Genomic DNA, 56,996 nt, shown 5'->3' on the forward strand with positions numbered 1-56,996 from the left:
GGGGTAGTTGCCAGTCGAGTCCTTGACCTTAACCAGTTGCGCGAGGGTGGCAGACGACAGCAGCCAACTACCGTTCTGGGCATACTCACCTTTCACACCGTAGCGCAGATCAATGAGAGCATCATAAGGATTGGTGCCGAGGGTTGCAGCAGCACCAGTTTTGACGGTCGAAATGACCGAACCATTCAGAAGGCCAGTCGGTTTGTCAGTTCCGTTGCCGTTGACAAAAGCAGCGCCTTCCATAGCGGCAAATTTGCGGCCCAGAGCATCGACCAAGAAAGCTTGAACGTCAAAATGCATGTCGTTCAGAGCATGGTTGCTGATTTCAGCGGTTGCATAAACTTCGCCAAAAGTCGGAGCAATGGCAGCAAAAGTGCCAGCGGCAGTCACCGAACGAGTTCCGGTTTCGTTTGCCCAACCCGCGCCTTGGTCAGAATTTGACAACACTTCGCGGTAATCCGAGGTGGAGACAGTCACGACGCGGGCAAGCTGGCGGAGCGGCGACAGATCGAAAGCGACCGAGGCGACTTCATCCGCAATCACGCGAGGAACAGCCACACCACCATTTGACGGGGTAGTGATGTTGATGGATTTTGCCTGCATTTCCAGAGTTTGGGCAGCAGACAGATCACCCGGCTTACGGACATGCGCAAGGAACGCAGCCTTATATTCATCGACAGCTTCTGCACCTTTACCGGCCAGTGCAGGACGGGCAGCAGCGGTTTGCAGATCGGCAACCGATTTCAGCGCAATCGCAAGATCGGCCTCCATCTTGGCCATTTTGGTTTCGGTCAGAACGTCAGCAGCTTTCACGCCATCGACTTCCGCACGGATAGCAGCGATCAGCGTATTGCCTTTTTCGATTTCATTTTTCAGTTCAAGAGTCATTTTATAAATCCTCAATTTGCAAATTAGGAAAGAATGTTCATACGGATATTTAGGAGCCGCAGAATTTCTGAATTCAGTTTTTCATCATCAATGGATTTCGAGTCGGTAATCTTTGAATCTGGATTAGCCGGGAAAGTGACCGCAGAGACTTCCCAAAGATCAACCGCCTTCAAAAGGCGATTGCCTTCGTTGTCATAGGCGTAATCAAGAGTCCGATAGCCGATTGAGAATTCCTCAATGGCCTTCATCTTAACCAATTCACGAATTTCGGTAGCGCGATCAGTATCTGCCCATCTGCCTTTGATGAACAATCCGGTTTCGTCTTCCTTCAATTCATCAATCACGCCCAGAATTTGATTAGCATCATGCTGAAAGAGAAATTTGACTTTACGCGAAGTGGCGAGAGTGGCAGTAAAAGCACCTGGCATGACGATATCGCCAACCCGATCAACAACGCCGAAGACATTAGCATAGCCTTCAAACGTGCCTGCTTCCGTGTCTTCGGCTTTAATTTCGATGTTGAAATTCTTATGTTCCATCACGCCAAACCCCTCAATTTAATTAACTGAGGATATTTAGGCGTATGAAAATTTAGGCTTTACCCAAGAGTTGAACGTGAGGGGCATCGATAAAACTTTTCCAATCCCCACCCCATTCGATCATCAATCCCAATTCTTTTGCAGCCTTCTTAAATGCATTGGCCACTTCTGCGAATTTGCTGATCGGAGCGTTTACCTGAACCTTGCCGTCATAATAACAGTAAAAATCAAGTGCCATGCCCTTCCCGTCAATAACGCCATCCTTTGAATCCAAATGGTAAGAATTCATTGTTTTGCTTGCGCCAATCCGGACCATCTCCTTTTGGCGCTCAACCGCCCGGACACCTTCCGTAATCGTAAAATCAGTTGAAGAATATTTTAGCGCCAAATGCGCGACCCGTTGCAGATCATCATGACATGTCGCTAGATTATCCAATGAACGTTTTGAGAATTTAAAATTACTCATTTATTTTAACCCTTATCCTTTGCAGCAGCACTCAGTTCATAACCACCCTTGGAAACACCAATTGCCCATTCCTCATTGATAGGGTTAAGCCCCATTTCAGCGCGGCACTCATTGACCGACATCCATGCTTGTGAACCACCAGCGCCAAGAGCATCTTTGAAGAATGTTCCCATTGCCTGATGATTGCCGCGCAACAAATCGAGTTCATCAAAATCAGCGAAGTATTTCGGATCGTTGTTCAAAATTTGCTTGTTCAAGGCTTGCTCAATCCGCACATACCATGGCCTCAAACTGTTGGTGATATGCCAGCGCATCAATTCGGCAGTGATCGGAGCATCACCCATAAATGCAATATTGATTTTGAAAATTCGTGCAATCTCTGCCACCTGAAACTTTCTGTTCTCAATAAATTGGCTATCAACTGCATTCTGTTGCATTTGGCTGAATGTCGTCTTACCATCCAATACAGCGATGCCGCCCTGCCCGTTTGGACCGAATTTAGAGTTCCATGCCTCTTGGATACCCTTGGCCTGATCGGGAGTGAGCGGATTTTCAAAGGTCAAGCAACCTGATGGACGGCCACCCATCGCGGATGTTTGGAGTTGTTGACCTTCCAAAGCGGAAGCAATACCGACAGCTTTGCGGGCTTTCTCAATTGAGGAAATCCCCGAGTATCCGTCCAGGCTTAGACCCTTGAAATAGAATACTGCATTCTGCCCATAAATTACTTGCCTTCCATCAGCCTGAGTGACACGGAATTGGTAAGTAAAATCGTTCAATATTTCCATCACCCATGATCCAGACGGAACCGGGATCAATTCACGAATTTCATCTTTGACCTGAACCTTGATAGCCATAAAGCCCTTTCCGAGAGTTGCCGCCGCCGCCGCCATTTCCCAGAAATCCGAAGCCGTCATAAACCCGTTTGGGTTATTGACCAACCTATTTGCCCAATGATTTCTCGCCACCCGCACTTTATCAAGGCCGGAATCGGTGTAGTTCTCCATCACCCGAAGCGGCGTTGAGGCAATGCCTTCACTGATCGTCTTTACTGCACAAAGAACCGCACTGGTTTCCAGCGCCGTTTGATTGTCCAGAGCCGGAGCCGTTGCAGATGTTCCGCCAAACGACCAGCCAAACGATTCACTGACCCTATGGACAATTGATTTTTTAGGCTCAGTTGATTTCTTTTCGAAAATGCCAAACATGGGAAACCTCAAATGAATATATTCGAGGTATTTAGTTAATCCGATTAATTCAGGATCAGGAGCGGGGAATGTGACAAGTATGATTGGGTTTTTGGTTTCTCACCCCCAATCTTTTGAATAAGGCCGGAAGCCATTGCCAGACAAACAGCCCCGTCAATCTTTTTTGATCCAGTATGTTTAACAAACTTACGGTTTCCAGCCGGATCAGAAATCACCTTGATATTATTCATGTTCATGGTCAGGATAGGGTTTCCGCCATGTGCAATTTCTGTTTTCAAAATCATTTCTTCAAGTTGACGAATAGCAGGCGACATCGAGACGAACCCTTGGCCAAATGGTTCAAAGGTTTCTTCAATCCACTCTTCGGTAAATCCTGCACGAATAAGGGCTGGCTTGAAATGGTTGAAGCCATATCGGTCAAACGCAATCTTGACGATCTTCGCCTTATTACTCAATTCCATCAACTGAGCCGCAACCCAATCGTAACTGATCACCCTACCCGGAGTGGTTGTCAGGTATCCTGTCTTCTTCCATACATTCCAGGGGATACGATCATCCCGCGATTTATCTTCAATTCCATCATCAGGCAGATAGAAGAATGGTTTAACTGACCATGGCTTAGTGTCTTCTGATCGATAAAGCGCCAGACATGCAGTCAAGTCAGCAGTAACAGACAGGTCAAGAGCCAGATACAAATCCTGACCTTCATAATCTTCGGGCGAACCTTTGCATTCATCCCAGATCGTTCGGTTGATGAAAGGGGCAGTTGCTTCAATTCGCTGATTGAGTTGGTAGTTTCGGAAGGCAGGTTCAAGCGATGGAAGCCGTTTAGCCGCCGCTTGCTGGCCTTTCAGTTCCTTCTTATTCACGAAGCTATCCCAAGCAGGATGATAGGTCAGGGCTTCGGGCGAGAATGGGTCAACGTCTTCCGGGCAGGCATACAGCTTCACTACGGTTGTGGGATCAGCGCCTGTAAGAGCGTCATCAATCAGCATAGACAGCAGATCATCCGGCGAAGGTGCCTGTGTGCTTAGGCAGATGCTCAAGGGGGCTTCCTGCGCAGCCATGGCAGACTCCAGCGCGTCATAGAGTTCATCCTGTGGCCCCCTAACCGCTCCAATTTCATCGAAGGCTACCCAGACCGGCGACAGGCCAAGCTGGCTCTTCGCGTCCGATGAAAGTGCCTGGAATGTGGTGCCAAGATCAGGGCAAGTGATCATCTTTTTTGTTTCGTTGATACGCAAGAAAGGCATCAATGAGGGGCTTTGAAGGATCATCTTGCAGGCCAGCTTGTAAAGGATGCCTGCCTGATCCCGAGTCCGTGCGGCACAATACAAGCTGGAATTCCGCTTCGCCAAAGGGCCGACCAAATGAACAATTGCAAGGGCAGCAGTCAGAGTACTTTTCGCTGATTTTCTGGCCATGGAAATGATGGCGCGGCGGGTTCCATGCGGGTTGTCATAGATGGTTTCAATGATTTCTTTCTGAAACTTAACTAGCTTGAAGGGCTTCCCAACCCCCGCCCCTTCCGGAATGAATAGATGCTTCTCTATCCAATCTATAACGATTTTGGATTGTTTCTTCGCCATCACGCAGCCTCACGCGAGACTGACAGAGAGTATTCACCGAACAATTTCTTTTCGGCTTCGGCTCTGGCATTTGCAGCTTGCTCAAGGCTTGCATGACTCCCCAAATAGTGGTGAACACCATTGATTTCAATTTGAGCAATCCAAAACTTTTTATTGCGAGGCTTATAAACACCCCGAACCCCGGAGCCGTTTGAACGTTCCTTCTGGTTCATTGAATTCTGAGAGCGTGTCGCGATCCTAATATTATCGATTTTGTTGTTTGAAGGATCACCATCCTTATGATCACAACAATAGCCGTCAGGAATCTCCCCATTGTGATATACGTAAATCAATCGATGCAGGAGATATTCCGGGTTCCCAATTTTTACACGCCGATACCCATCAGGGCGAGATGATCCAGCAACCTTACCGGCGAACTGAGCATTGAAGATTCTACATCCTTGTTCGGTAGGGAAATCAGCCAGCGGTCTTACTTTCCAAATCAGCAAACCGCGATCCGGATCATATTCAAATCGGTCTTTCAGCCATTGCTGTTCGGGTAGGACAAGTGGCTTCTTTGGATTAGTCATTTTCAAATTCCTCTTGTAATGATGACAGAGGCAATGACTGCATAAAAAAGGGGAGCGCCTGCCGACGACTCCCCGCGTGTCATCACCACGCTATTACTTAGAGGAATGTAATTCTCAGGTTTCCCATGGGCGTTTGGCGGGGTTAGCAGATCGATCCTTGTTCTGATCAGCCGTTCTGAGAGATTGAGATGTAAGTCTCAGGCTTCTTGCACATGCCAGAGCCGCCCTACCCTCACGCTCAACCAATCCTGACAGTCTATCGATCATCTTCAAGTTTTCTGGATTTGCGAAATCAAGTCTCTCTTCCAGTTCCGCCAACTTCTTTGCGTAAAGCTTCTCTTTCGCCAAATGTCTCGAATACAGTATCAGAATTGGATATCCCTCTGCCGGGATGAAATCTGATCGGACACACAGAAAAACTGAATCCCAGACCATAGCCTCTTCGGAGGTCAAAGTATTCGGGGCCGCTGGCTTTTCCCCTGCGTTGAATGAAACTGTAGTAATCTGCTTTTCAAGCTGCGATTTTCTTGCCATGGCTTTTCACCCTTCTTATTGGTTTTAGAAAAATTCTGGGGTTTTAAATTTCTCTCTGATCTCACATCGGTGCCTGTAAAAATGCCGAATCGGAAAGGGTATACCCCCGGTCAATTTCAAATGCACAATTGTCAAACAGAATCGAATACCTTTAGAATTATTTAGACAAACCCATTGTTAGGCCGCTCTAGTCAAGCAAGGCGCAAAAGCACCAAAGATCATTATTTCCACTTCAATCCGCCTATCAACTGCATCTTGAAATGATTTGAAGTTCACCAGAAGTTTATGCTTGCCGTGAATTTTAATCCTTGAAACCCACCGAGAGTCCTTTTCAGCATACGACACTCCAGCAAAGCCTGATGTATTGTTAACCTGCCGTGCTGCATTCCTTGAGTTCTCTAGCGCCGTTGCTAACCTCAGATTCTCAAGCCTATTGTCATCACCATCACCATTGCGATGGTCAATAAGATAACCATCAGGGATGTCTCCGTTATTCAATATCCAAACCAATCTATGCGCGAGATAAACATCAGACCCGATGTAGATTGAACGATAACCTTTAACTGACTTGCTTCCTGCTATCTTTCCCGGCCATCTTTCATTCCATCTCTCAAACTTAGTATATGACGGAAAATCTTCCCTTGGACGTGGCAACCATTCCAGAAACCCGGTAGTGCAATCATAGAAGAATAGTTCCCTGAGCCTTTCTTGACTTGGGTATTTCTTTACTGCTTTCATTTGAAACCCTCTCATGTGTCTACATCCATATGAATGGTTTTGAAAATGGGGGTTGCGATCCCCCAAATTCGACACATGGATATTATAGATAGGGTTTCAGATCAGAATGCCTTTCCATTCAGATTGGCAACATGCCTTGAATGAATGCGGCATCCGATGAAATCATTGAAATACATTTGATCAATGAGAACATTTCTTTTTATTTGCTCAAACACTTCAAGGTATGATGCTTCCCCTTTCGACTTAACCAGATGCAGGATTGTTCGCTTGAAATGTTCAGGACCACGATCAGCTACCAATGCTTTTAATTTTTCTGACGATGAGAAATATTCGATCCATCCACTTTCTGATTTGACTTTCCTCTTTCGCTTCTGCCCTTTCAATGGCGGTAATGTTCTGATTGAAAAGAAAGATTTCTTCCCGATATACTTTCTTCCCGTTTCAACTTCCTCAATCAAATAGACGAATGCCACGTTGTCTTTAATATCATCCGATCTGAATTGCTTGCCCTTATACACCCACATTATTTGATTCCTTAAATCGATTGATCAAGTCATGCCTGCGAATGATGGACGACGAAACACCGACATATCACCATGCCTTGCAATACTGGCGTTCTTATAAGCAAGGGCTGCATCTTCGGCGGTATCGAATGTTCCAAGATTGCTGTATCTTCCGCCTGTCTTGATCATTGATGAGTATCTATTCTTGTTTCTTGTGACACCCATTCCGTATGCACTCACATGTTCTTTAAATCTATTTATCGAATTATCAGCAGGCGTCACCGCTCTTAGATTAGCAATGCGATAGTCTGATGGATCACCATTGATGTGATCGACATAATATCCATCTGGAATAGAACCATGATGATAAATGTAAGCAACCCGATGCATGAACAAGGATTGGTAGTTGTATCCCATTCTGTAATATCCGGTCGTCTTATCAATACTACCGATTGGTGCATTGATCTTTCTCCCGCGCCTGGCATTGATCCAGTAATATTTTTCGGTCACTTCATCATATCTGATTTCTTGTTTCAGTTCGGCTTGGGTAGGATATACGGGCATATCAAATTCGCTTTCATAAAAAAAGAGCCAGCCCGAAGACTGACCCTTATAAAGTTTGAGACATCGTGGTGAGCATCATCTTTGCTCACTGATATTTAGTTCAACAAATCATCGTTCTTTCAGCCCAATAGGCTTTGGTTCTATCCTCTATGATCTTCTTCCAGTCTGGTTCATCAATCGCCCAACCTGACGAATAGTCGATGCGAGACCTAAACCCTGATCTTCCAGCAGCTTCTTGTGCTGTCTTATCGTCGTGGCAAGCACCACAGAGCATCCAAAGATTATCCAAATTATCTGAGCCGCCTTGGGCTTGACTAATCCAGTGGTCGCAATCACGCGCGGGAACAATCAATCCATCAATGATCAGACACCTTACGCAACAGCCCTGATCCCTGTTCCGAGCATGATCCCTGTTCCGCTTATACTCTGCTGATGAAATGCGATTTGAGGATGCCCACGCCATTACTTCCGTTCCATATCAATGGACCATCTTTCAATCGCCCGGCTTGTAATCTGCCTGCACTCCTTCTGCATCAGGTATTCCAAGTCGTCAGCAACCTTGCATAGTCGATCATAAATGCGGGATTGATTTTCCAAAAGTAATTCAAAATCAATTCTATCTTCTTCGGCCACCAGCTTTCCCCCTTCTCAATGAATTAATAAAAACAACATCACCATAATTAGTAAGATCAAATAATTGGAATAGGCACCGCTTTAATCCTCAACACTTTCTTCCAGTGGGCGAAGGCCCATTTCAGACAATGCAGAAAATGGATCATCGCCAATAATAGCCGTTATTTTAGAAGTTTCAGCCTTGCCTCCCCATCTAAAAGCATCTTGGGCAACTGCTACCGCTGCCATGTCGATGTCAGGATAGATCTGCATCAATTCATATATCACTTCTGAAAAAATGGTAGGATCAGTTACGCCTTCAATTTGCAAATCCGACCATAGACCAGATGAAACACAATACAAATTACCATCTGAATCCTGCCAACCGGGATCATAGTAAGTATCAAAATTTTCTGCTTTGCTCAGAAGAACATGCACATGATTTGCGCCCTTCATCAAATTTGGTTCAGCCGAAACGGCTACGGTTACTCTCTGCATCAGTATGCTCCGATAGTAAGCATCCGGCGTAGGCCGCAGTTATGTTCTTCGCTGTGGCGAAGGTTTTCCGGCTCATCATTTTTTTGGTCAGCCATGATGCGTTCGATAACTGCCGGATCACACTGCTCATATCGGAGGAACTCGAGGATGCCGCCATCCCATGTTCGAATGTCTGCAAGGAGCTCCTGCAGGCATTCGATGCCGCGGTCCGTGAAGGTTTTGATCCCTTCCTCGGTGCCGTTGTCGACCCAGATCATCTCGCCGTAATCGATGTTGTCGGAATTGGCGCTGGTGATCTCGATGAGCTCGGGGCTTTCGCCGATCATTTTGGCGACCTCGTCGATCGTGTAGGTGTGTGTGACGCGGGCCATCAGGCGGCCACCTTCCGATCAGTTTGGCGCCAGTTCCAAGGGAGCAGTTCCGGCAGACGAGAGAGGGATATTTCTGGCGTCCGCGCGAGGACGTCAGCCAGCCAAGCCTGCGGGTCGATGTCGTTCATCCGGGCTGTGACGATCAGGGAATACATGAAGGCAGCGCGGTCGCCGCCGCGCGGTGATCCGGCGAAGAGCCAGGCTTTCCGGCCGAGGGCGACGCCGCGGAGGGCTCGTTCGGCCGCATTATTGGTGAGGCAAATCCGGCCATCATCGAGGAACCGGGTGAAAGCTTCCCAGCGGCCGTCTTCCTCGAACATGTAGTTGATGGCCTTGGCGACAGGGTTGTGCTTCGACATCCGGGCGCGTTCGGATCGCAGCCAGTCATGTAGATCCTGGACCATCGGACGCACCAGCCGCTGACGGGCGTCATGACGGGCCTCGGCGGTCAGGCCGTTGATCTCGCGCTCGATATCGAAGATGGCGTCAAAGCGTTGAACGGCTTCCAGCGCCACAGGCGAGATCTCCTCGGCCACCTTCTTGCCCTTGCGGGCCGTGGCTTTGATATCCGCCAGTTCGAAGAACTTGCGCCGGGCATGCGCCCAGCACAGCGCGCTGCGCACCGGCGCGGGCTTGTGATCATGGCGATAGAGATCGTTGTAGCCGCCATAGGCGTCAGCTTGCAGGATGCCAGTCCAGCCCGTCAGATGCCGGGTCGGGTGTTCTTTCCTGCGGTCGGTGGAGAAGTAGTAGAGCGCAGCCGGAGGCGCCCCACCCCCGAAGGGCCGGTCATCGCGCAGATAGGTCCAGAGGCGGGCGGTCCTGGTGCCTCCCTTGGCCAGAAGCGGCACGGTGGTGTCGTCCGCATGCAATCGTTCAGTGCCGAGGACATGAGCACGGATCAGATCGTGGATCGGCTGCAGCGCCACGGCACAGGCGCCGACCTGGTCGGCGAGGGTGGAAAGGCTGATCTCAACCCCTTCCTTCGCGTAGCGCTCGGCCTGCCGGTTCAGGGGCTGATGCTGGCCGAACTTCTCGAACAGGATCATGGCCAGCAGATTGGGCCCCGCCCAGCCCCGAGGCGTCGGATGAAACGGCGCGGGCGGCTGGCTGATCCGCTCGCAGTCGCGGCAGGTGAACTTCTCACGGACGGTCTGGATGACCTTCCACTGCCGGGGGATCACCTCCAGCGTCTCGGTGATGTCCTCGCCCATCTTCACGATGCGCGCGGAACCACAGCAGGTGCAGGACGTCGGCGCCTCAACCACCACGCGCTCGCGGGGCAGATGCTCGGGGAACGGCTTGCGGGCGGGGCGGCGGCGCTCGAAGGCCGCGACCATCGCCCCCGGGCCCGTTGCCCGGTTTTGGCCCGGTCATCGGCAATGTCGGTCTCGATGTCCTCGAGCTGCATCTCCAGTTGTTCGATCAGCCGGGCATGGCGTTCGGCGCTATGGCCATATTGCTCGCGGCGGAGTTTGGCGATCTGCAGTCGAAGGTGCCGGATCATGTCTTCGGAGGCCGAGACGATCGCCTGAACCTGGGTCAACTCCCCTTGGCGGCGACCAATGCGCCTTCTGCGGCAGACGCGCGGGCCTCTGCCGCGGCGAGTGCGGCGCGCAGAACAGCGATCTCAGATGCGGTCTCCGACATGCCGAAGACCTACCACGGAACCCAAGAATAGTCCAATAAAACAAGGGAATTTTGCCCATTAACCCGCTGATGCTGGCCGCTGTGTCCAGCGCGGATTGCGCCAATCAATTCCTTCCAGAAGATAGCCGAGCTGCGCTGCCGAAACCGGAACGGCTGAGCCATTCTGGCTCACCGGCCAGATGAACTTTCCGGCCTCCAGCCGCTTCAGATACAGCGACATGCCGACCCCGTCGTGCCACAGCACCTTGATCAGGTCACCCTTGCGCCCCCGGAAGCAGAAGATCTCGCCACCATGCGGGTCGCGCCCCAGCCCCTGCTGGACCTTCAGCGCCAGACTGTTCATTCCGCACCGCATGTCCGTTACCCCGCCTGCAATCCACACGCGGGCCCCCGCCGGAAAGGCAATCATCGCGGGTCCAGCACGGCCAGCAACGCCGCAAGATGCGAAGGGGCCAGCGACACAGAGATCGTCATGCGACGCCCGTTCGTCAACGTGATGTCGATCCGGGCATCGTCGGCTTCCCGCGATGGCTGCTCCGCTGGCGTAGGCGGGGCGCCCGCAATCACCAATGGCACGAAGCCCCCACCAGCCCCCGACGCGCCAAGTGTCCCGCTGCGATACTCGCGCCGCCAGATCGAAAGAAGCGACCGGGAAATCCCATACCGGCGCGCCGTCGCCGAACCCTGCCGGAAACCGCGCAGGCTCTCTTCGACGATCCGGATCTTGTCCTCGTCAGACCAGTGCCGACGACGGCCACCCTCATCGGCGGCGAAGATCTCGATTGGTGAAACAGTTGAAGCGCATGCCATAAGGCAATGCCTTACGACCATTTGCTCAATCAGAGCAGACGGCCTTCACCGCAGGCTTACTCCGATATAGTCATTGATAATTGATTCAGCGGCGGCAAGGGCAAGGGCGGATGGTAATAGACCTTCGCGCAAAACAAGAGGTCCAACAATCATGGGCATACCTGATGCTTGTGAACCTATCGCATAAGGAAAAGAACCAGACGCTGAAAGAGTGCCAGTTGCAGGAGTGTTAGCAGTAATGGCAACAGAGTCCTTGTAAAGAAAATCCAAGCGAGTGCTTGTCAGCGATTGTTGGAAAATAAATGGCAGACCTCTTCGACTAATATCATTCGGTAACGATGACAGCAAATTCGTGCCAGTTACTCTACCAACAGCCTGAACCCCATACAAAGTTGCAGTGCTTCGGGCAGTCAGGTCCAGCCTTCGCGAAATGTCCTGGTAGATACCTGCCACATGTGAGTAGCTGGTGCTGATATTTACACCCGATATGACCATACCTCCCATGTGTAAATATTCAGAGGTTGGGCCAAGCGGATATATAATGTCACTGGTCAATGTATCATCCACACCATCAAAAGACAGGGCGACATTACCATTGGCAAACGCAGTAGCGGACGGCGCAAAATCTGAATTTGTCGGTTGGTTAAACAGCGTTCCCGCCGTGCTGCGCCAACCGCGCACTGGTCCAGATACCCAAGGCACCATACCAGCAGAATCTGAAAACCAGAAATGCGGGTCTGGCCAAAGAATTTCCAACCTTGTCGAATTAGGGGAAAGCGTATTAAATAGAACCTCCCATGGCTCTACTTTAACTTCACTATCGACAATTGTATTTGCGGAAATAGAAAGAGAAATGCCAATCCCGATCATGGCTCAGATCCAACCAGTGATGCCGGTAGCAGTTGTTCCAGTTGCACGAATCCTCTTCGCAATAATAGGGTATGTTCCGACCGGCAAAGATGCGGTGGTATGAACGTTACCTTCGCGATCCAGCCATGAAATTGTTCCAGCGCCCGAAATTGTAATTTGCCTTACAACTTCGGTAAGATCGACTGTATCAGACGGAGTAACCGGAAAAGAACCGATGGCACCAGCCAATACGTTTTTTGAGAAATCTTTGAATTGGTCAGCCATCGCGCTTACTCCGATAATATGTTTCGAAGATATTTAGGGAATTGATAATTCAAAACAACAGAGGAAGGGCATGAGCGATCTTATAGCTGAATAACAGGAGCCATGACCCCATAATGAAGGCCCAATATGTGTTACGCTTGATCCAGCTTCTCGCCCGCTCTGCCATTTTGTTGCCCTTCTTGTTCAAATCATGAATGTATTTATGGGATTTGAATTTTCGCTGCTTCATGCTATTTGACAGATAACAGTGGAGAGCATTTATGATGCTGAGACCATTATCAGCCCTGACCGCCACATTCCTGATGGCTACAGGAGCAAATGCAGATGTCGGACTTACATGCATAGCATCTCTTGAGAACGGCAAGGCAGTTGCCATTCAAATATCAGGGGACACTGGAACGATTAGCGGAGAGGATATATCAAAGTATGAGTTGTATTGCGCACCGATAGACGCAGGTTATCTTTGCTCATCAACCAAGATAGACGGCAATGTTTCGCATACGATTAGATTGGTGAATAGAGGGAGTGATGGTTGGCTCCTGCAATTTTCCTTGTTCATCCCAAATTCACCTAAAGCAATCCCTCCAAATAAACACCAAGCAACCTATTCTGAAATGATCGTTGCTTGTGTGAATCTCTGATATCTTCGGCCAGGTGAACAGCTTGCCTGGCGCCCTGCCCTTTAATCCTTCCGCGTCAAGGGCAACGGCAGGGCTTCGACTCCGATTGATGGTCAGATGGTGCTTGCTCATCCTGACCCCCGACAAGCTGGCGTATGTCCTCCCAGGCAACCGGATCAGCTTGTCGGGCAGGCAGAGTGACCGTCAACGGTAAAACCTTGCCCCAGACACCTCGAACCATGCTAACCGATTGGGAAACATCAATTAACGGAACTAGATACTCAATTTCACTCAACCCTAACGAGTGCATGGCGATTTCTTCTTGATGGAAGACAACCGACCAGACAGTATGGATTCTAGGAGATATGGGTCTACAGTTCAACAGCGCCGGAACGTAGGGAACATTAACCTGCACTTCTATAAATGAGGACCCAACGCCATGAATAGATCGTCATTATGCGCCGTCATCACTGGCACTATGATCATCCTTAGCCCAAGCATTTTGCTTGCGGAGTGCAGATACATGGCTCTCACTGGAGAAATTGAATTCATTGACGAACAAGGCGTCATAAGACTTCACAATGAACGGTGTCCCGAATACAATGGAAATTATATCTTATCAGGAATTAAATCCGTCAACAATACGCAAGCAAATATTTTTTTAAAAGACATGCCGGTTTCGTGCGGCTACGTCTACGCCACCGATTATGATAAAGAGCGAAAAATATATCACGATGAGAATCTCCGGTTTGTAACTTGCAACTTGCAAGAAGACAGGCTCAGCTATTTCCTTATCTCAAACAAAATAGCAACACAATAGCGAACCCTACGAACGACGCAAACAGTTCAACGAATTCACCCCCCCTCAATCACTCGACATAAGGGAAATTGCAGCATGTCCGCACAAGATTTTCTCGACGCAATTGAAATTAATGGGGGCGCCGAATATAATTCAGCCATCACGGCGCCGAGCCATGGGCAACACGCCTGAACTTGCCGACAAGCTGGCCGTCGCGGTGAACCGTCCAGCGATCCTGTTCCATGACGCCTGTAAAGGGGCATCTGGCGCGTCTGTAGCCCCATCTGTGAGTCGACTGATCATCCTGCATGACGAGAGAGCATACAGAGAACACCCTGAACGATCAGGCATCCTGCTTCGGATGGAAGACACTTCACCACTTCTGATTTAAAAAAGTTTTGGGCCGATTGAAAATTCAATTGGGTTATTGGACTAATGCAAATCAACGACTTACAGCAATAGTGAAACCATTTCCAATTACTCAATTAATACAATTGGCATTGATGATCACTCAGGGATATTGACAGTTAGATTTGGTTCGGAGAAGTTCAGCTTCTTCGCAGTAATCATTGCGTTGAAACCAAATTTTGATCAGCCATAGGATTATGATCATGGAACAGACGACCGAGCACAGCATGAATTACATTCAATCATTTGTAATTGATAGAGCGCAGGGTTTTGATAACTTCTTCAATCGCGGATTTCGCAAGCTTTCCGATTCAGGGATTTATGACTACAGCATTAATGGCTTTTCGCCCGCAGCATTTATGGCAGTGATTGCCGCTGCATCTTTGAAATGGGTTAACATTGGTGACATGGTTTGTGAAATCATACTGTCGTCTGCCGATGAAAATCAGATTATTCAGGAATGCGCTGTTCTGTTGTCAGCGGATGAGCAAGGCGTAAGATCAATCGGAAAGCATGGCACTGTTTTAAACCATCCTAGCGGAAAATTTCCTCTTCACCATTGCGGAAAAGACGCCATGCCAGACTGGTTGAAACAGTATCTGAATGATGGACATGACCCCGATGAACTGAAAGTTCGGGTGCAGCAGAAGCCTGCTAAGCAGAAGTTTGCACAACCGAATGATGCAAGTATCACTTGGTCAGGAAGAGGCACAAAGCCTGCTTGGATGAATGACTGGATTGATGCCGGTAATGATATGGATGATCTTCGGATCAGAGACAAGCAAGCATCATAAAGACTGCACGATGAGGGGATGCCTGGGGATTGGTCATAAAGGCTGATCCCCTTTCCATAACTCACCCATAACTCACCCATAACTCGGCCATAACTCACCCATAACTCGGCCATAACTCACCCATAACTCGGCCAGAAACCCCCATAACTGGTATCTTATAAAAGAAACAGAAATATAAGAGAATCAGAATCATAAGGGTCAGTCAGATACGAAGTGGTATTTTTGATCTTTGGGTTAGATTGATGTGATCAATAAATCAATTCGTAAAGATCAGAAAGCATTGAGCAATACTCCGAAATCGACACAGAGCAAGATACACAAAACCGAAAGAATTCATTGATACCACAATCCTTACTGGAACCAAAGACTTTATTGAAACCAAAATCCTATTGGAACCATAAACTTTATTGGAACCGCCTATACTCTGCGGCGTTGACGCCTCTTTCGCTCAGATATTAGCACCCTAAATTTCCTTCATTTCATTTGATTTTAGTCTGATTTTATCCCGATATATCAATGACTTAATAATGTAATTTTTACAGATACAGATAACTCATCCTCAAAAGGAAGTTATAATTCGGTCCATTTCATTTAAATTTATTTCCATGAAATTTCAACAGCTTACAAACCATACTTTGATGATCCGAAATCATTCACTCTGCTTCCGAAACGAATTCCGAACCGATCTGAAATCCTCATCATCTATTCCGATTTTGTTCCGCTTTCTGTTTTAAATCAGTTTCGCAGATCATGCCAATACTTCCGGAACGTTATTCCGATTAAGGTTAATTATAAGGATGTTATTCTGTCATTTTGGGCCGGGTTTTGGACTCTTGTCACCTATATACTTCTGTCCTTTCGGATGTTTGTTGTATTGGTGATGGGTAATGGAGTAGCTACCATTCCCCTGACCCTCCCAAAAACACAACAACAGAAAGCGAGGAACCAACAAACCTAAAAACGAAAGTGATTTAAAAATGCGTGATACGCCCGACTCTGAATTTTCATGGAATGATTTTGTTGACAGCTTCAATAGCGAGTCCGAAGTCACTCCTTCTCCCAACCATACCCCAAAGCCGATTATGAACCATAACTTTGCGCGGCTGGCAGCACTATCCGCTGTCAAGTCCTGCGCCTTTTGTGGTTGCCCAATGCCGCCTGAGCGAGTTAAAGCCAATGCGTTTGGCAAGGGACAGCCCCACAAGTATTGTTCCGATCATTGTCGCAATGATTATAATGCTGCCATCCGCCAGGACAAAATCAGAGCGAAGAATAAAGACCTGACCAGAACCCTTGCAAGTGTCAAAGGGTCAACCCGCGATAAGTTCTTGTTCGGACTTCTAACTGACCACATCCGTTTCAGGATTGGCGCGATTGAGGATCGAACAGAACGCAATCTTCTGCGTAGGCAGTCGGAAGCTATTTCGAATTCATTCTTGTTTGGTAAAAGTAATTCATCGAATGTCTACAATACGTTCATCGCGTGGTCGCGCGCCACTTTCCCTGAGATTGCGAACGCAATCTATGACACGCCTTCCCTTCTCACCTTCGCACGTGAGAATGGTATAGTCCCGGATGACTTCAAGTCAGTTGCACCCGTCATGGTCAGCTTTACCCCCGAGCCGATCACGGTATCCCTGCCAGTGAAGCCCTCTGAGAGCCGCCAGACGCCCGAGTCCGTGGCGGATGACCCGATCTTGCCAGAACCCTCTTGTGAGCCTGTGAAGCCCGTAGATGAGCAAACCGCGTTCAGCGCGGTAATCGCCTGGGCGCGGGATAAGAAGAAGGAAGGCCCATGGATTGAATGGGTGTTTGCTCAGATGTTCGGACACTCGCCCGAGGGATTGAACCCGGTAGCAGGCCTGATCACACCAGAAGCAAGGACAGCTATCTTAAAGATTCTTAAGTCCTATTCAGCGACGGCGACAAAGCCTGTTGAAGCGGGTGCTAACATCAAGGGTGATAACGAAAAAGAGAAATCGATCATCAAAACGATTACCTCCCTTGGATCAAACGCATTCGCAATTACGATAAAATCACTTGTTGAGAAAGACTTCGCGGATTTGTTTGATAGCATTGCCGATTATCAAAAGACAATCCGCGATCTTTTCCAAAAGGGATATATCACCAGCACTGGCGCTGAGTTTGGTCCAGCCGTTGAAATTTACAGCGTTGCAGCATGACTACTCTGCCCCGCAATCCTTCCGCGTCTCTGCCAGCAGCATGGCTCAGACTCTGAGAGACGGTTTGCTTGCGCTTACGCTTGCTCATCCTCACCCGTCAAACTGGCGTATGATCCGCACAGGCCACCGGATCAGCATCCGGGCAGGCAGAGCGACCGTCAACTGCCATACAACTCCCCAGACCGCCCGAACACTCGTAACTTATTGAAGTATTAATACAATCTGGTTTCGGCACATAGCCGAATTCAACCTTAGCGAGTGCTTGGCCGAAATATTAATAAGCAGCGGTGAATTCTCCTTGATCGGTGACAACCAGCCCGCCAGTATGGATTCTAGGCTGTATAGCTGTATGAGGCAGCTTCATAATGACCAAGTCGTAAAATATCAAAAAGAGCGAGCGTTGATCTTGAAAAGAAAAATAGTTACTGTAGCAGGAACTTTAATCATAGCGGCGATAGTCAATTTTTCGACCAATGAAGTAAAAGCCAGTAGCGACTGCGCGTTCTTAGGAGAGTTTGGGGAGATAATCTTTACCGATTCTACTGGCGGAATCAAGATTATTAACGAAATTTGCCCCCCGGAAAACAATCGTCTCCGCCTATGGGGCATAGAAAATGTAGATCCCAAAAGAGCCAATACAATGTTTAACGGCAGCACCGTCATCTGTGGTTATTTATTCGATTGGAAAATTCGACCAAAAGAAATTGAAACAGATTCAAACACTCGAGTGGTAACATGCAGTTTAGAAAACATCGATCTGACTGGCGCACTCGTCGGAAGCAACGTTGCGACTGAGTATTGCGCCGAAACAGCCCTTTCCAAGAGAAAGCCATGGAGCACATGTTAGGGAAACCTGAGAGTTCATCGACACGCTAAACACACCCAACAGGATAAGTATCGAAAATGTCAGCAGACGATTTTCTTAATTTTGTAAAAATCTACAACAATGGCAATTCTTCATTCACGGCGGCGGTCGAATCCGCAATACGATTCTTCTACACAAGCCCGACTATGGCTGAAAAACTGGATGCCAGAATACTACTCGGTCACGATCTTAACATTGTCTATACTTACAATACAGCGGGTGTGTCCGAAGATCAAATATCAATAGCAATAGATCACGAAGATGACACCCCAGGCATATTTATCAACCAAAATGGGCAACTGCGATTTGGAAATTTTACCCAGAGCCTACTCCATGAACTAATACACACATTAACGTTCCCCAACACACTAGATCCACCCAGCGATGCTGTGGAATATTCTGATCTGCGCGGACCAGTTGTGGACCTTGAAAACAGTGTTTGGCTTCAATTATCAGGAATTGACATACGAACGGGTTACTATGGAGCTTCTGCACCTCACCTTGAAGGATATGAAGACCTAATAAATGCGACCTTCAGCAACCTAGGTCACAAGATTGACGGATCAGTATTTTTACCTTCAGCCCATCTTTCCATAGTCAATAATGAGGTTAACCTTGTAGTTGGGAGCAACAGCGATCATGAAATTTATGGCGGAACAAATACAGATATTATATTTGATGGAAGCGGAAATTCCATACTTTCCGGCGGGATAGGAAATGATTTCATTTTTGGTGGTGGTGGAGTAGACGAAATTTTCGGTGGAGATGGAAACGATATTATCGCAGGCGGCGGCGGAAGAGACTATCTGAACGGCGATGCAGATAATGACATCATATATGCAGATTATTACGATACCTTGCCGAGAGACGAGAATGGAGGGAGACAGATTTGGGGAGGGTCCGGTTTTGACGTTCTAATTTTTGGAAACCCCATCATAACGCCACTTCAACCCATCACTCATGCCAATCTTGAGAGTATGCCATTGGTTTTGACCTCTGGTATTCAAGATGGGAGCATTTCTGGATTCGAAGCAATATACCTTGGCTCAGGCAACGATATAATCTCATCAGATGGCAGCGCTACAACTATTCTTGCGGGCGGCGCAGGCAACGATACTTTCATAATTGACGCAGCCGGAAATTCTCCAACTATTGTTTGGGGCGGTACGGGCGCTGATACAATCAATATTGAAATAAATGACGGCAATCCAAACACAAATGCCGGGATACTTGTGATTAATGCCCCAAACATTAACTCCGGTAACTTCTATCTCCTTGACACAAATATGTTGGGCCTAGACGCATCGTTTGATTGGACCACAATAGACTTAATACTGATCAACCCAGACGCAAGTGACGTCGTGAACATAGTTCGCAGCGGCATATCAACAACAATATATAACTCACCCTACATTACAACAATTGAACGTCCCTACCTTGACAGCGATGGAAACCCCATCCTTGATGAACAAGGCTTGCCCATTATCGAAGAGTATGGCACGATTATTAGCGAAGGGTATCAGGGAGTTACAACAACTTGGACGACTGGTGGCTTCATTTCAGGCTACACCGGGAATGTATTTGCACCGGCATTGCAGTATGAACACATTGTTAGAATTATTGAATACTGGCAGCGTCCGCCTGACGATCCCAACGTCCTTGCGACACCAGGAGAACAAGGATCATTCGTTATAGTCGGCGCTTTATATGATGACGAAGGAAATATCATCGGGCATCAGTTTTACGATGATCCAATACTATCTCAGTCTACTATAGGTCTTGGGGGTTCCGGCTGGAACTTTGAGTTTGATACTGAGTACGATCTTTCCACTGCGTTATATACTAGCAATTGGGTTGATATGGAGGGCCTAGATGCTACATATACCCGAGAACACTATTTTGCGGAAGAAATGGATGACACTATTGTTGATTGGTTCATAATTGGAGGTAGTATTTCAGGCACCACATTCAGTGGCGGCATTTCCGTCACGATTCCAGATCCATCAAGCAGCGGCATCACATCCGGCCCCCGAGGCGGCAGCTATCAACAAGGCAATCAGGGGAGCAATACCCAATCTGGAAATGGCGTAACAAATTATGTGAATTACAATGTTGCCAGAAATATTGTGTCATTTGATGGCAACATCATAACTGCCGATAATGCCCCTAATGGAACGACGGTTTCAGAAATAGATGGAAGCGTTGTTATTCACCACGGCGGTGACGACTATACTGTGTTGCGCGGTGTAACTCTTGCCGCTTGGAGCGCCGCAACAGCGACGCAAATCCTTGGAGATGCGTCCAACAATGCCCTATCCGGAACGAGCGGCAACAATGTTATTGCATCTGGCGGCGGGAATGACACGCTCACTGGCGGCGATGGGGATGATCTATTCATCTACACATCCGGCAATGACACCATTGTTGGAAACAATAATAACAAGGGCAATGATACGCTGGATTTAAGCCGCTATGCCGCTTCGGATGTCACTTTTACCGTTTCGGGAAATCATGTGATCATTACCACCCCTGACGGCACGATTACGCTGGAAGATCAGGTTAGAAACGAAATTGGCAACTTCCGGTCCAACATTGAAGTCATTGCTTTCCGAAATGGAACAATTGATGAGACTGAAATTCGGGAACGAGCAATATCGGACCAGATAACCGAAGGCAATGATTACGTCACAGGCACCCCGTTTAACGATATCTTCGAAGGAAGCACCGGAAACGACACTATTCTTGGCGGCAATGGAAACGATACGTTCTATTATCAATCTGGTCACGATACAATTCTTGGGCATGGAAACAATGGAGGTTTCGACACCCTTATCCTTGACCAATATACTGCGTCGGAAGTGACCTTTGGGATAAGCGGAACCGATGTTATAATTACTACACCTGATGGTAGCATCACGCTAAACCATCAGGTCCGCAATTCCCTGACCGACACCAGGTCCAATATTGAGAACCTCGTTTTCTCTGATGTATCGCTCAATGATTCTGAAATCAGAGCCAGAGCCGTTTCTGATCAGGGAACCACAGGGAATGATACCATCATCGCAACATCCTACGACGACATTATAATAGGGCGGGGTGGAAACGATACCCTTAATAGCGGAAATGGCAATGATACGTTTGTTTTCGTGACGGGTGACGGCACCGACAGTATAACTGACTTTAGCCTTTCCAATGACCGCCTGAGGTTCATCGACCTGGACTATACAGATTTGGTTATTACGCAATCGGGTAGCAACACCATAATTGCATATGGTGATGTTGACACTATTATACTTTCGAACGTAACGGCAACCAGCCTCACCTTGAGCCACTTCGGCTTCGTGTAAGAATCTAAGCATAGTCAAGCCCCCCCTTTCCTATACGGATGGGGGGCTTTTTCATTCAGAGTCACTTAATCAGCAGATCATCGCCTGACTTGCCGCCATCCACCCATTCTTTGAACCAGACCGGCTGACGGCCCCTGCCCGACCATGTGATGGACGGATTTTCCGGATGTGCGTATTTTGGCGCGATGTCGCCCTTAGCCCGGGTAGCCTTCACCTTCGGAGCATCCCCACCGCCGAAGCCGAAGAGGTCACGGACAGTCAACCCGGCTTCCCTCGCGAATGCTTCGATTTTGTCTTTCGCAGCTTGCCGCGCGACAGCCTGATTTTCCCGTTTTACTTCGGCAACCAGAACCGCCAGCGCGTCCAGATCGGCAATCGAATAGCCTTGCAGGTCTTCTTTGGTAATCTTCGCCATAGGGCGTTACTCCTTCTTTCTTCGTCTTCATGCATTCGTTGAAAAATCAATCATGTCAATGGGTCTAACGCTTTCGCCTTCAATGCTTTTTTCTGAACCTGCTTTAACCATCGCCTGAACCTGATCTGGATTGCCTTCAACCGGAACAACAATCTTCACATCCCCGTTCTTGAACATCACCCGATAATGCGGTTGCTTGACCATGCTTTTATTCATGATTTCAATGATTTGCGGATCATCAACAAAATCCGGAACCTCGCTCACCGAACCATTTCTGAACATTACAACACTTTGAACAATCGACTTTATACGGCTTACCAGGCGGAAGCGGTCACCTTCCCCTCCTGCCCGAAAACTTGCAATCAGATCGGCCATTTCCTCTTCCGGCACCTCCAAACCATCGCCTTCAATCTCCGAAAGGCGGGTTTCCATCTCACCGATTCTCACCCGTTTGCCGATTTGCTCTTCCCGGATTTTTACCATTCGGGCGGTGTAAACGTCTTCCAGATCGGGAGTGAGTTCAATCCTGTCCATGAATTTGAGAATGGCATTTTGATCTTCGGCAACCCCGGCATTCAGCCTTTCGATTGATCTTCTCAACTCTGCCGCTTCGGATTTCAGTTTGACGCCCCCAACCACTGATCGGATATTAGTCTCTCTCACGAATGACAGGAATGAAGTTTCAACCTCATCATATCGCCAATGCTTGTTTGTGCATCCATTCCCGATCTGAGAATTGAGACAGCGCAACCATTTCCCTCCGCGAGGCAGAGGCCCGGTATCATAAAATCGCATTACCCCGCCGCAGTATCCACAAACTGCCAGTCCTGAAAACAAGTTTGAAATCGAACCACCTTTACCCTTCCTTCCGGATGATCCTTGACTTCTTGAAGCCATTGCGGCCTGAGCAAGATTGAACGTGTCAACATCAATGATAGCCGGGTAATAGTCTTTAACAGCTTCCCCGAATGGAACCCTTTTCAACTTCTTCGCGCCGGTCTCTGGATCGTCAATTTCAATTCGGTTTTCGGGCTGATACTCCCCGATTACAGTTCTTGACCGCAAGATGTATTTCACCAGTGTTTCAGACCAGACCTTATCCGGGTTACGCTTTGATAGTGTTTTCACCTTTTCGCGGTTCAATTCGGAAGCGATAACCCGAACACCTTTTCCGTTGATGCATTCATTGAACAGACGTTTGACCAGATCCGCCGCAGCCTTGTTCACCATGAATTTTGATCGATCTTCGGAGACAGTCAGCCAGCCGGGGCAGTTGGCAGATACAATCTTATTGGCAGCATTCAATTTCTTGTTTCGCCAGCTTGCCCCTACCCTTTCGGATTTGTGCTTGCTTTCGGAGTTCGCCCGGATCATTTCGCCCAGGGCGATGAACATGCTTCCTATGTTCTGCGTGAATGATTGCTTTGAGAATACTTGCCCATCCGAGACCGTGACCACGATGATATCAGCATCGATCAGGTCAGACAGTTGCCGGAACGCGGTATGGGCAGACTGTCTGGACAGCCGGTCAAGGCTTTCAACCAGCAAGTAAGAACCCTTATCGACAATCCCGTTTTCGACAGCTTCCAGAAACGCCTTCAACGCCCCTTCCGTTGAGTTCTTCCCGGTGAAGGCCGAAACTGCAACATCTGTAAGTTGGAAGTCAGTTTGCAGGTCAAGCCCATGATCTTCGGCATACTTCGCAGAAAGTTCAGACTGACGCCGGATGGAGTCGTTGCCAAGCTGCTTGTCTGAACTGAACCTAATATAGGAGTATGCGCGGGGCTTCATGGTGATGGTCTCGGATGTTGCTTGCCCCATCATATACCTAAGATTTAATGTAGAAGCCAGTTCACCCTGGCGGCCGATCTGCGCGGCAACAGGCCGGGCTTTTCCACCGCCTGCCCTCCGGAGGAAGGCAAACGCCTTTACGAGCATTTCGCGGCCTGCCTTGCCGCCGAAGGCGTCCCGAACGAGACCGGCATTTTCGGCGCCGATATGGCGGTAAGCCTGACCAATGACGGTCCTGTCACAATCTGGATCGACAGCGCGACGGGCTGAGACCCGCCCGGCGCCCGGGCCGTTTCCGACCGACAGTTTCCGACCGGCCGTTTATCGAATTTTCTTGCTTTTTGTGCGCACCGGTCGCCTGATCCGCGTGTCAGACTGAACGCATCCCGAACGGGCGCTGTCTTGGGCTCTGCTGTTTCAGAGCACAGGGCCAGCAAGAGTATTCACGGATCCGGCGGCGCCAGGCTTTCCGGATATACGGTCGCAGGCCTGCATATCGGGCTCGGTCCCGGGTCTTCCGGGGGTTTACGGGAACCTTTCCCGGGCCATTCAGGGTTCTGTCAGAGATCGCCGCCCGCCCGGATACGCGCAGCAGATGACAGCGGCGCGTCAGCCCTGATCAACGGGCCGCTCTGCCGCAGGTTCAGGGTAACAAGCGCCGGGTCCGGCGCGCTTAATCAGGGAGAGAAGCCATGGCCTTCACAATCGCCACAACCAGCACCGGCACCGGCACGCGCTACACGCTGGCCGCCAGTTATGATGAGATTTACGTCCCGCGAAGCGCTCTGGTGGTTTCGACCGATGGCTGGGCCATCATGGGCATCTACAACCATATCCGGGTGACGGTGGCAGGTGAGGTCATCGGCAGCGGCCGGGGGCTGGCGGTCGGCCTCGGAGAGGATTCCCTCGGCGGGTATATCCATGTCCTGAACGGCGGTGTGGTTTCGGGGACCGAACGCGCCATCTCGGCCTATGGGATTGGCCTGTCCATCATCAATAACGGCACGATTTCCTCTGCGGGCAGTGCCATCACCACCGGAAGCGCCAGCGGCACCGTGACCATCCGCAATACGGGCGAAATCAGCGGCAATATGGCGATCAACGTCAACTCCGCCGCAGCCGGCGCCCGCACCGTGATCTATAACAGCGGCGACATCACCGGGATCAGCAATTCTTTCACCTCCGGTTTGCTGAGTTCGACCACCATCTTTAACAGTGGCACCATGGTCGGGAATATCAGCTTTGGTGGCGGCAGCGACGTTTATGACGGGCGCAGCGGCTCGATCAACGGCATCGTTTTCGGCAATGCCGGCAATGACGTCTTCATCGGCAATCCGAACCAGGCCGAGACCTTCAATGGCGGCGACGGGGTTGATACGCTTGATTTCCGTTATGCCGGCTCGGTGATCCTTGCACTGGATCTCAGCCGCGCCAATGCGGGCCAGGCGCTTGGCGATACTTATTTCAATGTCGAGAATATCTTCGGCTCGCAGCAGAATGACATCCTTACCGGCTCGAATATCAACAATGTGCTGACGGGCGAAGATGGCAATGATTGGCTGCACGGGCGCGGCGGCAATGACATTCTGAGGGGCGGCCCCGGCGCCGATACCATGGCGGGCGGTGCCGGGAACGACATCTTCCAGTATATGCATATCGACGATGGCGGCGACACGATCATGGATTTCCTGAACATCGCCGGGAATAACGACGCGTTCCAGATCTCGGCGGCGGGGTTCGGAGGCGGGCTGGCTGCGGGTGTGCTGGCGGCGTCGGCTTTCCAGTCCGGCGTGAGCAATGTCGCCGCCAATGCCAATGTGCGGTTCCTCTATCGCACCACCGACAACACGGTCTGGTATGACGCAGATGGCAATGGCGCGGACGCGGCGGTGTTGCTGGCGACGCTGCAATCCGGCGCCACGCTTTCGAATGCCGATTTCCTGATCTTCTGATCCGGGGCCACCTCCGGCCCGCGCGCTCCGGCGCCGGGCGCGGGTGGTGAGACGGGAGGCGACGAGGACGCGACGGGGGAGGCGGCGCGGCAATGCCCTGCCCGCCCCCCTCCAACGGCTTTTCATCCGGCGCGAAATGGTCTAGGCTTCTGCCATAATCAACGCCAGATCCAGGGGGAGGTCATACCGCCCCAGACAGGATCTGCGATCGGGCAGGAGAAACGCCATGACCAGTATCTGCAAAGCTTTCGGGCTCGGCCTTGCGCTGACGGCCCTTGTTTCGGGCGTCGTTCCCGGCACCACCAGCCCGGCACAGGCCGGCGATGCCGGGCTCGGCCTCGGGCTCACCTGGGTCTTCGGCAGCGGTGGCAATGGCGGTCTCGCAGCAGGCGCCAAGATCTTTACCGACCGCAGCAAGGACAATTCCGCCGGCTCGCTGGGGCTGGATTACCATTTCGGCTCCTCCTCGCTGCGCCCCAATCTCGGCATCTCCTATATCGGTGATGGTGGCTATGTGGATGCGAGCTTCGGCTATAATATCGGCAATCGCGCTATTGATTTCGGCCTTGGCGGCGGCCTGGTGAATTCGGAAGACTAAGCCCAGCAAACCAGGCGGGGCACGGGCAGTTGCCCCGCCCCGGCAGATGCGCAACAGGCCTTCACGTTCCCCGGGGCCGAAACCCGCCAGGGCAGGATCCGGGGCCCTGCCCTCTGCCGGCCGCATCCTGCCGGCCTCTGCGGCGGAACCGTCAGGGCCGGCTTTTTTGCGCTACCGGGGATGAGGTTGGGTTTTCCCTTTCCCGGAACTCAGTTGCACAAATCACCTGCTGACCGGACTTTCTCTTTCCCGGGACAGACTTAGCCCACGACTTCAGTGAGAGATATGCCGGGCGCCGTGAAGCCGTTCAGGACGGCGACACGGACCTGGAACTCGGCCACCTGACGGTCGAAATCCCGCGCCATGAGGCGCTGACCCAGCAGTTTCACACAGTTCATCTTCGTTTCTGCGCGGCTCCGGCGGTGATAGCCGCTCCATCGTCGCCAGATGGTCCTGCCGAAGCGCCGTGATGCGCGCAGGGCCTCGTTGCGGGCGATCGGGCCGGAGGTGTCGGGCCTCCGGGGCCTGGCGTTCTTTCGGGGAGGGATGATCGCGGTGGCACCTCGGGCGGCGATGGCACCATGGCATTTTCGGGTGTCGAAGGCACCGTCGGCGGTGACGCTGCCGATCTCCTGATCGGGCGGGATCTGGTCGGGCAGTTCGGGCAGCATGGGTGCGTCACCGACGTCGCCTGTGGTGAACCCGGCCGCCCGGATCTCCACTGTTTTCTCGTCAATTCCGATGTGGATCTTACGCCAGACGCGCCGTTTCGGGCCGCCGTGCTTGTGGGCGTTCCATTCGCCTTCGCCTTCGACCTTGATTCCGGTGCTGTCGATCAGCAGGTGCAGCGGCCCTTGCGATCCGCGATACGGGATGTTGACCTTCAGGGTCTTCTGGCGCCGCGACAGCGTGCTGAAGTTCGGCACCGCCCAGTCAAGGCCGATCAGACGCAAAAGGCTCTCGACGAACCCTGTCGTTTGCCGCAGCGCCATGCCGGACAGCACCTTCATCGTCAGGCAGGTCTGGGATGGCGGTATCGCTGTAGTCCGCCTGCCGTCCACGCTTCCCCATCGGCGCTTCCCCGTCGGTGCAGCCTCCCAGGTCATGGCGGGGTCGTACCAAATCGTCAGCGAGCCGCGACGCTTCAGCGCTGTGTTATATGCGGGCCGGTTCCTGGTCTTGTAGGCGGGTGTGGGTCGGCTCAGGCCGACCAGCTGTCACGCTGGATTCACAACATGAACCCCTCGTCAGATTTATGCAACAGAGCCATTTCCCGGCGATCGCCAGCGCATGGGGACGGTTCCGGGCGTGCCGGGTGGCGTGAGGCGGTTCATACGCACGCCCCAGGTTCGGGAGGGCCTGCGGCACGATGCGGCTCTGACCCTCTGCCGGTCGCAGTCCCTCGCGATGATGCGCGCGCCGGGGCGTTGGCGCCGGGCAGGGGAACGCCAGCGGTTCGGGGGAACCTGCGCGGTCATCCTGGCGCCCCCGAAGCCTCGCCGGTGCTATCCGGACCGTTTTCGCCCAAACCGTTTGCAGGCGCGCAGCGCCTCGTTACGGGCCTGGGGGCAGGGATCTGGCCCTTCCACTCCCTGGCATTCCGGCACGGCGGTATGATCGCATTGGCGCCTCGGGCCGCGATGGCGCCGTGGCAGCTCCTGGTGTGACACAGGTCATCGGCGGTGACGCTGCCGATCCGCTCATTGAGCGGGATCTGTGCCAGCAAGCCCGGGCAGACCGCCTCGCCGGTCCGTTTGAGCCGCATGCCGCCGGTTTCCCGGACCGGTGGCGGAACATGGCCCGATGTCCACCAGCAGATGGGGCGGGCCGCAGGGCGCGCGATACGGGGTCTGACCCTTCAGGCCTCCGCAGGCTTACGCGGTCGCACCGGGGCCACGGTCCGGCTCCGATCTGCCTGCGGCATGAGGTGGATCAATGAGCCTTCCGGTGGAGGGATCGCCCGATGAAGGGCACCGTCCAACCGGGACCAGACAGGGCCAGCAGGCTCTCCACAAACCCTGCCGTTTGCCGAAGCGGCAACCGGAACAGCAGCTTGACCTGAAGGCAGAACTGAATGGCAGCCGCCGGGACCCTCTCAGGATAACCCGGCCTGCCGTTCGGGGCTTTGCCGCACGGGGCCGCGAACCGGGCCATCTCCGGGTCAAACCACACCATCAGCGCGCCACGGCGCTTCAGGGCATGACTGTAGCCGATCAGTCCGGTGTTCGGAAATCAGGGGCAGGTTTTTCATGGGGCAAGCCTGACCCGCTGACGCGCAAACAGGAACCCGTGCGCCGAGGGAATTGCGCGACAAAGCCGGCCCAAACCGGCACAGCGCAACAACCCTGTAAACGCCGCATGGTGGTAACGGCTTGAATTTCGCCCACCAGCCGGATAATCGGGTTCAAGGGGGTCACATTCCGGTTTGGAATACGGACGCCCTTCTCCCCGTTTTCCGCGCTGAGTGGCGGTCCGCTCTTGCAGCTGCCGTCCCTGCACAAGGAAAATGACGGGCAGAACATCATTCAGCCGCGACCGGGGGCCGCCATGGGCATCAACAAACAAAGCGATATCGCCGCGAATATCCAGATCGGGCCGACCGATGCCGGAATGGTGAGGATCTATATAGAGGCCGAAGGCGGCGTGGACCTGCCGCTGGATTTCGATCCGGAAGAGGCCGAAGAGATTGCCGAGGAACTGCGTGCGGCGGCGGAAGCGGCGCGGCTGATGGCCGACCAGGGTGGCAAGAGCGGCGGCAAACCGAGGCGCCGCTGAACATGGCGCGCTGACGACGCCAGCGGCGCCACAAATTCCTTGAAAGGAATTTGACCGTTTTCTTCAAAGAAAACGGCCGCCAGTTTCCTGGCGGCGCGTCTGTTGCAAGGGCTGCGGTCAGCCGCGTCTGCCGCGGCGTTCGCGCTTTGCCGGGCCTTCGCCATCGGTGCCATCCGAGGCCGAGGAAAAGCCGCCCAGCTTTGCCGCCACCTCTTCGAGGCTCGGCGCCGGGCCGCGCGGGGTTTCCTCCAGCGCGCGCCGCATTGCCTTCAGATGCTCGGGCATGGTGCCGCAGCACCCACCGATGATCTTGACCCCGGCATCGCGCGCCATCACCGCATAGACACCCATCAGCTCGGGCGTGCCGTCATAATGGATATGGCCGTCATGGTATTTCGGGATGCCGGCATTCCCCTTGGCCACCACCGGCCGCGTCGTGCCGGTCGCGATGAACCCCATCACCGTGCGCATCAGATCCGAGGCCCCCACCCCGCAATTCGCGCCGAAAGCCAGCGGCGGCTCGGGAATCTTCTCGACCAGCTCTGCCATCGCAGCCGAAGTCACCCCCATCATCGTGCGCCCGGCGGTGTCGAAGCTCATGGTTCCGACCCAGGGCATGCCCGCAAGCTTGGCAGCCTCGGCGGCGGCGCGGTATTCTTCGGGGGCGGAAATCGTCTCGATCCAGAGCACATCGGCACCGCCCGCCTTCAGCCCCTCGGCCTGCTCATGGAACATCTCGACCGCCAGCGCATGGGTCAGCGTACCCATCGGCTCGAAAATATCGCCCGTGGGGCCAACCGAACCCGCGACCACCACCCTACGGCCCGAAGCATCGGCGATCTCGCGGCCAAGCGCCGCACCAACCTTGTTCAGCTCATGCACGCGGCCTTGCGCATTATGCAGCTTCAGCCGCGAGGCATTGCCGCCAAAAGTATTCGTGAGAAAGATATCCGAACCCGCCTCGACCGCATTGCGGTAAAGGGTACGGATATTGTCGGGCCGGTCCACATTCCACAATTCCGGCGGCTCGCCCGATTCCAGCCCCATATTGAAGAGATTGGTGCCGGTTGCGCCATCCGCCATCAGCCAGTCGCGGGTCGCCAGCAGCTGGCTCAGAGCGTCTTTCGTCTTCGGGGCATCATTCGCCTTCGGGGCGTCATTCGTCATCGGAGACCCTTTCCTCACGATTTGCGCCGCGCATCAGGCGGCGTCGAGAACTTTCCTGCCATGCCGGTTCCGGGCGCACAATCACGATCCCGACGCCACCTGAACGCAAAACGCCGCGCCAGGGCTTTCTGCCCGCGCGGCGTCGGATATCCGGGCCCGGCCGGCATATGCCGGGCAGAGCCGCCGCGGCCTCAGACCTCGTTCAGCAGTTGCGCCTTGGCCACCGGCATCAGCTCGGTCAGCTTTGCGCGGATCTGATCGGCGCTGACGCGGTCACCCAGATCGGCCGCGAGTTTGCGCACCACATCCTCGGAACCGGCCTCTTCGAAATCGGCAGCCACGACTTCCAGCGCATATGCATTGGCTTCATCGCCCGATTTACCAAGCAATTCGGCCGCCCAGAGACCGGCCAGTTTGTTGCGCCGCGCCTCCGCCCGGAACTGCATCTCGCTGTCATGCGCGAATTTGGCCTCGAATGCGTTTTCGCGGTCGTCAAAAGTGCTCATGGAATCTCTCCGCTCCCGTTCGGGGTCACTTGGTTCACGGTCTCATTCCCCATATGCCCATCGCCCCCGCCGCCTGCAAGAAGAAAGCCCAGGACAATATGCGTGTCCGGGCGCTTTGACGCCTGCGGGGGCGGGTATGGCAAGGCTGTGGCCCAGCCTGATCCTCCAGCCTGCACCCCCAGCCTGCTCCCTTGCTCTGCCCCGGGGCCTCGGCTATAGGCCAGAGCAATTCCCGGGGTGGCGCAGCCGCCCCTTTCGTCATTTCCGCTCAAGGGTCACCATGGCAAGACGCAAGAAGGTCTATGAGGGCAAGGCAAAGATCCTGTTCGAGGGACCGGAACCCGGTACGCTGATCCAGTATTTCAAGGATGACGAGAACGGCCCCGAGGCAGGCGGAGCGACGGGGGCGGCCAATGTCGCGCCGATCTCAGCCGCGTCCGAGGGCAAGGGCGTGCTGAACAACCGCCTGTCGGAATTCTTCATGGCCGGGCTGAACAATATCGGCGTGCCGACCCATTTCATCCGCCGCCTGAACATGCGCGAGCAGCTGGTGCGGATGGCCGAGATCATCCCGCTGGAGATCCTCGTGCGGAATTTCGCAACCGGCGGCATCTCGCAGCGGCTGGGGATTCCGGAAGGCATGGGCCTGCCGCGTCCTATCGTGGAATATTACTTCAAGGATGAGAAACTCGGCTCACCGCTGGTGACCGAGGAACATATCATCGCCTTTGGCTGGGGCAATCAGCAGGATCTCGATGATATCGTCGAGCTGTCACTCAGGGTGAATGACTTCCTGTCGGGCGTCATGCTGGGGGTCGGTGTGCGGCTGATGGATTTCCGGATCGAGATCGGCCGGGTCTGGGATGGCGATTATATGCGGCTGATCCTCGCCGATGAGATTTCGCCCGATTCCATGACGCTGTGGGATCTGCGCCAGCCTGAGCGTGCCGATGGATCGGTGCCCGAGCCGGGGCCCCTGCCCGATGTCTATGCGGAACTGGCACGGCGGATCGGCGTGCTGCCCTCGAATGTCACGCATGTCTCGAAACAGTCGCTGATCAACTGAGGCGCCAGCCCTGTTGACCAGCCCCGTTGATACAGTTGCCCCTTGCGCGCCCTGCCGGTATGAGGGGCGCGATCCATTCCAGAGCCCGGAGGCCCCGATGAAAGCCCGCGTCACTGTCATGCTGAAAAACGGCGTTCTCGATCCTCAGGGCGAGGCGATCCGTCATGCGCTTGGCGCGCTTGGTTTTGCCGGCGTCGAGGGCGTGCGCCAGGGCAAGGTGATCGAGCTGGATCTGGCAGCGCGTGACAAGGCGGCGGCAGAGGCCGATGTGCAGACCATGTGCGAGAAGCTGCTCGCGAATACGGTGATCGAAGGATATAAGGTTGAGATCCTGTAAGGTCTGGCTGGCCCTGTAAGATCTGGCTGACCGGGACTGGGGGCGCTGCCCCCGGCTGCCTTTGGCAGCCTCCCCCGGGATATTTTCGGACAGTGAAGCGCAACTAATTAATCCGCAATTTGCCGCAATCGGCTGTCGCACGTCAAATCTTTATATTTCAGCGGGTTATGCTGTTTGATTGCGGTGTAATTTGTTACACTGCCGCAATCTGTAAGTTATTGATTTTATTATATTGAGTGAAAGTCTGGCAACGATTGCGGCAAGCTCTAGCTGCTGAAGAACTCGTTGAACACCATCTCATTCAGGCACTGGTTGGGGTCGCCGCGAACGGATCTGCGATGACGAGGCGTTGATCGGCTGGCTTCGCAAATACCATAAGGTGGACAGCCTGCGCTTTGTCACCCTGGACGCGGCCCGCAAGATCATCACCGCGCTGAAAGCCTGGAAGGCGAGGACCGCCAGGGCGGCATGTTCCCAGCGGCAGGTGATCGGAGAGAGGGCGGGCGATTTGCCCGCCCTTGCTCGTTTTGGCGTCCGTCTCAGCACCGCGCCCAAATCCCGCCGAAGAGGCCCCCCGAACTGATCCCAGAACGCCATCTTCCGATTTTGGCTACCCGGATACCAAAACAGGACGCAGCCCGTTTAATTTTGCCGGAAACCCATTTAATTTTGCAATTCTGGATCGGGGTGACCGACCTTGCCTTTTTCACGCATCCTGATCATGCTTTTCGGGCAGGCGTGACACGGTAATATTCTCGCGGCCGTAGCACGATCATCTGATCGGAGCGCTATGCAGGGTTTCCAGGCAACCGGACTGCGGGGCCCTGCCGTCTGCATCAGCCCCGTTGCGCAGTGTGAGGCCTTCTGGCACCATGCAGGAGCAGGCGTGACGCGGTGATATTCTCCCGGCCGTATCACGGTCAGCCGACCGGAGCGCCATGCAGGGTTGCCGGGAAACCGGATCGGGAGGCCCTGCCGTCTGCATCTGCTGACATCGGTTTACAACCTCGGCCCCCCGCAAACCGTTGTGGCTTATCCCGACTTATCTCGCGTTGTTACACCTTGTCCTGAACGGGCTTTAGCCCGTCAGTTACCAAGGGACATGTTCATGCTCGTCAACCGGGAAAGCCTTGATCTCGCCTTCAAGGGCTTCAAAACCGTCTATTCCGATGCCTGTCTCGCTGCGCCGTCGCATTTCGACAAGATCGCGATGACGGTGCCCAGTTCCAGCCGCGATGAAACCTATGGCTGGCTGGGACATCCTCGACCGGATCGGCAGCCAGACCTATGACCAGATCGTGAGCGCAGTTCGCGCCGCATTTCCGGCCGAGCGTTGGATCTCGCGGTCCTCGATCAGCAGGTGGTGGCAGCGCTTCAACCACGCCACAGCGCAGCCCTCAACCGGCTGATTCTAGCTTACACCAGTAAATCCCGGAAATAGTCGCCTTCAGCGAGCCATTGCAGCCTAATTGGTAACACTGCGGATTAATTGGTTACACAACAACAGATGAAATGGCTGTAAGATGAATAGGTGGGGGGCTCTTTCGGGGCGCCTTTTTTCATATGCGCGGAGTGACCTGGAGGCGGATGCCGGTTTCCGATCGCACGGTGAGATGGGCGACGGGGATGGGGTCGGCGCCTTCGATACGGTCAAAGCGGAAGGCGCGGGCCAGCATGGCGAGGAGGAGGACGCCCTCGACCATGGCGAAACCGGCGCCGGTGCAGACGCGGGGGCCGGCGGAGAAGGGCATATAGGCCTCACGCGCGGACTGGCGGCCCTGATCGGTCTGCCAGCGGGCCGGGCAGAAGGCATCCGGATCTTCCCAGAGCCGTTCATGGCGCTGCAGATGCCAGGGCGACAGCACGACCTGGGCGCCGGGTTTGACCATACGGTCGCGGAAGGTTTCCGGCTTTGTATTCTGGCGGACCATCATCGGCACCGGCGGGTAGAGACGCAGCGCCTCACGAAACACGTCGCGGGTATAGCGCAGGCGGTTGACTGCGGTGAAATCGGGGGCCTCGCCGAGGCTGGCCGCCTCGGTCGCGACGCGCTCCTGCACATCGGGGCTGAGCGCCAGCAGGTAAAGCGACCAGGCCAGGGCCGAGGCGCTGGTCTCATGTCCGGCCAGAAAGAAGATCGCCACCTGATCGACCATCTCGGAGGGGGTAAAGCACTCGCCGGTCCGGGGGTCGGCGGTGGTCATAATCTTGGTTGCCAGATCATCGGGCGCACGGCCTGCCCTGATCTCTGCCGCCCGGGTCTCGGTCAGGCGGGTGATCAGGTCCCGGATCACCCGGGCCGAGGCTTTGGTGCGCCCCCTGTGCAGGCGCGGGAACCAGCGCGGCAGCGGCAGGAAGGCGGCGAGGTTCAGGATCGGCTGGGTGCGCTGATAGGCGCGGAATTCGTGAAATACCCTTGCGGCGGTTTCATGCTCGATGGGGATCGAGAACAGCGTGCGGAAGATCACATCCGCCGCCGCATGGGACATTTCCTCTTCGACCTCGACCTCTGCGCCGACCGCATCACCGGCGCGGCTGCGCATCCGCGCGACCGCCGCCTCGCCTGCCGCCACCATGGCGGGGAAGGTGTCGCGCAGGCGGCCACCCTCGAAAGCCGGGTCGATGATGCGGCGCTGGCGCTTCCAGGTCTCGCCATTGGTCACAAAAACGGAATTCCCCAGCAAGGGCTCAAGCCCAGCGCGGATGCGGTTCGATTTCGGGAAATCATCGGGACGGTCCTTGAGCACCAGATCGACCAGTTTCGGGTCATTGCAGAGGTAGGAGCGGAAAAACGGCGTGCGGAATTCAGCCATCCAGGCGCGGTAGAGCCGTGCCGGCTGGGCAGAGAGGATATCGCGGCGGAAGAGGCGCAGATAGGTCAGCAGCGAGACCCTGTCGGCGCGGGCCACGGGTTTCGGCGGTTTCGGTGCCCCATGAAAAGGGCAGGATCTGGGGTCTTCGCTCACGCCACGTTTCTATAGCGGTTAACGGTCTGTTCAATGCGGCTTTTTGACGGGGAGCGGCCGGCAAAGCGCGCGCCCAGCAGCTGCGGCCCGGCGGTGACGCGGAAATAGTCATACTCGCCGGGCTGACCGGAGAGATTGTCGAAGGCACAGAGATACTGGAAATGCAGCCGGAACCAGCGGCGTTTCAGTTCGCGCCAGCGGGCGGGGCTGAGCGTCTGGGTGAAGGCGGCGGAGATCACCAGCGGCCAGCGTTTCCCTGCGGGCGGGATGACGGAAACCGAGACCGGGTCGCACAGCGCGAAGGCGCAGCCATCGCCGGGGGCGGTGACGTCGATCCAGGCGATCTCGTCCCGGGTGCAGAGATAGGCCAGATCGGTGCGCAGCCTTGTGGCGCCGGGCAGGAAAGACACCATCGGCACCACATGGCCCAGCGAGAGGAAGGAGAGCGCCGGGCGTGTATCGGGCAGACCCTCGCGGATCAGATCAGCGAGGATCGAGACGCCCAGATGCGCCCCCGAGGAATGGCCGATCACCAGCACCTCATCATAGTCACCGTCGAGGGCCGCGCGGATCTGCTTTCCAAAATCGAACATCCTCGCCTCTAATTCCGGCGGATTGGCGCCTTTCAGCTGCGCCGAATATGCATAGTCATGCATCAGATACCAGGCGAAGACCTTATTGTCCTTTTTTCGGAACCAATAAAGCACCCCCCAGAGGATTCCCGCCGCGACCGGCAAGCCAGGCACCCAATGCAGACCATGCGCCACCAGCCGGTATCCCGCCCAGCCAAGGCCAAGCGCCACCACGAGTTGCAAAAGCAGGAACACGATCGGGTACAGCGCCGCGATCATCGGCCCCTTCCTCAGCCGCATCAGCCGGAACAGCGCGCCCGAGCCGATATAGGCCCAGGCGGTGCGCAAAAGCTGCAGATAGGTGGCCGGAATGGTCTCGGACATCGAGCCCTTGACGATATCGGACCAGACCAGCACCTCCATATCGGTCTGGACGGCCTGGCCCTCGATCCTGGCCTCGACGCGCCAGCCATAGGGGCCGCCCGCCTTTTTCGGCATGAGCCGCAGGTCATAGCCGGAAAGCCGCGCCTGCTCGGTGCCCTCTTTGCGGTAAAGCTCGCGATAGCGGCGGGGATGAAACGGGTCATAGCCGGGAAGGTAGAAAACCTTCCGGCGAAACGCCTGCCCCTGCTGCTGATCAGCCATACCCACCTCCGACACCGGCACAGTCTGGCCTGAAAATCGGGCAAGATTAAGGGGTCAGCCAGGCAGCGGCAGGCCGAGCGTCTCGAAAATATTCAGAAGCCACCAGCTGAAATCGGTGAAGGCGCCGGTCAGCATCATCACACCGACGATCAGCAACAAGGCCCCCATCGCGCGCTCGATCCATTTCATATGGCGTTTGATGCGGTTCATCAGCCCCATGGCGCGCTCGATGAACAAAGCCGAGATCAGGAACGGAAGCCCCAGCCCCACCGCATAGACGCCCAACAGGAAGGTGCCGCGCGAGACAGAGCCCTCCTGCGCGGCGAGCGACAGGATGGTGCCGAGTTGCGGCCCGATGCATGGCGTCCAGCCGGCGGCAAAAGCCAGTCCGAGAACGAAGGCACCAAAGGCCGAGCCGCCCTGGTCCCCCGCATCCAGCCGCGCCTCATGGTCAAGAATCGGGATGCGGATCATACCGGTGAAATGCAGGCCGAAGATGATGATCACGATGCCGGCGATCCGGGCGAACATAACCTGGTTTTGCAGGAAAAACGCGCCAAAGGCCGACATGGTGAAACCGAGCAGCAGAAAGATCACCGACAGGCCCATCACGAAGAACAAGGCCGGGATCAGGATCCGCCGCCGCGCATGCCCCTCTTTCATCTCGCCAACCGAGATCCCGCCCATATAGGCCAGATAGGGCGGCACCACGGGCAGCACGCAGGGCGAGAGGAACGAAAGCACCCCCGCTATCAGCGCGACGAATGTGGAGGGCCCAAGCCCCGCATCGAAGAGATCAATTCCAAACATGGTCGAACTCATAGCCGTGCCGGGCGCGCGCGTCATCTGCCTCCTGCTCACTTTGACGGCATTCCCCTGTCACATTCCGTCGCAGGCCGCTATGAGAGCGCGCATGAGCCAGGCCCATGATCAGGATCTCGATTGCGAGGGGCTGCTATGCCCCCTGCCCGTGCTGCGCGCCCGCAAACGCCTGCTGGCAATTGCGCCGGGCGCGGTGCTGCGGGTCAGGACGACCGACCGTATGGCCATGATCGACCTGCCGCATTTCTGCGCCGGGGCCGGGCATGACTATCTGGGCTTTGAGAGCGCGGGCGCGGTCACGCTCCACCTGATCCGGCGGGGGCCGGACAAGCCAGCGGCAGATCCGCCCGGCTGAGGCCCAGATTTGCCGGCATCACCACCTCGGGAAATCCCGGCGCCGGCATGAGAAGGCCCGCGATGGCCGGGCTGGTGCCCTGCGGATGTTGCGGGTGCGCCCGATTTTGGCAATGGCCCTGACGCTGCGCGCCGCTGGCTGCGCGCGCGTGACCGCGTCGATTTCCAGGGGCAACTCTCACCCCGCCCCGGCCGTTCATCGCGCTGCGGCTGTGAAACCCGGGGCGATCCGCTCGGGGAACAGGCCGCCGCCGCACGGTCGAACTGGTCAATGCGGGCCTCTGTCCTGCCCGACCTCGCGCTGGCACAGTTCTTTCGCGAAGTGACCGGCGCCGGTCATGTCCGGGTCAGCTGCTCGTCCTGCGGTGAGGTTTCGGCCAGGCATGTCTTATCGTTTTCCGCGCCCCGGCGCGCTGGCCGCCCGGTTGCATGATCCCGGAGCCTTTCTCACCTGCCGATCTGGTGCCACCGGCAAGGTTGCGATTGGCCGGGTGGCTACACTCCGACCGGGGCGCGGCTCTGGCTGGCCGCGACCGACGGGGTGATGCGGGTGGCGGCGGCCGGTCAAAGGGTCACGATTGTGCCGGATCGCTGCCAGGAATGGAATGCCCCGGCCGGATTTGTCGGATCCGGACTTGTCGGAGCCGGGCTGCAGGCCTGGCCTAGCAGACAATCCACACTGCAGTGGCGACCGGTCTTTGCCGGAGTTAATCGGAGGCCATCATCCATCTCCTTCCGGGTTTGCGCATATCCGCGCGAGGCAGTCGCCCGCTGGACCCACATCTGCAGCACCCAGCGGCCTCATTCGGCCCTCGAATACGAGGCCCCGGCGGTCTTCGCCGCCAAACTCACGGCGATGGGCGATCAGCTGCGCGCACCTGAAACGCGGCGCAGATCGCACATTGCCCTGTCGGCGCAACCGCGCAAAATTCAACCGCCGACTCTGGCACCAGCCGGATGGGTATCGGGGGGCACAGCATATGCCGACCATTTCTTCCGGTTGCCTCGCCCAAACCGTTTGCAGGCGCGCAGCGCCTCGTTGCGGTCCTGGAGGCCGGGATCCGGCCCTTCCACTCCCGGGCTTTCCGGCGCGGCGGATCGCATCGGTGCGGCGGGCCGCGATGGCCGCCGTGGCAGCCCCTGGTGTCACAGAGGTCATCGGCGGTGACGCTGCCGACCCGCTCCTCAGCCGGGATCTGTGCCAGCAAGCCGGGGCAGGCCGCCTCGCCGGTCCGTTTGAGCCGCATACCTCAGGTTTCCCGGACCGGTGGCGGAACCATCGGCACAGGCCTCACCGGCCCGACATCTCCGAGATGGTTGCTGGTCACCTCAACCGCCCGCATGTGCGTGTTTCGGCATGGTCGTCGGGCAGACAGTCCGGGGGACGGGTTCCCGGCGAAGGGCCACGCGCCTTCGCCCCGAAAACCTGATGCCCCGCGCCATGGCCCGGGAGCAGTGGCGGAACATGGCCCGATGTCCACCAGCAGATGGGGCGGTCCGCAGGACACGTGATACGAGGTCTGACCCTTCAGGCCTCCGCAGGCTTACGCGGCCGCACCGGGGCCGCACCGGGGCCACGGCCCGGCTCCGCTCTGCCTGCGGCATGAGGGGGATCATGCGCAAGACGATGAAGCTGAAAAGGGCTTCAAATTGTGGGGAAAGACCAGCCGGGCGGATTACGAAGGGCTTGAGGTTGCAGAAATCAACTTTCAGCCGACGTTCATCCGGTTCACGAACAAGGTTGAAATCGCGATCGCCGCAGAAGGTGCGCAACTTCGGCATCGTTGGTGCTGATCAGGATAACGCCTTCATCCTTCAACATCTGCCATGCCATCGACAGGCGCGGGGACATCATCGACAACCAGTAGGAATGAAATCGCCCGACCTTTTTTCAGGCAGGTTCCTGGTCATGTGGCCGTCTTCGGTCATCTGCCCGGTTTGGGTCAGGCAGACGGCAAGCTGGTCGGAAAAGCCGTCGCGACAGATGAAGTCGTTGCCAGTGTTCCTGGGCGGGTCGATGCAGATCAGCTTCACCTTGCCGAAGCAGGACTTGCGGAGAAGCTTCGCGACCTCAGGGGTTTCGCCTTCGATGAACACAGGCTGCGCTTCGTCGAAGCGCCACCGATTGCCCAGGTTAAGGAACCAGCGGCGCTTGCGGCATCGCCACAGCATCCCGCTTGCCAGCCCATACCGTTCCGGCCCGGTGGCAACCGCGTCGCCCGCAAGTTCGCCCAAAGCTCAAGGTCAAGGTCAAGCTATCCGTCGCCGAATGCTTCGGGAGCCACCAAACACAGGCGGGCAAGAGGTTCGGCTTTCAGGTCGGGCATCGTTTCGTCGTTTCTGTCACGTTCAGTCACCATATGTTTGTTTTGACATAGAAAGTGGCGACCGGGAAAGCGCCGATACCCGCAGTCGCGGTGAATGCCGAAGCCTCCGCCTCAAGGAACGCCGAACAGTGCGTCGCTATGGGCGCATCGCACCTTCCGCGCGGTTTACACCGAAGCCCGGATCAGCGATAAGTCAGGCGAAAGCTTCGACCCTTTGGGCAGGGCAGCGGGGGTATCCAGGAAAGAAGCGGGTATCTTTGCGGGTATCAACCGGCACCACCAAGACAGAAGCGCACCGTAAACAAACGATTGTGTCTCACATGCTGCTTCTGATCGACAATTACGACAGTTTCACCTGGAACCTCGTGCATTATTTCGGCGCGCTTGGCGCCGATGTGGTGGTCAAACGCAACGACGCGCTTGAGGTGCAGGAGGCGCTGGCGATGCGCCCCGAGGCCATCGTGCTGTCGCCCGGCCCCTGCGATCCGGCCCAGGCCGGGATCTGCCTGCCGCTGACCCGTGCCGCCTTTGAGGCTGATGTGCCGCTGCTGGGGGTTTGCCTTGGTCATCAGACCATCGGTGAGGCCTTTGGCGGCAAGGTGGTCCGCTGCCATGAGATCGTCCATGGCAAGATGGGGACCATGCATCACGCAGGCCAGGGCATGTTCCGCGGTCTGCCCTCGCCATTCGAGGCCACCCGCTACCATTCGCTGATCGTCGAACGCGAGACCCTGCCCGAAAGCCTCGAGGTCACCGCCTGGCTGGAAGACGGCACCATCATGGGGCTCAGGCACCGCGAAAAGCTGATCGAGGGCGTGCAGTTCCATCCGGAATCCATCGCATCCGAGCACGGCCACCGGCTGCTCGCGAATTTCCTCGAAGAAGCCGGCGTCAGGGTCACCGCATGAGCGATATTCTCAAACCGCTGATCGGCATCGCTGCCAGCCGCCCCCTGACCCGCGCCGAGGCCGAGGCCGCCTTCAACGCGCTCTTTGAAGGCGCCGCGACCCCCGCCCAGATGGGCGGCTTCCTCATGGCTTTGCGCACGCGTGGCGAGACGGTTGATGAATATGCCGCCGCGAGCGCCGTTATGCGCGCGAAAAGCCACCGCGTGAACGCGCCCGAAGGCGCGATGGACATTGTCGGCACCGGTGGCGATGGCAAGGGGACGCTGAACATCTCGACCGCCACCGCCTTTGTCGTGGCCGGCGCCGGCGTCGCGGTGGCGAAACACGGGAACCGCAATCTCAGCTCGAAATCCGGCGCGGCGGATGCGCTGACGGAACTCGGCCTCAATGTGATGATCGGGCCGGAGCTGGTCGAGAAATGCCTGTCTGAAACCGGTATCGGCTTTATGATGGCGCCGATGCATCACCCGGCAATGCGCCATGTCGGCCCGGTGCGGACCGAGCTTGGCACCCGCACCATCTTCAATATCCTCGGGCCGCTGACCAACCCGGCCGGCGTCACCCGCCAGCTGACCGGCGCCTTTTCCGACGCGCTGATCCGCCCGATGGCCGAGACGCTGCGCGCCCTTGGCACCGTCAAGGCCTGGCTCGTGCATGGCGGCGACGGCACCGATGAGATCTCGATCGCCGCACCGACCAAAGTGGCGGCGCTGGAAGGCGGCCAGATCCGCGAATTCACCCTTCATCCGGAAGATGCCGGCCTGCCATACCACCCGTTCGAGAAAATCATGGGCGGCAACCCGGCCGAGAACGCCGCAGCCTTGCGCGCGCTGCTCGAAGGCCAGGCGGGCGCTTACCGCGATGCGGTCCTCCTGAACAGCGCCGCCGCTCTGGTGGTGGCCGATAAGGCCGCCAACCTGAAAGAGGGCGCCGATCTCGCCCGCAAAGCCATCGACAGCGGCGCGGCAAAGGCAAAGCTCGAGGCGCTGGTGCGGGTGTCGAATGGCTGATCCTGCTGCGACATGCCCCTGACCCCGGCCGGGATGGCGGTTGCCGACAGCCTGATTTCAGGCCTTGCAAGGGGTCCCGATCAGGAGAGTTGGCTGGAACTCGACTTCTTTCGTGTTGCCGACGCAAACCATGAAACAGCCTGGCATCGCCTCTATGGCGCCCTTCTGGCGGAAACCGCTGCCGGGCGCCCGTGGCATCCCGAAGCAGACCTCATTTTTCGCGCGCTGGAACTCACCCCGCCTGATCAGGTCCGCGTCGTTTTCCTCGGTCAGGATCCTTACCCGTCGCCTGATCTTGCTACCGGGCCTGCCTTTTCATATCCACCCGCAACTCCCGCATCGGCCTCGATAGCAAAAGTGCTCGCTGCCGTTACCAGGAATATGAACCTTCCCCGGAGGAATCGGCTTACATGCCCGTGCCTGGAACAATGGGCAAATCAAGGAGTGCTGCTCCTGAATACTATATTGACCATAACGACGAACGGGCTGCCCGGCAGTCACGGTCTGCTTGGCTGGGATACACTCCTTAACGATGTTCTTCGCAAAATGCGCGAGCGTGCCGTTATAGTCATGCTCTGGGGCAATTACGCGAATGACTGCTTCGATGACGCGTTCAGCGATCTCCCGCCAGATGCTGCGGCTTGGCCCGAAGCATCACTATTTCGCACCAGACACCCGACCGCTGGCCAAGGTATACGTCCCTCATTCAACAACAGTATGCAGTTCAGAGACGCCAATAATCGCATTGCGACGCTGCATCCTGTCGAAAATCCCATAGAGATAAATTGGCACACAGATCTGTAACTGGAACTCCAGTGACCCCGCCCGAAATCCCCACCTCCTGGGCCTCTCTCCCGTTCTTCCAGACCGACTGGCCCGCCCTCTGGGCGCGGCTCAGCGCGGAACCCGGCTGGCAGCCCGAGCCGCAAAACATCTTCCGCGCCCTAAGCCTGACACCGCGCGACAAGGTCCGCGTCGTAATCCTCGGCCAGGATCCCTATCACACGCCAGGTCGCGCCCAGGGGCTCGCCTTCTCCTTCCCGCCCGGCGCCCCCCCCCGCGACTCGCTGAAAAACATCCTGACCGAACTCGCCTCAGACACCGGCCAGACCAAAACCGATGGTGACCTCACCCCCTGGGCCGAACAGGGGGTGCTGCTCCTGAACACCACCCTCACCGTCCCCATTGGCCAGGCTTTCGGGCATAAATCCTGGGGCTGGAGCCGCCTCACCACCCAGATCCTCGCCGCCACCGCCCAGGACGGTCCGCGCGCCTTCCTCCTCTGGGGCGGCCCCGCGCAAAAACTCTGCACTCATATCCCACGCGACCCCCACCTCTTCCTTGAAGCCGCGCATCCCTCGCCCCTCTCGGCCTGGCGGGGCTTCTTCGGCTCCCGCCCCTTCAGCCAGACCAACGCCTGGCTCACCTCGCGGGGCGAGCCCGCCATCACCTGGGCCGCCTGAAGCCTTTCCTTCACGCCCCCCGCAGGGTACATACCGAAACGAGCGCCTCTTCCCCTGATGGAAATACTCCACGGGGGTCCGGGGGTGTGAAACCCCCGGCGCTTCCGGGGCAAACCGCACTGGCCAAGACAGAGGCACCCCAATGTCCACCACCGTTCTCGACCGTATCAAGGCCTATAAGCTCGAAGAGATCGCTGCGCGTAAAGCCCTGCGCTCGCAGGCCGAGATCGAGGACGCCGCCCGCCAGGCCCCCGCCCCGCGCGGCTTTGCCGCCGCGCTGCAATCGGCGGCCTCGGGCGGGTACGGTCTGATCGCCGAGATCAAGAAGGCCAGCCCGTCGAAAGGTCTGATCCGCGCCGATTTCGACCCGCCGGCGCTGGCCCGCGCCTATGAGGAAGGTGGCGCCACCTGCCTTTCCGTGCTGACCGACACCCCCTCTTTCCAGGGCGCAGACGAATACCTGACCGAGGCGCATGATGCGGTGAAACTTCCGTGCCTCCGGAAGGATTTCATCTACGACCCCTGGCAGATCGCCGAATCCCGCGCGCTCCGGGCTGACTGCATCCTGCTGATCATGGCCTCCCTGACGAATGACCAGGCGATGGAGCTGGAAGCCGCCGCCTTTGAATGGAAGATGGATGTGCTGATCGAGGTGCATGACGAGGCCGAACTCGACCGCGCCCAGCATCTGAAATCGCCGCTGATCGGCATCAACAACCGCAATCTCCACACATTCGAGGTCACGCTCGACACCACCCGCCGGCTGGCCCGCCGGGTGCCCGAGGACCGGCTGATCGTGGCAGAATCCGGGCTCCACACGCCCGATGACCTCGCCGATCTGGCCCGTTTCGGTGCGCGCTGCTTCCTGATCGGCGAAAGCCTGATGCGCAAGGACGATGTCGCCGGCGCCACCCGCGAGATCCTCGCCCGGCCGCTGACCGCCCAGGGCGGCATGCCGATCTGACCCCCGAGGATACCCGGTAATGAGCGGAAAACTCAGTCATTTCGACGATCAGGGCCATGCCCATATGGTCGATGTTTCCGACAAGGCGGTGACTGCGCGCATGGCGCTGGCCGAGGGCTGGGTGATGATGGAACCCGCGACGCTGGCGCTGGTTCTTGAGGGCCGTGCCGCCAAGGGCGATGTGCTCGGGACCGCGCGGCTTGCCGGGATCATGGGTGCGAAACGCACTGCCGATCTGATCCCGCTTTGCCATCCGCTGCCGGTCACCAAAGTCGCGCTCGAACTAACGCCGGATCCGGCCGGGGGCGGCGTCCATATCATCGCCACCGTGCGCACCACCGGCCAGACCGGTGTTGAGATGGAGGCGCTGACCGCCGTATCCATCGCCGCGCTGACGATCTACGACATGCTCAAGGCGGCGGAAAAGGGCATGCGGATCGAAGGCATCCGGCTTTTGCAAAAGGAAGGCGGCAAATCCGGCCGCTATGAGGCGCAGCCATGACCAGTGGCACCGATACTGGCACAGATACTGGCCCCGGCCCGAAAACCCCCGGCGCGCTGATGCCGGTCGAAGAGGCGATGGCGCGGCTTCTGGCGCTGGCGCCGCAGCTGGCGGTCGAAGAGGTGCCGCTTGCCGCCGCCGCCGGCCGCTGGCTCGCCAGCCCGGTGATCGCCACCCGCGATCAGCCACCCTTTGATGCCTCGGCGATGGATGGCTATGCGCTGGCCGGCACCCCTGCCCCCGGCGAGAGTTTTCGCGTCATCGGCGAGGCTGGCGCCGGCCATGCCTTTACCGGCGTGATCGGCGAGGGCCAGGCGGTCCGGATCTTCACCGGCGCCCCGGTCCCCGACGGCGCCACGCGCGTGGTGATCCAGGAAAACACCCGCCGCGAGGGTGACCGCATCACCATAACCGATCGCGATTCCGGCCCCAATATCCGCCCGCGCGGCCAGGATTTCCGCATCGGATCCGAGATCCGCCCGCGCCGGCTGCGCCCCTCGGATCTGGCGCTGATCGCCTCGATGAATGTCGCGCGTGTCCACCTCCGCCGCCGTCCGGTGGTGGCGGTGATCTCGACCGGAGATGAGCTGGTCATGCCCGGAGACAGCCCGCGCCCCGATCAGATCATCGCCTCGAACTCCTTTGCAATCAAAGCGCTGGCGGAAGAGGAAGGCGCGATTGCCCGCTTTCTGCCCATCGCCCGCGATACCGAAGCCGATCTGGCTGCGGTGTTTGAACTGGCGCGTGATGCCGATGTGATCGTGACATCGGGCGGGGCGTCGGTGGGCGATCACGACCTGGTGGCGCCAGTGGCGAAAAGCCTCGGAATGGAGGCCGGGTTCTGGAAAATCGCGCTCAGACCCGGCAAACCCCTGATGGCGGGGCGGCTGTTCGATGCGGCGATGCTGGGCTTGCCCGGCAATCCTGTCTCGGCGCTGATCTGTGCCGAACTGTTCCTGCGCCCGCTTTTGCGCCATATGCAGGGCGATCCCGCGCCGGGGCCGCGGTTGCTGACGGCCCGGCTGGCAACGGCGCTGCCGGCGAATGGCCCGCGCGCCCATTACATGCGGGCGCGGCTTGAGGGCGACACGATCACGCCCTTTGACCGCCAGGACAGCGCGCTTCTGACCGTGCTCAGCGCCTCGAACGCGCTGTTGCTGCGGCCGGTGGGGGATGGCGCGCGTGCGGCCGGCGATCCGGTCCCCTATATCCCGATCTGAATCCCGATCTGCGCGGCTTTCGGCCCTGGCTGCGGCAAAGCCGTCACGATTGCGGGTTGCACCTTTAGTGTTGCGGCCTCGCAGGGCTTGACACAAACCGGGAACAAGGTCAGAACATTACATCAACGCCCCTTGCTTATCCACAGCTTGCGGGTCCGGATCGGCTCTGTGGCGGAGAAACATATGCTGACGCGCAAACAGCTTGAGCTTCTGAATTTCATCCGTGACCGGCTGGACCGGGATGGTGTGCCGCCCTCGTTCGACGAGATGAAGGAAGCGCTGGATCTGCGCTCGAAATCGGGGATCCACCGGCTGATCACCGCACTGGAGGAACGGGGCTTCATCCGCCGCCTCGCCCATCGCGCCCGCGCGCTTGAGATCATCCGCCTGCCCGAGGCGCTTGAGAAACGGGCAGAGCCGGAATCCGCCCCGGCCCCGGGCTTCTCGCCCCGCGTGATCGAGGGCGACCGCGTGGCGCCCCCTGCCAATGCGCTGCCGGTCTCGGCGGTGCATGCGCTGGAACTGCCGGTGATGGGCCGGATCGCCGCCGGTGTGCCGATCGAGGCAATTGCCGAAGTCTCGCATCACATCGCTGTTCCCGGCTCGATGCTTTCCGGGCGCGGCAACCATTATGCGCTTGAAGTCAAAGGCGATTCGATGATCGAGGCCGGGATCAACGATGGCGATATCGTGGTGATCCGCGAACAGGGCACCGCCGAGAATGGCGATATCGTGGTGGCGCTGGTCGAGGATCAGGAGGCGACCCTGAAACGCTATCGCCGCCGTGGCAATATGATCGCGCTTGAGGCGGCCAACCCCGCCTATGAGACCAGGGTGATCCCGGATCATCTGGTGCGGGTGCAGGGGCGCCTTGTCGGGCTGATCCGCAGCTATTGATGGCCGCCGGGCGGGTCTCGCTGCCTGCCGGGCCGGCCTTTCCGATCCCGGATGAAGCTATATTCTCTCTTTCAGGGGGGCCTCGCTTCGCTCGGAATACGCGCCTGCCGGCGCAGAGGCCGCGTGAGGGACGGTTGAGGCGACCGCGGGGCGCAGTCGGTATCTGGTTGCCCTGCAACCCTGTCTGAAACAGGGTTTACCCCAATCAACCGGGAACTACCCCGGCCCATTCAATGCCTGGGACGGATTTTCGGCCTGTACTCCGTTGCCGGTTCACCGCACTGAAGCCGAGCTGAAATCGGGGCGATTGCGAGCTCGTTTTTCTTTTGGGCCCTTCTCCGATGGCCGCATGAGCGAGACACAAATCCCCTGATCCCCCCCCGATCCCTCTCACCTCACCCGCACGATGGTGGCGGCGGTGAATCCGCAACCATATGATGACGGATCCGGCATGATGTTCTTCCGGATTTTCATGCTGCTTTCTCCTGTCAGGAGCCCTGGAAAAATTGGCCGCCGCTCCGGTGGCAACAGATCATTTTGCGCTGATTGTACCCTCATCAGACCCATCACCTGAGACAACCGGGGTCCTGTGGAACCGGGTTGTGCAACCACAGGCTTTCGATGCGGGTTGGTATACCCTGCCCCACTTCCACCATCCGCACAAAGGAAGGTCCGGAACTCTGCCCCGTCGCGATGCGCGGAATGGGCCAGTGCAGCGCGGGACAGCGCCGCCACCTCGGCGCAAGGGGATATCGGGCCGTCCTCCTGCACTGCGCCCCGGCAATCTGGCGGGCCCGCCGTTCAGATTACCCGGCCATGGGCTTCAGATGCGTGACGCCCCTTAACGAAGGACGCCAGGCAGCGCTCCCGCCCCGGCGGCCAGATCAAGGCCACCGGGACGGGTATCTGGCCGGGTCAGGAACGGCCCCGGCGTTGCGCTCCATGCGTCCTGAAACCATTCCCGCTGAATGGCTTCTTGTCTTCGCCATGCCTCAGGCGCCTGCAGCCGCCCTGCAACCGGAGCAGATCGCCGTTTTCATCGCAGACACCCTGCGCCCGCGCCATGCCGACGATCTGCGCTATGGGGCGGATCATTCGCGTCCTCATCCGTCCCGCCGGTGGCGCGGGTTTTATCCGGGCCGGGCAAAGAACGCAGTGGCAGGTCAGGGGTTTCCCCCGTGCTGCGGCACCCGCGTGACGATCCGGGCGAGGCGCCCGGCCCCGACAGGATCCGCCCCGCCGGATTTGCGATAGCCGCCCGACCAGATCCGGTTTCGTCCGGAGGGGGCGACGATGATGCGCTCGCCGTCTTGCCAGAAGGCGAGCGCGCCGGTTTCGCTCAGCAGCCTCTGGTCAACCAGCGGGCAATCCGGCGGAGGCTCGGCGATTCGCGCATTGATGACCACCAGATCCGCGCGGCCGCAGGTGGCCTCCAGTTTCGCGAGCCCCGCCTTGCCGCTCAGCGCGACGCCCTGCCGGCCGGCGAAGTCAAAGGCCTTCGCCTCCCGCCCGCCGGAAAAACCCGGTCGCGCCGCCGCGTCTTTTTGCGTGGCCAGATCGCCGTCGCCCTCCATCCAGCCCGAGGCGGAGAAGCCGCCGCCGGTTGCCGTCGACAGCGCCCTGCCCTCTGGCCCAAGGAGCCCGACAAGCCGCCCATCGGAGGAGATCAGCAGCCCTGGCCGCTCGGCCAGAGGCCAAAGGGCGACACCCATCGCGACCAGGAGGCCACCGGCAAACCGCGCCCGACCCGGCCAGGCGATCAGCCAGAGCCCGCCCCAGCTGATCAGCGGCAGCGCCAGCCAATGCGGCGCGGGGATCGCGGTCACCGCGCCATCCAGCCCCGCCACCCAGGCGGCAACCCAGAGGATCCATTCCGAGGCCCGCCCCATCACCCAGAGCGGCAGCCCCTCAAGCCCGACCGGCGCCAGCAGGAAGGCCAGCACCCCCATCGGCATGATCGCCACCCCCATCGCCGGCGCGGTCAGGATATTGGCCATCAGCCCGAAATCGGCAAAGCGGTTGAAATGCGCGGCGGCATAGGGGGCGGTCGCGAAACCGCCGACCACCGAGCTCATCACCACCGTCACCAGCACCACCTGCCAGCGCGCCAGCCGCCCGCGTTGCAACCAGCCATCCATCGCCTGAAAGCCCGCGATCAGCGCCACCGTCGCCGCCATCGACATCTGGAAACCGGGGGCCAGCAGGCTTTCGGGTTTCAGGACCAGAATCACCGCCCCCGCGATAGCGGCGCTGCGGATCGTCATGGCGCGACGGCTGGCGAGAATGGCGATCAGCATCACCAGCGTCATCACGAAGGCGCGCTCGGTCGCGACATTGGCGCCGGAGAGTTGCAGATAGAACCAGGCGACAAAGATCGACACCAGCGCCGCGATCTTTTTTGCGTTCACCCGCAGCGCAAGCCAGGGGACGCAGGCAATGCCACCCCGGATCAGCGCGAAAACAAAGGCGGTGAGGCAGACAAGGTTCATCCCCGAAATCGCCAGGATATGCGCCAGAGAGGAATCGCGCAAATCCTCAACCGTTTTCTGACTGATGCCCGAGCGGTCGCCGGTCATCGCGCCGGCGGCAAAGGCGCCTGCTTCGCCCGGGATATGGGCGCGAATACCGGAGGAGAACCAGGCGCGCAGGCGCCCGATCCACTCCTCGCCCGCCTCGGGCGGCTCCAGCAGCAACACCGGCGTCTGGCTGTACCCAACCGCGCCAAGCTGCTGGAAAAAGGCCATGCGGCGGAAATCGAAACCGCCGGGCTCCACCGGGCCTTCCGGGGCGGCGAGATGGGCGGTCAGGATGACCCTTTCGCCCGGGGCCGGGCTGTGGCCGCTTTCATTGCCATGCAGCGAGACCCGGACGCGCCTGGGCGTCCGGGCCGGATCCATCCGCTCCAGCACGACCTGGTCGAGCAGGATCCGCACCGCATCCGAGGCGGAATTGTCGATCTCGATCACCCGCCCCTCGACCGGGCCGTAATAGCGGAAATCGAGCATCGGCGCCGCGACCATATGGGCACGCAAGCCGGCCGCGAGGAAGCCGAGGCACAGCGCCAGCACCGCACCGCCAAGGCTGCGCCAGGGCCAGGGCGCAAGCTGGGCCGCCACCGCCGCCAGGAGGGCCAGCAGCAGAGCCGCGCCGTATTCTGCCGCGCCTGGCTCGGTCTCCAGCATGAACCACAACCCGATGCCGGTGCCGGTAAGGATCACCGCCAGCGGCAGCAGATGGCCCCGCATCTCTTCCAGCGCGATCAGCGGCCAGCGCAGCAGCCGCAGCGGAACACGCAAAAGCGCCAGAACCGGCGCCACAGGGGTAAGCCTCGCCCCCCGCCTGCGCGAGGGCCGCAAATCGCCGGGCGAGCCCCACCCCGTCTGTAGCGCCCCGGTTTGTGCCGCTCCGGTCTGTGCCGCCCCGGTCTGTACTGCCTCGCCCGCCCCCAACGCGGCGATGCTGTCTGCCACCTTGCCCTTCCCCTCCCTCCGCGCATAAATGCGGGCCAGATGCGCCCGCAGGCGTCGCGGCCCGTCCGGCATCCTGTCCTGCCGGATGCGGGCCCCGAAACCCCTGCCGGGCGCCAGAACGTATCCCGCCATTGCGGCGATCTTCCTCCGCTATGGTTTCCGAAAGGTTAACACCCGATGCCCGCAGCTGCCGCCAGCCCCGTTGTCACCCGTTTCGCGCCCTCGCCGACCGGCTATCTCCATATCGGCGGCGCCCGCACGGCGCTGTTCAACTGGCTTTATGCGCGCGGGCGGCGCGGGAAATTCCTGCTCAGGATCGAGGATACCGACCGTGAGCGCTCGACGCCCGAGGCGACGGCGGCGATCCTGCAGGGGCTGACCTGGCTAGGCCTTGACTGGGATGGCGATGTGGTCAGCCAGTTCGAGCAGAAGGACCGCCATGCCGAGGTCGCGCGTGAGATGCTGGCGCGCGGAACGGCGTATAAATGCTTCTCGACGCAAGAGGAAATCGCCGCCTTCAAAGAGGCGGAAAAGGCGCGCGGTGTCAGCTATCCTGTCTTCCATTCGCCCTGGCGCGATGCCGATCCGGCGACCTTCCCCGACGCGCCCTATGCGATCCGCATGAAGGCCCCGCGCGAGGGTGAGACGGTGATCCGCGACCAGGTCCAGGGCGATGTGGTGATCCGCAACGAGACGCTCGACGACATGATCGTGTTACGCTCGGACGCTACGCCGACCTATATGCTGGCGGTTGTCGTCGATGACCATGATATGGGCGTGACCCATGTGATCCGGGGCGACGATCACCTCGTCAATGCCGCACGCCAGCAGATGGTTTATGATGCAATGGGCTGGGATGTGCCGGTCTGGGCGCATATTCCGCTGATCCACGGGCCGGATGGCAAGAAACTCTCCAAGCGCCATGGCGCGACCGGTCTGGAAGAGTATCAGGCCATGGGCTACCCGGCATCGGGCATGCGCAACTATCTCAGCCGGCTTGGCTGGGCGCATGGCGATATGGAGATCTTCACCAGCCAGGAGGCGATGGAGGTCTTTGATCTGAAAGGCATCGGCAAGGCGCCGGCGCGGCTGGATTTTAAGAAACTGGAAAACACTTGCGGCCATCATATCGCGATGGAGGAGGATGCCGCACTGCTGCATGAGATTTCGGCATATCTGGCGGCGGCCGGCAAGCCTGCGCTGACGCAGGCGCAATCCGCGCTGCTGCACAAGGCGATGTATTGCGTGAAGGACCGCGCAAAGACTTTCCCGGAACTCCTTGAAAAGGCGAATTTTGTACTGGTTTCGCGCCCCGTCGTTCCCGATGAGAAAGCCGCTGCCAGCCTTGACGCGGTATCCCGTGGTATACTGAGTTCATTGACGCCGCAGCTGCAAAATGCTAGCTGGACGAAGGAAGCGCTTGAGACCATGCTCAACGCTGCGGCGACTGAAAACGGCATCGGATTCGGTAAGCTTGCAGCGCCTTTGCGGGCAGCCCTTGCGGGACGGACCACGACGCCTTCGGTCTTTGACATGATGCTGGTCATCGGTCGGGATGAAACTATCGCCAGGCTCTCGGAGGCCGCAGGCTGATCTGTGATCTGATCTGCGACCGCCCCCGGGGCAGGCCACGGCTCCGCAAGGAGCAGGGAAGAAGCCACGAGACCGCCACGTCTGGGCGGGCGGTCTGCCACACGGGGGACTAGATAATGTCTGACAGAAAAGCGACGCTGACGCTCGACGGCAAGGAATTCGACCTGCCGGTGATGAAACCGGTTCTCGGCCCCGATGTGCTGGATATCCGCAAGCTTTACGGCCAGGCGGATGTCTTTACCTTTGACCCCGGCTTTACCTCGACCGCGGCCTGCGAAAGCGCGATCACCTATATCGACGGCGATCTGGGAGAGCTGCTGTACCGGGGCTACCCGATCGAGCAGCTGGCCGAGAAATCCAGCCATCTCGAAACCTGTTTCCTCCTGATGTATGGCGAGCTGCCGACCGCCGCGCAGCTCGCAGATTTCAACACCCGCGTGACCCGTCATACGATGGTTCACGAGCAAATGATGAACTTCTTCCGTGGCTTCCGCCGCGATGCGCATCCGATGGCGACCATGGTGGGCGTGGTCGGCGCGATGTCGGCATTCTACCATGACAGCCTTGACATCACCGACGCCTGGCACCGCGAGGTCGCCTCGATCCGGATGATCGCGAAACTGCCGACCATCGCCGCCATGGCCTATAAATATTCGGTCGGCCAGCCCTTCGTCTATCCGAAGAACTCGCTCAGCTATGCCGGCAATTTCCTGCATATGTGCTTCTCGGTCCCGGCCGAGGAATATGTGGTCTCGCCGATCCTCGAAAAGGCGATGGATCGCATTATGATGCTCCATGCCGATCACGAGCAGAACGCCTCGACCTCGACCGTGCGTCTGGCGGGCTCGTCGGGGGCGAACCCCTTCGCCTGTATCGCGGCCGGCATCGCCTGCCTCTGGGGCCCGGCCCATGGCGGCGCCAACCAAGCCTGCCTTGAGATGCTGAAGGAAATCGGCTCGGTTGACCGGATCCCGGAATTCATCGCCAAGGCGAAAGACAAGAATTCCGGCTTCCGCCTGATGGGCTTTGGTCACCGCGTCTATAAGAATTTCGACCCGCGCGCCAAGGTGATGAAGGAATCGGCAGACGAGGTTCTGGAACTGCTCGGCGTCCATAACAACCCGCTGTTGCAGGTCGCAAAAGAGCTGGAGCGGATCGCGCTGGAAGACGAATATTTCGTCTCGAAAAAGCTCTACCCGAATGTCGATTTCTATTCGGGCATCATTCTCGAAGCGATGGGTTTCCCGACCTCGATGTTCACCCCGATCTTTGCGATCTCGCGCACGGTGGGCTGGATCTCGCAATGGAAAGAGATGATCTCGGATCCGACCGGCAAGATCGGCCGCCCGCGCCAGCTCTATGTCGGCCCAACGAAGCGCGACTATACCGATCTGCGCTCGCGCTGATCTGCGGTTTGAGTGATTTCAGGCGGCCCCATTGCGGGCCGCCTGTTTCTTTTGTTCCACCAGGAAAGGGCGACCGCCTTCGGCTTTGACGCATCGCGCGCGCCGGGACGTTTACCAGGAGAGAACGTCACCCCCTGCTTGCCGCTGACCATCCCCGTCACGGGCAGGACAGCCCCCCACGGCCAGGAAATGCTGGTTGGTATGCTGCGCCTGCCAGCGCTCAATCCCGGGGATCAATCTGCGGGGCGCGCACGCCCCCGTTCCGCCCCCCCCCCACGGCGATTTCATCGGCGCAGCACCGTTCCGGCCTGTTCAGTCTCCCGCACGCCATGCAATCCTGCCAGCCGTTCCGTCAGACCGGCCAGCAGACGTGCGGGGGCCAGCGCCTCGCCCACGGCTTCGGCGGCCTCGTCGAGATCGGCAACATGGTTGCGCCGCTCATAAAACCAGTCGCGCACCGCTTCAAAAGCCGCCGGGCTGGAGCCTGCGCCGCTGGCGCTCAACCGCCCGGCCAGCAGATCGGCGCGCTCTGACGTCTCGCGCAACCGGCGCTGCATCGAGATCAGCACCCGCGCAACCCCGGGCATATTGCTGGCCAGCGCGCGCAGTTCGGCCGTGCTGGCGGGCGCCCCCTGATCGGCCAGCGCCGCGCGCAGATCGGTGATCAGCCGCGTCTCGTCCGCATCCGAGAAAAGCTGTACATCAAGGCCGAAGGAAGCGTTGAGCCGCAACAGAACCGGCACCGTCAGCGGGCGGATATTCTGCTCGATCTGGTTCAGATAGTTCGGGCTGATCTCAAGCATGCGCGCCAGCGCCGCCTGGGTCAGGCCACGTTCCTCACGCAAGCGGCGCAGGCGCACGCCCATATAGGTCTTGCTCATCTTCGCAACCTTCGCAATTCGCAAGGCGATCCTTAATAAAATAACGCCTTTTCAATAGTTTATCTGCATATACTGGATGTGAAAAGACGGTTCTGCCAATTTTGCGAAGGCAGAGCCCCCATGACAACCGAAACCGAGATCCGCACCATCGAGATGATCTTCCCCGAACAGGCGAACCATTACGGCACGTTGTTTGGCGGCAATGCGCTGGCCTTGATGGCCAAGGCCGCCTTCCTGGCCGCGACCCGGCATGCCGGGACGAAAGTGGTGATGGCGCGATCGGATCGTGTCGATTTCACCACGCCCATTCAGGTCGGCGAGATGCTGGAACTGGTGGCGCGCGTCAGCCGCACCGGCCGCAGCTCGATGTCGGTCGAGGTCAGCGCCGAGGCGCGTTCCATCGGCGGCGCGCGTGCCCGCCGGGCGCTGTCGGGGCGGTTCGAGATGGTGGCGGTGGATGAGACGGGTCGACCGGTGCCGGTGGAACGCGAAGTTTCCTGACCTGCAGTATTTTCTGAAAGGACAAGATGATGATCACCTATAAGCTGCGGCGCTGGAAATCCGCCGACCATCTGCCGAGGCATAACCAGCTGGCCTGAAAGATCACTCAGCTGGCCGCCGATCCGGTCGCGCCCGCGCCGGAAGTAACCGGGATGATCATCAACCGCATCATCATCAATGTCGCCGTTGCGGCGGCCTCGGTCGCGCGGTGCCGGGTGGCCCAGGCCCGCGCCCAGGCTTTGTGCCATCCGAAGGCGCCCGGCGCCACGGTGTTCGACCTGCCGCCCCAGACCCGCATCAGCCCGGAATGGGCGGCCTGGGCCAATGGCATGGCGGTGCGCGAACTCGACTTGCACGACACCTATCTCGCCGCCGATTACGCCCATCCGGGCGATAATATCCCGCCGATCCGCGCAGCCGCGTGACATACCGGCGCCCGGGCGCCGATCTGATCCGGGACTGACGACCGGCTATGAGATCCAGGTCAACCTCGCGCGCGGCATCTGCCTGCATGAGCATAAGATCGACCATATCGCCCCTCTCGGGCCGTCAGCCGCCGCCGGGATCGGCATTGCATGCTCAGACATCAGCCGCTGGACCATGGCGGTTTGCCATCGCGTCAGAACCAGAAGGCCTGAGTGAATCCTGTCTCATTGTTACAAATATAAAATCACCCACTGGCACTGTGCGCCACTGCGGTCAGATCCCTGCCTCCGGCAAAGGTCTGATCGCGGGGGAGCATAGACCGCTTACGTCCAGGCGACAAATCCCCCGGTGAAGGGGGGTTGGGTGGCGACACATCAACACATGCTCTGTCCTGGCTGAGCTACAAGCCGAAAGGTCGGCCAGGCGGGATTTGAACCCGCGTCCCTGTGATACCCTGTAGTGCCGCGCGGCATTCGCCGGGATCGGTCTTGCGGTCTGGTCGGGGCGACAAGGGAGGAAGAGAGAACCGGGACCCCGGCCACACCGTTGACCGCATGCTGGGTGAGGGCTTGAACCTCACAGGCTACCCCATGTACGAGCTGTACTCTCTTCTGCATTCACCCCGAATTCAGAGCCGTGGTTTCGGGTTCCGGCGACAAGGCATGGCAGGATGTTTTGCCTGAGCTACACGCTTTCGCGCGGCGCGGATCGAACGCGCGGCCTCCGGTTTCCCGGCGCTCTGTCCCTGTAATCCTGCCGGCATTCGCCGGTTCACTCTCCTTCTGTTTCAGTGCCTTGCCCTGACGACAAGGGGGGTGAAACCTTCCCTGAGGGAAGTTGCTCTACCGACTGAGCTACCGCCCCGAGGGGCGGGCGGGGTTTGAACCCGCGACCGACTGTAGTTCCACCGGCATTCGCCAGGCCTTGAAAAACCGGGGCGGGACACCGGCGCAATGGCATAATGCCCGTTGCGCCGGGCCGGACTCGAACCGGCAGAGCCTCGGGTTGTTCCCGCCCCTTCCATCCCCCCGGCGCAGGACGCCGGGGATCTTTTACAACTCAACCGCGCGGATCTGGCCGGTCCAGTGTTCCGGCCCCATCCGCCCTGCCGTGAAATCGGCGATCTGGTCAAAGACCGTATCCGAGAAGCCGCCGATATTCAGCACATCCTGCCGCTCGGCCGCCTGGGTGGTGCCGTAAGGCTGGATGTCGATACAGACGAGTTTCGCGCGCCTGTTGCGGGCCTTGATCTTCCCCCATTCCGCCATCATCGCCGTTGCCTGCCCGCCCCGCTTCGCATCCATCCAGGACTGGTTGTCCGAGACGAAGATCACCAGATCGGGCGCCTTGCGCTCTGCGTTCAGTACCGCCAGCGGTGCCGAGCAATTGGTCCCGCCCCCGCCCAGTGCCGCAAGTTTTTCGGCGTTGGTCAGGATGGTGTCCCGCGCTTCAAGCCGGGCCTCGCGCACCCCGACCTCGAAAGGCAGGATACGGACGCCCGGATTCTTGCGCAGGACCGCCGCCGTGATCAGCCCCGCCACGTCGATGCAGCGCACCACCGAGGTGGCGCCCGACCGGTAGCCGGTGACCGGAGAGGTCATCGACCCCGATACATCCGGACAGATCACGACCGACCCGGCCAACACCGGCACATTGGCGACCGAAGCCTCCATCGCGTCATGCAGCGCATCGCGCAGGCAGGGATCCACCTCGGGCGACAGCGCCTTCAGCGTGGCCAGCAGCTGATAAGGCAGCGCATGTGCCGCCCGGATC

The 56,996-nt window shown here is 57.5% G+C and carries 56 protein-coding genes, 1 tRNA gene and 4 pseudogenes (1 of these 61 running past the window's edge); 27 read left to right on the top strand and 34 right to left on the bottom strand.

Translation table 11 applies throughout. The features are described from left to right. From DRF71_RS19605 to DRF71_RS27605, 19 genes and pseudogenes are all read right to left on the bottom strand, one after another. The coding region (locus tag DRF71_RS19605) for a phage major capsid protein (RefSeq protein ID WP_112312258.1) at positions 1-888 on the bottom strand (888 nt) is incomplete at its 3' end. A 23-nt stretch (positions 889-911) separates the two neighbouring features. Then, complete coding sequence (locus tag DRF71_RS19610; protein ID WP_112312259.1) at positions 912-1,427, bottom strand: HK97 family phage prohead protease; 516 nt, start codon at positions 1,425-1,427, stop codon at positions 912-914. 52 nt (positions 1,428-1,479) lie between these two features. Further along, the gene (locus tag DRF71_RS19615; RefSeq protein ID WP_112312260.1) at positions 1,480-1,893 is read right to left on the bottom strand and encodes a M15 family metallopeptidase; all 414 of its coding nucleotides are present in this window, start codon (positions 1,891-1,893) and stop codon (positions 1,480-1,482) included. Positions 1,894-1,898: 5 nt separating this feature from the next. Further along, positions 1,899-3,101 (bottom strand): phage portal protein, encoded by a 1,203-nt coding sequence (locus DRF71_RS19620; RefSeq protein ID WP_112312261.1) that lies wholly within the window; start codon positions 3,099-3,101, stop codon positions 1,899-1,901. Between the two features lie 44 nt (positions 3,102-3,145). Next, positions 3,146-4,690: a terminase large subunit gene (locus DRF71_RS19625; RefSeq protein ID WP_112312262.1), complete on the bottom strand. Its 1,545-nt coding sequence runs from the start codon at positions 4,688-4,690 to the stop codon at positions 3,146-3,148. Further along, positions 4,690-5,259 (bottom strand): HNH endonuclease signature motif containing protein, encoded by a 570-nt coding sequence (locus DRF71_RS19630; protein ID WP_112312263.1) that lies wholly within the window; start codon positions 5,257-5,259, stop codon positions 4,690-4,692. Before DRF71_RS19630 ends, DRF71_RS19625 begins: the two co-directional genes overlap by 1 nt. Before the next feature lie 114 nt (positions 5,260-5,373). Next, positions 5,374-5,793, bottom strand: coding sequence for a hypothetical protein (locus tag DRF71_RS27580; protein WP_157971188.1), 420 nt, complete (start codon positions 5,791-5,793; stop codon positions 5,374-5,376). A gap of 177 nt (positions 5,794-5,970) precedes the next feature. Then, a complete protein-coding gene (locus tag DRF71_RS19635) occupies positions 5,971-6,531 on the bottom strand; it encodes an HNH endonuclease signature motif containing protein (protein ID WP_157971189.1) in 561 nt (186 codons plus the stop codon). Between the two features lie 101 nt (positions 6,532-6,632). Further along, complete coding sequence (locus DRF71_RS27585; protein WP_157971190.1) at positions 6,633-7,055, bottom strand: hypothetical protein; 423 nt, start codon at positions 7,053-7,055, stop codon at positions 6,633-6,635. Between the two features lie 24 nt (positions 7,056-7,079). Then, entirely contained in the window at positions 7,080-7,598 is a 519-nt protein-coding gene (locus tag DRF71_RS19640) for an HNH endonuclease (RefSeq protein WP_112312265.1), read from the bottom strand. A 100-nt stretch (positions 7,599-7,698) separates the two neighbouring features. After that, positions 7,699-8,061, bottom strand: coding sequence for an HNH endonuclease (locus DRF71_RS29510; protein ID WP_112312266.1), 363 nt, complete (start codon positions 8,059-8,061; stop codon positions 7,699-7,701). Then, the gene (locus tag DRF71_RS27590; RefSeq protein ID WP_157971191.1) at positions 8,061-8,231 is read right to left on the bottom strand and encodes a hypothetical protein; all 171 of its coding nucleotides are present in this window, start codon (positions 8,229-8,231) and stop codon (positions 8,061-8,063) included. Before DRF71_RS27590 ends, DRF71_RS29510 begins: the two co-directional genes overlap by 1 nt. Before the next feature lie 81 nt (positions 8,232-8,312). Then, the gene (locus tag DRF71_RS27595; protein WP_157971192.1) at positions 8,313-8,708 is read right to left on the bottom strand and encodes a hypothetical protein; all 396 of its coding nucleotides are present in this window, start codon (positions 8,706-8,708) and stop codon (positions 8,313-8,315) included. Then, entirely contained in the window at positions 8,708-9,079 is a 372-nt protein-coding gene (locus DRF71_RS19650; RefSeq protein ID WP_198672290.1) for a hypothetical protein, read from the bottom strand. Before DRF71_RS19650 ends, DRF71_RS27595 begins: the two co-directional genes overlap by 1 nt. Further along, positions 9,079-10,729, bottom strand: a pseudogene (gene tnpC / locus DRF71_RS19655) (IS66 family transposase). The gene DRF71_RS19650 and the pseudogene tnpC overlap by 1 nt, the downstream one beginning before the upstream one ends. 58 nt (positions 10,730-10,787) lie before the next feature. Next, a complete protein-coding gene (gene tnpB / locus DRF71_RS19660; protein ID WP_112312267.1) occupies positions 10,788-11,138 on the bottom strand; it encodes an IS66 family insertion sequence element accessory protein TnpB in 351 nt (116 codons plus the stop codon). After that, positions 11,135-11,539, bottom strand: a complete 405-nt coding sequence (gene tnpA / locus DRF71_RS19665) for an IS66-like element accessory protein TnpA (protein ID WP_112312268.1) — start codon at positions 11,537-11,539, stop codon at positions 11,135-11,137. Before tnpA ends, tnpB begins: the two co-directional genes overlap by 4 nt. 45 nt (positions 11,540-11,584) lie before the next feature. After that, entirely contained in the window at positions 11,585-12,409 is an 825-nt protein-coding gene (locus DRF71_RS27600) for a hypothetical protein (RefSeq protein WP_157971193.1), read from the bottom strand. 3 nt (positions 12,410-12,412) lie between these two features. Then, positions 12,413-12,673 (bottom strand): spike base protein, RCAP_Rcc01079 family, encoded by a 261-nt coding sequence (locus DRF71_RS27605; protein WP_157971194.1) that lies wholly within the window; start codon positions 12,671-12,673, stop codon positions 12,413-12,415. Positions 12,674-12,933: 260 nt separating this feature from the next. Between DRF71_RS27605 and DRF71_RS27610 the strand changes: the two genes are divergently transcribed. The 6 genes from DRF71_RS27610 to DRF71_RS19685 all read left to right on the top strand — a co-directional run bounded on the left by DRF71_RS27610 (position 12,934) and on the right by DRF71_RS19685 (position 21,689). Continuing rightward, a complete protein-coding gene (locus DRF71_RS27610) occupies positions 12,934-13,314 on the top strand; it encodes a hypothetical protein (RefSeq protein WP_157971195.1) in 381 nt (126 codons plus the stop codon). Between the two features lie 283 nt (positions 13,315-13,597). After that, a complete protein-coding gene (locus DRF71_RS29515) occupies positions 13,598-13,720 on the top strand; it encodes a S26 family signal peptidase (RefSeq protein WP_408634556.1) in 123 nt (40 codons plus the stop codon). A 983-nt stretch (positions 13,721-14,703) separates the two neighbouring features. Further along, entirely contained in the window at positions 14,704-15,294 is a 591-nt protein-coding gene (locus DRF71_RS19675) for an H-NS histone family protein (RefSeq protein ID WP_157971196.1), read from the top strand. 977 nt (positions 15,295-16,271) lie between these two features. After that, complete coding sequence (locus DRF71_RS19680) at positions 16,272-17,477, top strand: hypothetical protein (RefSeq protein WP_157971197.1); 1,206 nt, start codon at positions 16,272-16,274, stop codon at positions 17,475-17,477. Between the two features lie 298 nt (positions 17,478-17,775). After that, a complete protein-coding gene (locus DRF71_RS27615) occupies positions 17,776-18,324 on the top strand; it encodes a hypothetical protein (RefSeq protein ID WP_157971198.1) in 549 nt (182 codons plus the stop codon). A gap of 56 nt (positions 18,325-18,380) precedes the next feature. Continuing rightward, positions 18,381-21,689 carry a calcium-binding protein gene (locus DRF71_RS19685; protein WP_112312272.1) on the top strand — a complete coding sequence of 1,103 codons (3,309 nt, stop codon included), beginning with the start codon at positions 18,381-18,383 and terminating at the stop codon, positions 21,687-21,689. A 61-nt stretch (positions 21,690-21,750) separates the two neighbouring features. Here the strand turns inward: DRF71_RS19685 and DRF71_RS19690 are convergent, their stop codons facing one another. Together DRF71_RS19690 and DRF71_RS19695 are read right to left on the bottom strand one after the other, a co-directional pair. Beyond that, positions 21,751-22,104 (bottom strand): H-NS histone family protein, encoded by a 354-nt coding sequence (locus tag DRF71_RS19690; protein WP_112312273.1) that lies wholly within the window; start codon positions 22,102-22,104, stop codon positions 21,751-21,753. Between the two features lie 27 nt (positions 22,105-22,131). Next, positions 22,132-24,042 (bottom strand): recombinase family protein, encoded by a 1,911-nt coding sequence (locus DRF71_RS19695; RefSeq protein WP_112312274.1) that lies wholly within the window; start codon positions 24,040-24,042, stop codon positions 22,132-22,134. Here DRF71_RS19695 and DRF71_RS19700 point away from each other — a divergent pair. From DRF71_RS19700 to DRF71_RS19710, 3 genes and pseudogenes are all read left to right on the top strand, one after another. Then, positions 23,950-24,165 (top strand): annotated as a pseudogene (locus tag DRF71_RS19700) (D-aminoacyl-tRNA deacylase); the annotation flags it as partial. The gene DRF71_RS19695 and the pseudogene DRF71_RS19700 overlap by 93 nt on opposite strands. A gap of 422 nt (positions 24,166-24,587) precedes the next feature. Beyond that, entirely contained in the window at positions 24,588-25,847 is a 1,260-nt protein-coding gene (locus DRF71_RS19705) for a calcium-binding protein (protein ID WP_112312275.1), read from the top strand. Positions 25,848-26,073: 226 nt separating this feature from the next. Continuing rightward, positions 26,074-26,445: a hypothetical protein gene (locus tag DRF71_RS19710; RefSeq protein WP_112312276.1), complete on the top strand. Its 372-nt coding sequence runs from the start codon at positions 26,074-26,076 to the stop codon at positions 26,443-26,445. A gap of 260 nt (positions 26,446-26,705) precedes the next feature. On the opposite strand, the gene DRF71_RS19715 is transcribed toward DRF71_RS19710, so the two are convergent. Together DRF71_RS19715 and DRF71_RS29520 are read right to left on the bottom strand one after the other, a co-directional pair. Next, positions 26,706-27,650, bottom strand: coding sequence for an IS5 family transposase (locus tag DRF71_RS19715; protein ID WP_112312277.1), 945 nt, complete (start codon positions 27,648-27,650; stop codon positions 26,706-26,708). A gap of 48 nt (positions 27,651-27,698) precedes the next feature. Then, a pseudogene (locus DRF71_RS29520) lies at positions 27,699-28,703 on the bottom strand (transposase). Positions 28,704-28,992: 289 nt separating this feature from the next. Between DRF71_RS29520 and DRF71_RS19725 the strand changes: the two are divergent. Continuing rightward, the gene (locus DRF71_RS19725) at positions 28,993-29,220 is read left to right on the top strand and encodes a DUF6324 family protein (RefSeq protein WP_112312696.1); all 228 of its coding nucleotides are present in this window, start codon (positions 28,993-28,995) and stop codon (positions 29,218-29,220) included. A 117-nt stretch (positions 29,221-29,337) separates the two neighbouring features. Here DRF71_RS19725 and bmt read toward each other — a convergent pair whose 3' ends face one another. Both bmt and DRF71_RS19735 read right to left on the bottom strand, forming a co-directional pair. Beyond that, on the bottom strand, positions 29,338-30,387 hold the full coding sequence (bmt, locus tag DRF71_RS19730) for a betaine--homocysteine S-methyltransferase (protein WP_112312278.1): 1,050 nt from the start codon (positions 30,385-30,387) through the stop codon (positions 29,338-29,340). Between the two features lie 191 nt (positions 30,388-30,578). Then, positions 30,579-30,893: a DUF1476 domain-containing protein gene (locus DRF71_RS19735; RefSeq protein ID WP_112312279.1), complete on the bottom strand. Its 315-nt coding sequence runs from the start codon at positions 30,891-30,893 to the stop codon at positions 30,579-30,581. Positions 30,894-31,173: 280 nt separating this feature from the next. On the opposite strand from DRF71_RS19735, the gene DRF71_RS19740 reads away from it, so the two are divergent. From DRF71_RS19740 to DRF71_RS19755, 4 genes are all read left to right on the top strand, one after another. After that, positions 31,174-31,959: a phosphoribosylaminoimidazolesuccinocarboxamide synthase gene (locus DRF71_RS19740; protein WP_112312280.1), complete on the top strand. Its 786-nt coding sequence runs from the start codon at positions 31,174-31,176 to the stop codon at positions 31,957-31,959. Positions 31,960-32,056: 97 nt separating this feature from the next. Then, positions 32,057-32,296, top strand: a complete 240-nt coding sequence (purS, locus tag DRF71_RS19745) for a phosphoribosylformylglycinamidine synthase subunit PurS (protein ID WP_112312281.1) — start codon at positions 32,057-32,059, stop codon at positions 32,294-32,296. 349 nt (positions 32,297-32,645) lie between these two features. Further along, positions 32,646-32,879 carry a hypothetical protein gene (locus DRF71_RS19750; RefSeq protein WP_269814391.1) on the top strand — a complete coding sequence of 78 codons (234 nt, stop codon included), beginning with the start codon at positions 32,646-32,648 and terminating at the stop codon, positions 32,877-32,879. Positions 32,880-33,404: 525 nt separating this feature from the next. Beyond that, entirely contained in the window at positions 33,405-33,587 is a 183-nt protein-coding gene (locus DRF71_RS19755; RefSeq protein ID WP_112312697.1) for a Mu-like prophage major head subunit gpT family protein, read from the top strand. Between the two features lie 268 nt (positions 33,588-33,855). On the opposite strand, the gene DRF71_RS19760 is transcribed toward DRF71_RS19755, so the two are convergent. From DRF71_RS19760 to DRF71_RS19770, 3 genes are read right to left on the bottom strand one after another with little or no spacing between them, the layout of a single operon-like run. Continuing rightward, positions 33,856-35,205 carry a cytochrome P450 gene (locus DRF71_RS19760; protein ID WP_232831601.1) on the bottom strand — a complete coding sequence of 450 codons (1,350 nt, stop codon included), beginning with the start codon at positions 35,203-35,205 and terminating at the stop codon, positions 33,856-33,858. 53 nt (positions 35,206-35,258) lie between these two features. Next, on the bottom strand, positions 35,259-36,479 hold the full coding sequence (locus DRF71_RS19765; protein WP_112312284.1) for a hypothetical protein: 1,221 nt from the start codon (positions 36,477-36,479) through the stop codon (positions 35,259-35,261). A gap of 54 nt (positions 36,480-36,533) precedes the next feature. Next, complete coding sequence (locus DRF71_RS19770; RefSeq protein WP_112312285.1) at positions 36,534-37,289, bottom strand: cytochrome c biogenesis CcdA family protein; 756 nt, start codon at positions 37,287-37,289, stop codon at positions 36,534-36,536. A 103-nt stretch (positions 37,290-37,392) separates the two neighbouring features. On the opposite strand from DRF71_RS19770, the gene DRF71_RS19775 reads away from it, so the two are divergent. Further along, complete coding sequence (locus DRF71_RS19775; protein WP_112312286.1) at positions 37,393-37,656, top strand: sulfurtransferase TusA family protein; 264 nt, start codon at positions 37,393-37,395, stop codon at positions 37,654-37,656. Between the two features lie 977 nt (positions 37,657-38,633). Here DRF71_RS19775 and DRF71_RS29525 read toward each other — a convergent pair. Continuing rightward, positions 38,634-39,187 (bottom strand): annotated as a pseudogene (locus DRF71_RS29525) (hypothetical protein); the annotation flags it as partial. Between the two features lie 319 nt (positions 39,188-39,506). Then, positions 39,507-39,890: a hypothetical protein gene (locus tag DRF71_RS19785; RefSeq protein ID WP_112312288.1), complete on the bottom strand. Its 384-nt coding sequence runs from the start codon at positions 39,888-39,890 to the stop codon at positions 39,507-39,509. Positions 39,891-40,302: 412 nt separating this feature from the next. On the opposite strand from DRF71_RS19785, the gene DRF71_RS19790 reads away from it, so the two are divergent. The 8 genes from DRF71_RS19790 (at position 40,303) to lexA (ending at position 46,946) form a co-directional block, all read left to right on the top strand. Continuing rightward, a complete protein-coding gene (locus DRF71_RS19790) occupies positions 40,303-40,890 on the top strand; it encodes an aminodeoxychorismate/anthranilate synthase component II (RefSeq protein ID WP_112312289.1) in 588 nt (195 codons plus the stop codon). Continuing rightward, entirely contained in the window at positions 40,887-41,900 is a 1,014-nt protein-coding gene (gene trpD, locus DRF71_RS19795) for an anthranilate phosphoribosyltransferase (RefSeq protein WP_112312290.1), read from the top strand. Before DRF71_RS19790 ends, trpD begins: the two co-directional genes overlap by 4 nt. 12 nt (positions 41,901-41,912) lie before the next feature. Beyond that, on the top strand, positions 41,913-42,704 hold the full coding sequence (locus DRF71_RS19800) for a uracil-DNA glycosylase (protein WP_112312291.1): 792 nt from the start codon (positions 41,913-41,915) through the stop codon (positions 42,702-42,704). An 11-nt stretch (positions 42,705-42,715) separates the two neighbouring features. Continuing rightward, entirely contained in the window at positions 42,716-43,363 is a 648-nt protein-coding gene (locus DRF71_RS19805) for a uracil-DNA glycosylase (protein ID WP_112312292.1), read from the top strand. A gap of 142 nt (positions 43,364-43,505) precedes the next feature. Beyond that, entirely contained in the window at positions 43,506-44,327 is an 822-nt protein-coding gene (gene trpC, locus DRF71_RS19810) for an indole-3-glycerol phosphate synthase TrpC (protein ID WP_112312293.1), read from the top strand. A gap of 19 nt (positions 44,328-44,346) precedes the next feature. Beyond that, positions 44,347-44,829 (top strand): cyclic pyranopterin monophosphate synthase MoaC, encoded by a 483-nt coding sequence (moaC, locus tag DRF71_RS19815; protein ID WP_112312294.1) that lies wholly within the window; start codon positions 44,347-44,349, stop codon positions 44,827-44,829. Positions 44,830-44,885: 56 nt separating this feature from the next. Then, entirely contained in the window at positions 44,886-46,049 is a 1,164-nt protein-coding gene (locus tag DRF71_RS19820; protein WP_112312698.1) for a molybdopterin molybdotransferase MoeA, read from the top strand. A 183-nt stretch (positions 46,050-46,232) separates the two neighbouring features. Next, on the top strand, positions 46,233-46,946 hold the full coding sequence (gene lexA, locus DRF71_RS19825) for a transcriptional repressor LexA (protein ID WP_112312699.1): 714 nt from the start codon (positions 46,233-46,235) through the stop codon (positions 46,944-46,946). Between the two features lie 1,163 nt (positions 46,947-48,109). Here the strand turns inward: lexA and DRF71_RS19835 are convergent. Then, on the bottom strand, positions 48,110-50,548 hold the full coding sequence (locus tag DRF71_RS19835) for a ComEC/Rec2 family competence protein (RefSeq protein WP_232831602.1): 2,439 nt from the start codon (positions 50,546-50,548) through the stop codon (positions 48,110-48,112). 45 nt (positions 50,549-50,593) lie between these two features. Here DRF71_RS19835 and gltX point away from each other — a divergent pair, with 45 nt between their 5' ends. Then, positions 50,594-52,009 (top strand): glutamate--tRNA ligase, encoded by a 1,416-nt coding sequence (gene gltX / locus DRF71_RS19840; protein WP_112312296.1) that lies wholly within the window; start codon positions 50,594-50,596, stop codon positions 52,007-52,009. Between the two features lie 116 nt (positions 52,010-52,125). Next, positions 52,126-53,415 (top strand): citrate synthase, encoded by a 1,290-nt coding sequence (locus DRF71_RS19845; RefSeq protein WP_112312297.1) that lies wholly within the window; start codon positions 52,126-52,128, stop codon positions 53,413-53,415. Between the two features lie 284 nt (positions 53,416-53,699). Here DRF71_RS19845 and DRF71_RS19850 read toward each other — a convergent pair whose 3' ends face one another. Further along, entirely contained in the window at positions 53,700-54,296 is a 597-nt protein-coding gene (locus DRF71_RS19850) for a helix-turn-helix domain-containing protein (RefSeq protein ID WP_112312298.1), read from the bottom strand. 120 nt (positions 54,297-54,416) lie between these two features. Here DRF71_RS19850 and DRF71_RS19855 point away from each other — a divergent pair, with 120 nt between their 5' ends. Next, positions 54,417-54,797 carry an acyl-CoA thioesterase gene (locus DRF71_RS19855; protein ID WP_112312299.1) on the top strand — a complete coding sequence of 127 codons (381 nt, stop codon included), beginning with the start codon at positions 54,417-54,419 and terminating at the stop codon, positions 54,795-54,797. A 152-nt stretch (positions 54,798-54,949) separates the two neighbouring features. Continuing rightward, positions 54,950-55,222: an MmgE/PrpD family protein gene (locus tag DRF71_RS28765; protein WP_232831603.1), complete on the top strand. Its 273-nt coding sequence runs from the start codon at positions 54,950-54,952 to the stop codon at positions 55,220-55,222. 970 nt (positions 55,223-56,192) lie between these two features. Here DRF71_RS28765 and DRF71_RS27620 read toward each other — a convergent pair. After that, a tRNA-Arg gene (locus DRF71_RS27620) sits at positions 56,193-56,292 on the bottom strand. Beyond that, positions 56,276-56,996 carry the 3' end of a vWA domain-containing protein gene (locus DRF71_RS19865; protein ID WP_112312701.1) on the bottom strand. The gene runs 836 nt beyond the window's last position, so the window shows 721 of its 1,557 coding nt (coding positions 837-1,557); its start codon lies off the right edge, out of view — the gene reads right to left on this strand; its stop codon occupies positions 56,276-56,278. The genes DRF71_RS27620 and DRF71_RS19865 overlap by 17 nt, the downstream gene beginning before the upstream one ends.

Origin of the sequence: Pseudogemmobacter bohemicus (assembly GCF_003290025.1) — a bacterium.
Taxonomy (GTDB): domain Bacteria; phylum Pseudomonadota; class Alphaproteobacteria; order Rhodobacterales; family Rhodobacteraceae; genus Pseudogemmobacter; species Pseudogemmobacter bohemicus.

Excerpts from the sequence above, each read along its gene's own strand:
- DRF71_RS27600 (WP_157971193.1), bottom strand. The coding sequence starts at position 12,409 with ATGATCGGGATTGGCATTTCTCTTTCTATTTCCGCAAATACAATTGTC.
- purS (WP_112312281.1), top strand. The coding sequence starts at position 32,057 with ATGAAAGCCCGCGTCACTGTCATGCTGAAAAACGGCGTTCTCGATCCT.
- DRF71_RS19755 (WP_112312697.1), top strand. The coding sequence starts at position 33,405 with ATGCTCGTCAACCGGGAAAGCCTTGATCTCGCCTTCAAGGGCTTCAAA.
- DRF71_RS19610 (WP_112312259.1), bottom strand. The coding sequence starts at position 1,427 with ATGGAACATAAGAATTTCAACATCGAAATTAAAGCCGAAGACACGGAA.
- trpC (WP_112312293.1), top strand. The coding sequence starts at position 43,506 with ATGTCCACCACCGTTCTCGACCGTATCAAGGCCTATAAGCTCGAAGAG.
- DRF71_RS19620 (WP_112312261.1), bottom strand. The coding sequence starts at position 3,101 with ATGTTTGGCATTTTCGAAAAGAAATCAACTGAGCCTAAAAAATCAATT.
- DRF71_RS19650 (WP_198672290.1), bottom strand. The coding sequence starts at position 9,079 with ATGGCCCGCGTCACACACACCTACACGATCGACGAGGTCGCCAAAATG.
- DRF71_RS19845 (WP_112312297.1), top strand. The coding sequence starts at position 52,126 with ATGTCTGACAGAAAAGCGACGCTGACGCTCGACGGCAAGGAATTCGAC.
- DRF71_RS28765 (WP_232831603.1), top strand. The coding sequence starts at position 54,950 with ATGATCATCAACCGCATCATCATCAATGTCGCCGTTGCGGCGGCCTCG.
- DRF71_RS19790 (WP_112312289.1), top strand. The coding sequence starts at position 40,303 with ATGCTGCTTCTGATCGACAATTACGACAGTTTCACCTGGAACCTCGTG.
- DRF71_RS19625 (WP_112312262.1), bottom strand. The coding sequence starts at position 4,690 with ATGGCGAAGAAACAATCCAAAATCGTTATAGATTGGATAGAGAAGCAT.
- DRF71_RS19775 (WP_112312286.1), top strand. The coding sequence starts at position 37,393 with ATGAGCCAGGCCCATGATCAGGATCTCGATTGCGAGGGGCTGCTATGC.
- DRF71_RS27605 (WP_157971194.1), bottom strand. The coding sequence starts at position 12,673 with ATGGCTGACCAATTCAAAGATTTCTCAAAAAACGTATTGGCTGGTGCC.
- DRF71_RS19770 (WP_112312285.1), bottom strand. The coding sequence starts at position 37,289 with ATGTTTGGAATTGATCTCTTCGATGCGGGGCTTGGGCCCTCCACATTC.
- lexA (WP_112312699.1), top strand. The coding sequence starts at position 46,233 with ATGCTGACGCGCAAACAGCTTGAGCTTCTGAATTTCATCCGTGACCGG.
- DRF71_RS29510 (WP_112312266.1), bottom strand. The coding sequence starts at position 8,061 with ATGGCGTGGGCATCCTCAAATCGCATTTCATCAGCAGAGTATAAGCGG.
- DRF71_RS19630 (WP_112312263.1), bottom strand. The coding sequence starts at position 5,259 with ATGACTAATCCAAAGAAGCCACTTGTCCTACCCGAACAGCAATGGCTG.
- tnpA (WP_112312268.1), bottom strand. The coding sequence starts at position 11,539 with ATGGCATGCGCTTCAACTGTTTCACCAATCGAGATCTTCGCCGCCGAT.
- DRF71_RS27580 (WP_157971188.1), bottom strand. The coding sequence starts at position 5,793 with ATGGCAAGAAAATCGCAGCTTGAAAAGCAGATTACTACAGTTTCATTC.
- DRF71_RS19685 (WP_112312272.1), top strand. The coding sequence starts at position 18,381 with ATGTCAGCAGACGATTTTCTTAATTTTGTAAAAATCTACAACAATGGC.
- DRF71_RS19680 (WP_157971197.1), top strand. The coding sequence starts at position 16,272 with ATGCGTGATACGCCCGACTCTGAATTTTCATGGAATGATTTTGTTGAC.
- DRF71_RS19615 (WP_112312260.1), bottom strand. The coding sequence starts at position 1,893 with ATGAGTAATTTTAAATTCTCAAAACGTTCATTGGATAATCTAGCGACA.
- tnpB (WP_112312267.1), bottom strand. The coding sequence starts at position 11,138 with ATGATTGCCTTTCCGGCGGGGGCCCGCGTGTGGATTGCAGGCGGGGTA.
- bmt (WP_112312278.1), bottom strand. The coding sequence starts at position 30,387 with ATGACGAATGACGCCCCGAAGGCGAATGATGCCCCGAAGACGAAAGAC.
- DRF71_RS27595 (WP_157971192.1), bottom strand. The coding sequence starts at position 8,708 with ATGCAGAGAGTAACCGTAGCCGTTTCGGCTGAACCAAATTTGATGAAG.
- DRF71_RS19835 (WP_232831602.1), bottom strand. The coding sequence starts at position 50,548 with ATGGCGGGATACGTTCTGGCGCCCGGCAGGGGTTTCGGGGCCCGCATC.
- DRF71_RS19640 (WP_112312265.1), bottom strand. The coding sequence starts at position 7,598 with ATGCCCGTATATCCTACCCAAGCCGAACTGAAACAAGAAATCAGATAT.
- moaC (WP_112312294.1), top strand. The coding sequence starts at position 44,347 with ATGAGCGGAAAACTCAGTCATTTCGACGATCAGGGCCATGCCCATATG.
- DRF71_RS19800 (WP_112312291.1), top strand. The coding sequence starts at position 41,913 with ATGCCCCTGACCCCGGCCGGGATGGCGGTTGCCGACAGCCTGATTTCA.
- DRF71_RS19710 (WP_112312276.1), top strand. The coding sequence starts at position 26,074 with ATGACCAGTATCTGCAAAGCTTTCGGGCTCGGCCTTGCGCTGACGGCC.
- DRF71_RS19765 (WP_112312284.1), bottom strand. The coding sequence starts at position 36,479 with ATGGCTGATCAGCAGCAGGGGCAGGCGTTTCGCCGGAAGGTTTTCTAC.
- DRF71_RS19690 (WP_112312273.1), bottom strand. The coding sequence starts at position 22,104 with ATGGCGAAGATTACCAAAGAAGACCTGCAAGGCTATTCGATTGCCGAT.
- DRF71_RS19695 (WP_112312274.1), bottom strand. The coding sequence starts at position 24,042 with ATGCTCGTAAAGGCGTTTGCCTTCCTCCGGAGGGCAGGCGGTGGAAAA.
- trpD (WP_112312290.1), top strand. The coding sequence starts at position 40,887 with ATGAGCGATATTCTCAAACCGCTGATCGGCATCGCTGCCAGCCGCCCC.
- DRF71_RS27585 (WP_157971190.1), bottom strand. The coding sequence starts at position 7,055 with ATGTGGGTGTATAAGGGCAAGCAATTCAGATCGGATGATATTAAAGAC.
- gltX (WP_112312296.1), top strand. The coding sequence starts at position 50,594 with ATGCCCGCAGCTGCCGCCAGCCCCGTTGTCACCCGTTTCGCGCCCTCG.
- DRF71_RS27610 (WP_157971195.1), top strand. The coding sequence starts at position 12,934 with ATGATGCTGAGACCATTATCAGCCCTGACCGCCACATTCCTGATGGCT.
- DRF71_RS19740 (WP_112312280.1), top strand. The coding sequence starts at position 31,174 with ATGGCAAGACGCAAGAAGGTCTATGAGGGCAAGGCAAAGATCCTGTTC.
- DRF71_RS19635 (WP_157971189.1), bottom strand. The coding sequence starts at position 6,531 with ATGAAAGCAGTAAAGAAATACCCAAGTCAAGAAAGGCTCAGGGAACTA.
- DRF71_RS19855 (WP_112312299.1), top strand. The coding sequence starts at position 54,417 with ATGACAACCGAAACCGAGATCCGCACCATCGAGATGATCTTCCCCGAA.
- DRF71_RS19725 (WP_112312696.1), top strand. The coding sequence starts at position 28,993 with ATGGGCATCAACAAACAAAGCGATATCGCCGCGAATATCCAGATCGGG.
- DRF71_RS19850 (WP_112312298.1), bottom strand. The coding sequence starts at position 54,296 with ATGAGCAAGACCTATATGGGCGTGCGCCTGCGCCGCTTGCGTGAGGAA.
- DRF71_RS19735 (WP_112312279.1), bottom strand. The coding sequence starts at position 30,893 with ATGAGCACTTTTGACGACCGCGAAAACGCATTCGAGGCCAAATTCGCG.
- DRF71_RS19705 (WP_112312275.1), top strand. The coding sequence starts at position 24,588 with ATGGCCTTCACAATCGCCACAACCAGCACCGGCACCGGCACGCGCTAC.
- DRF71_RS19675 (WP_157971196.1), top strand. The coding sequence starts at position 14,704 with ATGGAACAGACGACCGAGCACAGCATGAATTACATTCAATCATTTGTA.